Here is a 57,671-nt window from a genome sequence, read left to right as displayed (position 1 = left end):
GCGACTACCCTTCAGCGTAGATCGTCATGGAGGACGTCGAATGCCATCAAAGCCAATTCTTTTCCTGTTGACCTGCCTGCTCTACCTGCCACAAAACGGTGAGGCGGCAACCTTGCATCGTTGCGAAGGCGCGGACGGCAGCCTCACATTTACATCAATGAGTTGCGCGCAAGGCGAACGATTCTCGACGCAGGAGATTCACCCCTACTCACCCGGTTCCGTTGTGGCAGTCATGCCGGAAGCCAACCATGAAAAAACATCGGGTATGGGTGCGCAAGGTCGGGAGCCTGGCATCATCGGCGGCGCAGAGCACATATGCGGCAACGTGATCGATGCCAGGCAACGCCGCGAAGCGATCATCAATCGGCGCGTGATCGCAGGGATGAGCGCGCAGGATGTCGAAAGCGCTTTAGGCAAACCGGACAAGGTGAATATTCGGACGTCGACGACAACCTATCGTTACGACATCAAGCGAGGCCGAACAGCACAAATAGATTTTGATCAGAGGGGATGCGTGAAGGAAAAAGCCAAATTCCGGACAGCAAAAAGCCCGCGTTAAACGCGGGCTTTTCGGTATATGGTGCACTCGACAGGATTCGAACCTGTGACCGCTCGGTTCGTAGCCGAGTACTCTATCCAGCTGAGCTACGAGTGCAATTTGTGTTTTTAGCCCAGACCACAACTGGGTGAAACCAAGTTATTCACATTGCTGCAACTAACTCTTAAATGGTGCACTCGACAGGATTCGAACCTGTGACCGCTCGGTTCGTAGCCGAGTACTCTATCCAGCTGAGCTACGAGTGCATTTGTGTTTTTAGACCAGATCACATCTGGTTGAAGCCAAGTCATTTACATTGCTGTAACTGACTCTTAAATGGTGCACTCGACAGGATTCGAACCTGTGACCGCTCGGTTCGTAGCCGAGTACTCTATCCAGCTGAGCTACGAGTGCATTTGTTGCGCCGCATTATAGCCCGTCTAATCTCTATTCCAACCACTTTTTCTATAAATTTCAACAACTTACAGAAAAAGCCAGATTACGACGTACTAAGCAAATAATGGCGGAGAACGGGGGATTCGAACCCCCGACACCCTTTTGAGGTGTACTCCCTTAGCAGGGGAGCGCCTTCGGCCACTCGGCCAGCTCTCCGCAACACGGGGCGTATCTTAACCAACCTTTTCCCCGTTTGCAAACATAAAAATCGATAAAAATTAATGGCTTGGTTCTTCGTCCTTCTCTTTCTTTATACGCAGGTAAATTTCCTCACGGTGCACGGCAACCTCTTTCGGGGCGTTGACGCCGATACGCACCTGGTTTCCTTTAACGCCGAGCACGGTCACGGTGATTTCGCCGTCACCGATAATCAGGCTTTCTGCGCACCGACGGGTCAGAATCAGCATACCTTTCTCCTTACGCAATTCAGTTCTGGGACAACAGTCTGCAAAAAAAAGGCACCCGACCTACAACCGGAGCGATCGTAGCCCTACATGCCTGAGTATTGACCAGCGCGAGCAAAAGAACAGTTCAGGGCTCGCGCCATTCAAAAAATAAAGGGCGCGGTCAGACCGCGCCCTTCAAGAATTGGAATTACTCGCCTTGACGGGCCGGCGCATCCAGTTCGAAAGCCGTGTGCAGAGCGCGCACGGCCAGTTCCAGGTACTTCTCTTCAATCACCACGGAAACCTTGATTTCCGAAGTCGAGATCATCTGGATGTTGATGCTTTCTTTTGCCAGCGATTCGAACATGCGGCTGGCCACGCCTGCGTGGGAACGCATGCCGACGCCGACGATCGAGACCTTGGCAATCTTGATGTCGCCAACCACTTCACGGGCACCGATCTCACGAGCAGTGTTTTCCAGCACGTTCTGTGCGGCCTGGAAGTCGTTGCGGTGTACGGTGAAGGTGAAGTCGGTGGTGTTATCGTGCGCGACGTTCTGCACGATCATGTCGACTTCGATGTTCGCGGCACTGATCGGGCCGAGAATCTTGAACGCCACGCCCGGGGTGTCTGGCACGCCACGGATGGTCAGCTTGGCTTCATCGCGGTTGAAAGCGATGCCGGAAATGATCGGCTGTTCCATGGTTTCCTCTTCATCAATAGTAATGAGGGTGCCCGGACCCTCCTTGAAGCTGTGCAGTACGCGCAGCGGAACGTTGTACTTGCCGGCGAATTCCACCGCACGGATCTGCAATACCTTGGAACCGAGGCTGGCCATTTCCAGCATCTCTTCAAAGGTAATCTTGTCCAGACGCTGAGCGACCGGCACCACACGCGGGTCGGTGGTGTAGACACCATCGACGTCGGTGTAGATCTGGCACTCGTCAGCCTTCAACGCAGCAGCCAATGCCACACCGGTAGTGTCGGAACCGCCACGACCGAGGGTGGTAATGTTGCCGTGCTCGTCGACGCCCTGGAAACCGGCGACAACCACCACGCGACCTGCTTTCAGATCACCACGAATCTTCTGGTCATCAATCTGCAAGATACGCGCTTTATTGTGCGCACTGTCGGTCAGGATCCGCACCTGATTACCGGTGTACGACACCGCCGGCACACCGCGCTTGATCAGCGCCATGGCCAACAGGGCAATCGTCACCTGCTCACCGGTGGACACGATCACGTCCAGTTCACGCGGAACCGGTTGGCCATCGCCACTGATTTGCTTGGCGAGATCGATCAGACGGTTGGTTTCGCCGCTCATTGCAGACAGCACAACCACCAGGTCATCGCCGGCATCGCGGAATTTCTTAACCTTGTCGGCGACCTGCTCGATTCTCTCGACAGTACCGACCGAGGTGCCTCCAAATTTCTGTACGATCAAAGCCATTTCAAAGCCGCCTCTGCCCATGAAGGGCGCCCAATAATCACTCGAACAGCCGCCGGGCCCGCCACTAGACTGCGGACCCGACGGGCCGTCTTATAAACCCTGCTCGACGAATGGAACGGTCAGCGCCAGTGCACCATCCAGCGCGCCGGCATCAACACCGCCGCCCTGCGCCATGTCCGGACGACCACCGCCCTTCCCGCCCACTGCCGCAGCAGCTTGCTTCATCAAATCACCGGCTTTGAGTTGGCCAGTCAGGTCTTTGGTTACGCCTGCAACCAGAACGACCTTTTCCTCATGGACACTGCCGAGCAGGATCACTGCGCGGCCGAGTTTGTTCTTCAACTGATCAACCAGCGCCAGCAGCGCCTTGGCGTCCTGACCATCCAGACGTGCGGCCAAAACCTTCACGCCCTTGACGTCCAGTGCCGAAGACGACAGATCGTCGCCCGCCGCGCTCGCCGCCTTGGCTTGCAACTGCTCGAGTTGCTTCTCCAGTTGGCGATTGCGCTCCAGCACAGCCGACAGCTTGTCGATCAGGTTGTCGCGGCTGCCCTTGACCAGGCTGGCCGCTTCCTTGAGTTGTTCTTCTGCAGCATTCAAGTACGCCAGTGCCGCAGCACCAGTGACCGCTTCGATACGACGCACGCCCGAAGCCACACCACCTTCGCTGATGATTTTCAGCAGGCCGATGTCGCCGGTACGGTTGGCGTGGATACCGCCGCACAGCTCGACGGAGAAATCACCGCCCATGCTCAGCACGCGCACGTTGTCGCCGTACTTCTCGCCGAACAGCGCCATCGCGCCTTTGTTCTTCGCGGTTTCGATGTCGGTTTCTTCGGTTTCAACCGCGGAGTTCTTGCGAATCTCGGCGTTGACAATGTCTTCCAGCGCCTTGATCTGCTCAGGCTTGATCGCTTCAAAGTGGCTGAAGTCGAAACGCAGACGCTGGCTATCCACCAACGAACCTTTCTGTTGAACGTGCTCGCCCAGTACCTGGCGCAGTGCCGCGTGCAGCAAGTGCGTGGCCGAGTGGTTCAACGAAGTCGCGTGACGCACCTCGGCATCGACGTGGGTTTCCACTGGCGCGCCGATGGTCAGGCTGCCCGAATCCAGCACACCGTGGTGTAGGAAGGCGCCGCCGGTCTTGGTGGTGTCACGTACGTCGAAGCGTGCGCTGCCGGCCTGCAGATAACCGCAGTCGCCAATCTGGCCGCCGGATTCAGCGTAGAACGGCGTCTGGTTCAGCACGACCACCGCCTCTTCGCCTTCATTCAAGACGTCGACCGACTGGCCATCTTTATAGATAGCGATGATTTTTGCCGAACCGCTGGTGTCTTTGTAACCGGTGAACTCGGTTGCCACATCAACCTTGACCAGCGTGTTGTAGTCCAGACCGAACGAGCTGGCCGAACGCGCACGCACACGCTGGGCTTCCATCTCACGTTCGAAACCGGCTTCGTCGACAGTCAGGCTGCGCTCGCGGGCGATGTCGGCGGTCAGGTCCATCGGGAAACCGTAGGTGTCGTAGAGTTTGAACACCACGTCGCCCGGCACCACGGTGCCTTTGAGTTCCAGCAGATCCTGCTCAAGAATCTTCAGGCCGTGCTCCAGAGTCTTGGAGAACTGCTCTTCTTCAGCCTTGAGCACGCGCTCGATGTTGCTCTGCTGCTTTTTCAGTTCCGGGAAGGCTTCGCCCATCTCGGCAACCAGTGCGGCAACGATCTTGTAGAAGAAGCTGCCAGTAGCGCCCAGCTTGTTACCGTGACGGCAAGCGCGACGGATGATCCGGCGCAGCACATAACCGCGACCTTCGTTGGACGGCAGCACGCCGTCGGCAATCAGGAAGCCGCACGAACGGATGTGGTCGGACACGACTTTCAGCGAAGACTGATCGCCGTTTTCACAACCGATCGCTTCGGCCGAGGCCTTCAACAGGTTCTTGAACAGGTCGATGTCGTAGTTGGAATTGACGTGCTGCATCACCGCACTGATCCGCTCCAGGCCCATGCCGGTGTCGACCGACGGCGCTGGCAACGGATGCAACACGCCATCGGCGGTGCGGTTGAACTGCATGAACACGTTGTTCCAGATCTCGATGTAACGGTCGCCGTCTTCTTCCGGCGAGCCCGGCGGGCCACCCCAGATGTGGTCGCCGTGATCGTAGAAAATCTCGGTGCATGGGCCGCACGGGCCGGTATCGCCCATGGTCCAGAAGTTGTCGGAAGCGTATGGCGCGCCCTTGTTGTCGCCGATGCGGATCATGCGCTCGACCGGCACACCGATTTCTTTGGTCCAGATGTCATACGCTTCGTCGTCGGAGGCGTAGACGGTGACCCAGAGTTTTTCCTTCGGCAGTTGCAGAACGCCGGTCAGGAAGGTCCACGCGTAAGTAATCGCGTCTTTCTTGAAATAGTCACCGAAGCTGAAGTTACCGAGCATTTCGAAGAACGTGTGGTGACGAGCGGTATAACCGACGTTTTCCAGGTCGCTGTTCTTGCCACCGGCACGCACACATTTCTGGCTGCTGGTCGCACGGGTGTACGCACGTTTTTCCTGGCCCAGGAAGCAGTCCTTGAACTGGTTCATCCCCGCGTTAGTGAACAGCAGGGTTGGGTCGTTGCCCGGAATCAAAGAGCTGGAGGCTACACGGGTGTGGCCTTGCTCTTCGAAGAAGCGAAGGAAGGCTTCACGGATTTCTGCGCTTTTCATTAGGTTCTTCCACGGAGGCTGCGGCCAAAGGCCTGTTCGAAACGTCAACAGACGAAGCGACGGCAAAGGGCCGCATTATATCGGCCCTGCGCGCGGGGTACAGCGTGTTTATACGATAGAAACGGTCAATTGGACGGCTAACGCTGTCACTTGCGCGAAAAGTCGACGAATGTCGCGATCACTTGCTCGATTTGCGCGCGACTGACGTCCATGTGCGTGACCATACGCAGACGCGCGGCGGCGCTCAACTTGATCCCGAGTTCGCCGGCAAACGCCTTGATCGCTTCGGCTTTGTCGCCCATTTGCACATAAACCATGTTGGTTTGCACCGGTTCAACGGTGAAACCTGCTTCACGCAGACCATCGGCCAAAAACTGCGCGTTGGCGTGGTCATCCGCCAGACGCTCGACGTTGTGATCCAGCGCATACAGCCCCGCCGCCGCCAGCAAACCGGCCTGACGCATGCCGCCACCGACCATTTTGCGCAAACGGCGGGCCTTGCCGATCAGTTGCTCGGAGCCGCACAGCACTGAACCCACCGGCGCGCCAAGGCCTTTGGACAGGCACACCGATACCGAATCGAAATGCTGGGTGATATCCCGCGCATCCACCCCGAGTTTGACCGCTGCGTTGTAAAGACGCGCGCCGTCGAGGTGCAGTTGCAGGCCATGGTCTTGGGTGAATTTACGCGCCCGCGCCAGATATTCCAGCGGCAGCACTTTGCCTTGCATGGTGTTTTCCAGCGCCAGCAAACGGGTGCGAGCGAAATGGAAGTCGTCGGGTTTGATCGCCGCCGCGACTTGATCCAGATCCAGCGAACCGTCGGCCTGCACTTCCAGCGGCTGCGGTTGAATCGAACCGAGCACCGCCGCGCCGCCGCCCTCGTACTTGTAGGTGTGCGCCTGCTGACCCACGACATATTCGTCGCCGCGCTCGCAGTGCGCCATCAATCCCAACAGATTGCTCATGGTGCCGGTCGGCACGAACAGCGCTGCGGCAAAGCCCAAGCGTTGAGCCAGTTCGGCTTCCAGACGATTGACCGTCGGGTCTTCGCCGTACACATCGTCACCGGTGTCGGCCGCGGTCATCGCGTCGAGCATGGCGGGTGTCGGTTGGGTGACGGTGTCGCTGCGAAGATCGATAACGCTCATGAACCTGGCCTCAATTCAGCAGGGGAAATCCCTTTACGAAGTGGAATTACTGCGGTCATGGCGCAGATTAATCAACCCTTGCGCAAGGATTTTTCGTTTCAAGCCGTCTGGAAAATCGATAGCAATCATCAAAAAGGCGCAATGCACCGACACAAAATCTGTGTTAAAAACGCTGCGCCGCCCGAGAAAGGGCGGCAAAAACGTTCTCAGGGCGGGGTGCAATTCCCCACCGGCGGTAATTGCGCGCAATGCGCATAGCCCGCGAGCGCTTGGCGACGACCACGGCATTAAGCGGTGATCGGCGGCAAGGTCAGCAGACCCGGTGTGATCCCGGGGCCGACGGTCATAGTCCGGATGAAGAGAGAACGGGATTAACGCCAAAGGGCCGTCCGCGCGATGTTGTGCGTGAGCGCACCCTTGAATCCCTTTCGATTCATAACGCCCTGTTTTTCACACAAACAGGAGTCAGAACATGCAACCCACCGCTATCGACAGCAAAAGCAAACACCCACACGGCGAACGCGTTGCGTTCATCCAGGCCTGCTGGCACAAAGAAATCGTCGACCAGAGCCGTAAAGGCTTCGTCGCCGAAATGATCGCCCTGGGTTATCAGGAATCGGACATCGATATCTTCGAAGTCGGCGGCGCTTTTGAAATGCCTCTGCACGCCAAGTTGCTGGCCAAAACCGGTCGTTATGCCGGCATCGTCGCCGCAGCCTTGGTGGTGGACGGCGGCATCTACCGTCACGAGTTCGTCGCGCAATCGGTGGTCAGCGGTCTGATGCAAGTGCAGCTGGAAACCGAAGTGCCGGTGTTCTCGGTTTCGCTGACGCCGCATCATTTCCATGCGGGCGACGAACATCAGAAGTTCTTCTTTGAGCACTTTGTGCACAAGGGTCAGGAAGCGGCGCGGACTTGCGCGGATACGCTGCAAAAAGTCCGCGCACTGCGCCGCACCGAGCCGCGCGCTGTCGCAGTCTGACCCACTGATGATCGTTCCCATGCTTCGTGCGGGAACGATCATCACCTGTAGGAGCTGTCGAGTGAAACGAGGCTGCGATCTTTTGATCTTTTAGAAACAAGATCAAAAGATCGCAGCCTTCGGCAGCTCCTACGGGGTTTGGCCCGCGTACCAGAGTTTGTGGACCATCCCTGCAGTTAGGTCAGGCGAGGTTTTCGTCGGTGGCCGGGACGATCAGGATGCCCGCGCGCAGGCCGTTCTTGACCTTGGGATTAGGGAAGATGATTCGTGCGCCCTCTTCCTCAATGATCCAGCGGGTATTGGCCAGATCCTCGGCCAGCACATAGCCCATCTCCAACTCGGAAAAGTTTTCGACGTCCTGCGGAAGGTTCAGGCGGAACGCATCGCTGTGTTTGATAATTTCCCGCGCCACACTGAACAGCTGCAAACCGTCCAGATGCGCTTCAGCCATCTCTGGCTCAGTGCCTTCAATGATCTGCTGCAGGCGGGTTTCCAGCAGCGAGACGTTAACCCCGTCGTTCTGCCCGAACGGCCGCGCCTTGCCCAGTTCCAGGGTGAAGGCCTCGGCACCGAGCTTGTCGTAGGTGTAAGCGCTGAACACGATCGACGGCTTGTTCTGCAGCAACACCGCTTCCATCCCGGCAGCCCGTAGACGCGCCAATTCCTGGCGCGAATGCTGGCGACCTTCCTTCCACGGATACAGCGCAAACTGCTCGATCTTCGAACCGCGAATCGCCGTGTGCAGATCGTAGTGCAGGCGCTGGCGATCCGGCAGGCTGAAAAAACTCGCCGCCAACCGCTCCAGCTCACAAGCACGTAGCGCTTCCGAGCCGCTGCTTTGTTCATGACGGCCGTTGAACAGCCGATTGACGTCCTGCTCGATGAAACGCTCGCCTTTGCGAATCGCTTCCGGGTTACCGAACAGGAACAGAATGCGTGCACGCGGCTTCAAATCGCCGCGAGCGATGTCGTGCAGCAGCCGATCAAGCAATTCGATCGGCGCTGTTTCGTTGCCGTGGATGCCTGCCGACAGCAGCAGGTCCAGGCCATTGTCGCGCGCTTGCGGTGGCCGGACTTCCAGCGCACCTTCGCTCAACCAGCGCATGCGCACGCCTTCGACAGTCAGTTGAGTCTTCTCCGCCGGTTCGCGGCCGGCGAGGGTCAGTTCAAGCAGTTTGCCGAGGGCGAGCATAGAGCGGTTTCCTTAGTGGTCGTGGTTGCAATCCGGGCCGTGCACGTGGTCTTCGTCGTCGCCGACGTCGGCCGGTTCCATTTCCAGTTGCAGACTTACCAGATTAGTCGCCAATGGGCGCAGCAGCAGGTTGGCGTACTCGGCGTCACCTTCTTCAACGTCGACGCCGATCAGCAGCTGGCCACGGCCGTCCTGCTGGATCCACAGCTCTTTGCCTTGCCACATGACCGCAACGCGGGTGCAGGAAGTTTCCAGTTGCGTGCCGTCGGTGTCTTCAAGGATCAGCTGCAGGGAATCGCTCATGTTTTTACTCTCTTGGTGAGACAAGCCGCGCGCCGCATTCGGGCGACGCGCCGGCCATCAATTGATCTGGAATGGATAAACCGCGCCCAGTTTAAGGATTTGCGTCAGTTCATCCAGTGCCGTCCGGCATTCAAGCAACAATTGCGGGTCCGCCAGATCGGTTTCGCTCAGGCGGTCGCGGTAGTGCTTTTCAACCCATGCGGTCAACGAACCGTACAACGGTGGCGTCATGATAACCCCTGGGTTGACCGCCGCCAGTTCGGTTTCATTAAGCGCGACGCGCAGTCGCAGGCACGCCGGGCCGCCGCCGTTCTGCATGCTTTGCTTGAGGTCGAAGACTTTCACTTCGCGAATCAGACCGCCGGAGCTGGTCAGGCTTTGCAGGTAAGCCCAGACGCGTTCGTTGGCCTGGCACTCTTGCGGCACGATCAGCAGCATCGAACCGTCAGGGCGCGACAGCAACTGGCTGTTGAACAGGTAAGAACGCACTGCGTCATCCACGGTGACCGCCGAACGCGGCACACACACGGACTGGAAGTTGCCGCCGACTTTGGCCAGTTTGCTTTGCAGTTCGGCCAGCATCGACTCGGTGTCGAGGAATGCGTCCTCGTGGTAGAACAAGACCTCGCCATTGCCCACGGCGATCACGTCGTTGTGGAACACGCCCTGATCGATCACGTTCGGATTCTGCTGGGCGTAAACCACGCCTTCATCACGTAGACCGTGCAGACGCGCAACCGCTTGCGAGGCTTCGAGGGTCTGGCGTGCCGGGTACTTTTGCGGCGCCGGGTAACGGTTGTCGAACGCACTGCGACCGAACACGAAGAACTCAACGCCCGCCTCGCCATACTCACGGCAGAAACGTGTGTGGTTGGCCGCGCCTTCGTCACCGAACTGCGCCACTGCCGGCAACGCGGCGTGATGAGCGAAGTGTTGCTGATTGGCGAACATCGCGCCGAGTACGCGACTGGTAGTCGGGTGCTCGATGCTGCGGTGGTATTTGCAGTTGAGGTTGGCAGCGGTGAAATGCACGCGGCCATCAGCGGTGTCGGCACTCGGGCTGACCGTGGCGGCGTTGGCCACCCACATGCTCGACGCCGAGCAACTGGCGACCAGCAGCGGCATGGCTTCTTTGGCGGCGCGCTCGATGACCTGAGCGTCGGTGCCGCTGAAACCCAGACGGCGCAGAGCGGCCACGTCCGGACGTTCCTGCGGCGCCAGCACGCCTTGCTGAAAGCCCATTTCCATCAGCGCTTTCATCTTCGCCAGACCTTGCAGCGCCGCTTCCTTCGGATTCGAGGATTGCTGGCTGTTGCTCTGGGACGCAACGTTGCCGTAGGACAGACCACCGTAGTTATGGGTCGGCCCCACTAGACCGTCAAAATTGACTTCATAGGATTTCATCAGCGAGGCTCCACGAGAATCTGTTGTTATAGGCTTCAGTAACTATTCTTTAAGACCGCGGTGCGGCCATCGCTGGCAAGCCAGCTCCCACAGGATTGGTGGTGTTCACAGATTCTGTGGACGACTCGCCCCCTGTGGGAGCTGGCTTGCCAGCGATTGGCATCACGCCATCTTCACGCCAGGCGTGAGGGCCGATGGCAACACCAGGCTCGGGGTTTCCAGCGACGCTACCGGGTACGCGCAGTAATCCGCCGCGTAATAAGCGCTGGCACGATGGTTACCCGAGGCCCCCACTCCACCAAACGGCGCGCTGCTCGCAGCACCGGTCAGTTGTTTGTTCCAGTTGACGATGCCGGCACGGCTTTCCAGCCAGAACTGCTGATAACGCGCTTCGGAATCCGACAGCAAACCAGCAGCAAGCCCATAAGCGGTGTTGTTGGCTTCAACGATAGCTGCTTCAAAATCAACGTAGCGAATCACCTGCAGCAACGGGCCGAACAGCTCTTCGTCCGGACGCTCCGCAACCGCGGTCACATCAACGATGCCCGGCGTCAGCAACGCGGCTTGTGCCTGCGGCTGAGTCATTTCCAGCAACGACACCGCGCCGTTGGCCAACAGATGTTCTTGAGCGTCCATCAGCGCTTTCGCTGCGCCGAGGGAAATCACCGAGCCCATGAACGGCGCCGGTTGCTGATCGAACGCACCGACTTCAATGGTCGCGCTGACTTCAACCAGACGCTTCAACAGGCTGTCGCCCCACGCGCCTTGCGGCACCAGCAGGCGACGGGCACAGGTGCAACGCTGACCGGCAGAAATGAACGCCGACTGAATAATCGTGTAAACCGCCGCATCCAGATCCGCGACCTGATCGACCACCAGCGGATTGTTACCACCCATCTCCAGCGCCAGAATCTTGTCCGGACGACCGGCAAATTGCTGGTGCAGATGATTGCCCGTACGGCTCGAACCGGTGAAGAACAGACCGTCGATGCCCGGATTCGCCGCCAGCGCGATGCCGGTTTCGCGCGCGCCTTGCAGCAGGTTCAACACGCCTGCTGGCAGACCGGCTTCGATCCAGCACTTGACCGTCAACTCGGCGACTTTCGGTGTCAGTTCGCTTGGCTTGAACAGCACGCTGTTACCCGCCAGCAATGCCGGAACAATGTGGCCGTTAGGCAAATGGCCAGGGAAATTGTAAGGGCCGAACACTGCAACCACGCCGTGCGGCTTGTGGCGCAGCACAGCAGTGGCGTCGCCCAAAGGGCCGCTCTTCTCGCCGGTCCGCTCGCGGTAGCTCTGCACCGAAATCGCGATCTTGTTGACCATGCTGGTCACTTCGGTCGCCGATTCCCACAGCGGTTTACCGGTCTCTTCACCGATGGTGCGAGCTAGTTCGTCAGCGTGGTTTTTCAGCGACGCGGCGAAAGCCTCAAGCACCGTGATGCGCTCGTCCAGCGTACGACGTGCCCAGCCCGGGAACGCCTGACGCGCAGCTTGCACAGCCGATTCAACCTGAGCCGCCGTGGCGCCCTCCCCCGACCACAGCACTTGCTGCGTCACCGGGTTCAGCGATTGAAAGGCTTCACCCTGACCGGCCAGCCACTCACCTGCGATGTATAGCGAATTCATTATTTCGACTCCCGTGCAGCGGACAACGCCACGGCGCGTACTTGATCGCCAGCGTTGAGTTGAAGACGTTTGGCAGTCTGCGGATCAACCACCAGCGTGCCGGCAGCGAGACGCGCCGGCGCAGCGGTGATGCGGCAGTCTTCGCGCTTGCGGTTATGGATGATGAACGGCGTGGCGTCGTCGCCCGGCGTACCCACAGCCAATACCAGCGCTTCACTGTCACGCACCGCGCGGATCTTGCCGGTTTCGCATTCGATGGCCGGACCTGCGTCGAAGATGTCGACGTAACCCTGATAGCTGAAACCTTCGCCCTTGAGCATCGCCAAGGCCGGCTCGGTATCCGGATGGACCTGACCGATGACGCTACGCGCGCCTTCGGACAGGAAGCAGGTGTACAGCGGGAATTTCGGCATCAGCTCAGCGATGAACGCCTTGTTGCCCACGCCTGTCAGGTAATCGGCCTGGCTGAACTCCATCTTGAAGAAGTGACGACCGAGGCTTTCCCAGAACGGCGAACGGCCGGCGTCATCGGAGACACCGCGCATTTCGGCAATGATCTTGTTGCCGAACAGTTCAGGGAATTCAGCGATGAACAGCATCCGCGCCTTTGACAGCATGCGGCCGTTCAGACCGCTGCGGTAATCGGCGTGCAGGAACAGCGAGCACAGCTCGGAATTACCGGTCAGGTCGTTGGCGAGAAACAGCGTCGGAATCTCGCGATAGATATTCAGTTCTTGCGAGGCGCTGACGGTGAGGCCGACACGGAAGTTGTACCAAGGCTCACGCATGCCGACAGCGCCTGCGATGGCGGAAATCCCCACCACGCGGCCGTCATCGTCTTCGAGCACGAACAGGTAGTCCGCATCGCCACGGCCGGCTTCGCCGCGAAAGGTCTTCTCGGCCCAGCCGACCCGATGGGCCAGACGTTCTTCGTTGGCCGGCAAAGTAGTCAGGCCGGTGCCGGTGCTACGGGCCAGGTCGATCAGCGCGGATAAATCGCTGCTGCGTACGGGACGAACAATCATGCTATCTCCTCAAACGGGCCGCCTTCGCCACCCGTGAAACTCGCTAAGGCGTTAAACCGCCACCAGGCGCACGCTGGCACCTTCACCGACGCCCAGGGCTTCGGCCGCTTCCAGATCCAGAGTCACCGGTTTGCCCGGTGCGTAATCCAGTTCCAGCAGCACCGCGCGGTAATCCTGCAACTGCGCGTTCGCCACCAGATACTGGCGCCCGGCACCTTTAACCGGCTCGCCGATCTTCACTGGCACCACACGGCTCTGGGCGATCGAACGGATCCCCGAAACACGCGCATGCAGGGTCGGGCCACCGTCGAAAATGTCGATGTAGTGATCAGTCTCGAAGCCTTCGCGCATCAGGATGTCGAAGGTGATCTGCGCACGCGGGTGCACCTGGCCCATCGCCTCTTGGGCGGAGTCCGGCAGCAGCGGCACGTAGATCGGGTAATGCGGCATCAGCTCGGCGAGAAAAGTACGGCTTTTCAGCCCGCACAGACGCTCGGCAGCGGCGTAATTGAGGTCGAAGAAATTGCGACCGATCGCATCCCAGAATGGCGAGTCGCCATTCTCATCGCTGTAACCAACGATCTCGGTGACCACCGAATCGGCGAAACGCTCGGGATGGCTGGCGACGAACAGCAGACGACCACGGGAGTTAAGCTCGGACCATGGCGAACCGACCAGCTCGCGCTGCACGTAGAAACTGGTCAGCAAGCTGTTGCCGGTCAGGTCGTGGCACTGCGAGAGCACGTGAATTTTGTTGTGGATCTTCAGCTCGCGCGAAGCGTGCACAAAGGTCTCGTTACGGAAGCTGTAGAACGGCTCTGAGTAACCGGCGGACGCGACAATCGCCGAGCATCCCACCAGTTTGCCGGTGGTGGATTCCTCGAGGACGAAGAAGTAACTCTCTTCACCGTTGAAGCTCACTTCGGCGGAGAACGACGCTTCGCTCGCGGCGATCTTGTCGCTCAGACGTTCCACGTCATCCGGCAAGGAAGTGACACCAATCGGGCTGTCCGCAGCCAGACGCTGTACCTCGCCCAGATCAGCCATTTGCGCGGGGCGCATCACCAGCATGGTGTCACTCCTTTTCTCTTATCAATTCACAGAAGAAAAAATACCGAACATTGTGGGATCGGCTCTTTGTGGCGAGGGGATTTAGCGAAACGTCGCACCGCCCCGATGGGCTGCGCAGCGGCCCCAGATTTTGGGGGTGCTTCGCGCCCCGTCGGGGATAAATCCCCTCACCACAAAGGCTGACTCCGACAGTTGAATCTGCCCGATATCAAAAATTGGGTTCGGCGCCCAAGTACTCAGGCGCCGAAGGGTCTATCAAGCTTGCGTCAGTGCTGCGGCAGCGCGTTCAAAGCGGTCGAGACCGGCATCGATATCAGCGTCTTCCACCACCAGGCTCGGGGCGAAACGGATCACGTCCGGGCCGGCTTGCAGAATCATCAGGCCTTCTTTTTCAGCGGCGTTGAAGATGTCTTTGGCCTTGCCTTTCCAGGCATCGCTCAGCACACAACCGATCAGCAGACCGAGACCACGCACCTGAGTGAACAGGCCATATTTCTCGCCGATCTGCTCAAGGCGCGCCTTGAACTTGTCATGCTTGGCGTTTACGCCGTTCAACACTTCAGGTGTGTTGATCACATCGATCACCGCTTCCGCGACCGCGCATGCCAGCGGGTTGCCGCCGTAAGTGGTGCCGTGGGTGCCGACAACCAGATGTTTGGCCAGCGCTTCGGTGGTCAGCATCGCCGCGATCGGGAAACCGCCGCCCAGGCTCTTGGCGCTGGTGAGGATGTCCGGAGTCACGCCGTAATGCTGGTAGGCGAACAGCTTGCCACTGCGGCCCATGCCGGTTTGCACTTCGTCGAACACCAGCAGCGCGTTGTTCGCGTCGCACAGTTCGCGGGCACCTTGCAGGTACGCCAATTCGGCTGGCAGTACGCCGCCCTCACCCTGAATCGGTTCCAGCACGACCGCACAGGTCTTGTCGGAAACCGCCGCTTTCAGCGCGGCCAGGTCGTTATAAGGCACGTGGGTGATGCCGGTGATTTTCGGGCCGAAACCGTCGGAGTACTTCGACTGGCCACCGACGTTAACGGTGAACAACGTACGGCCGTGGAAGCTGTTCAGCGCGGCAATGATTTCGTACTTCTCAGTGCCGAAACGGTCGAACGCAACACGACGGGCCAGCTTGAAAGCGGCCTCGTTGGCTTCAGCGCCGGAGTTGCAGAAGAACACGCGCTCGGCGAACGTGGCGTCGATCAGCTTGTGCGCCAGGCGCAGGGCTGGCTCGTTGGTGAACACGTTGGACACGTGCCACAACTTGTTCGCTTGCTCGGTCAATGCACCGACCAGCGCCGGGTGCGCGTGGCCCAATACGTTAACGGCAATCCCGCCGGCGAAGTCGATCAGCTCGCGGCCGGCCTGATCCCAGACACGGGAACCGGCGCCACGCACCGGAATGAAAGCGGCAGGCGCGTAGTTGGGAACCATTACCTGGTCGAAATCGGCGCGTTGTACCGCAGCGTGCTCAACGGACATCGGAGTCTCCTGATGAGAAGCACTCGCCTGAAACTGGCGAGCTTGGTGAGGATTGTAAGGACAGTTTTCAGCCCGGCCTTGCCGCCAAGCGACAACTTCTTATAGCGCAAACCCCGGATTTTCCCGGGTTTACGGCAATGCGACATATAGCGTCGCAAAGGCGCAGTTTAAACTGCCCAAGGGGATCTGCGGTGGCTCGACGGTAATTGATCGAGGAATTCAATGTGCGGTAACTATGTACCGCACATGACAAATATTTTTCTGCTTTGCTGGGCGCTCTCCGCACGCTAATGGATGAGCGCATGAACCTGCCACAACCGCTGCAACCTGCCGCCCGCCTCGATACTTTCTATACCGAGCACAACGACACGCATTTTGAGCCGTTGCACCAAGCCGCGCCTGATTGGCTGGCGAATGCTTCGGCGTTTCGACGCCATGCCCTGCGACGCGCAATCCCCCGTCATGAGCCCCTGCTGGCGGCTTCCGCACGTCAGCACCACGCCCGGTTAGGTGTGCTGAATGCCCAGCACTGGGCGGCACAGAACCAGGTGGATCACCTGCTGACCAACCTCAAGGACGTCGAAGCCTTCGCTGCGCCGTTACTGGCAGCGGCGATCAAGGATCAATGCGGCCTGATACTCGACGTCAAAAGCACGTTCGTGCGCCTCTACATTCCAGTCACGAACCCTTGGTTTGGCTTCTCTACCGGCGCCAGCCGAATCTGGACGCTGTCCGTGCTAGACGCCGCACTGCGCAACTTCGAAAGCCATGAAACCGAAACGGATGCTTTTGACTCCGATTCCTGCTTCATCACCCAGCCAGACGATCGCGAACAATTCGAAATCCTCGCGGATATCAGCCAGGCACTGTCGATAAATACCTTCATCAAACTGTGCCGAAGCCTCGATCTCGGTGCGCAATACCAACAACATTTGCAACAACATCTAGGCATCGACCAGCCCAATCTGGCGGCCAAGCTGCGCTTGCATGTCGAAGTCAGCCAAAAGGCTGCACTGAAATCGGCGCTGATGTACGCCCGAATGAACAACGACATACAGGAAGATCTGTATCGCCTCATTGGTGGTTTGATCGACGGCCTGCAAGGCATGCGGCTGGATGGCGAAACAGTGCGCGGTCACAGCCTGTCGCTGCTGTCTTCGCAACTGCACGGCATCATTGTGTTTGCGCCGGATCTGCACACCAGCGAGCGCATCACCCGCCTGGTTGCGTATGTGCCGAACGACCCCGAACACCCGATCAAGGAATACACCTCCAGCGCTGCATTCGCCGCCGAACTGACGCGCCAGTTGCGCCACAACGACTACCAGCATTTTTTCAGTCAATTCATTGCTCACAGCGAGCGCGGTCGCTTCTTCTCCACGCTCAAAGCACGCCTCACGCACATTGAGTATTTCGCGCACCAACCGGGTGATCCACGACCCGCCTGGCGCGAAGTCACGGTGGAAAAACCCGACCTGCAATTTCACGCCGACGTCATTCATTCATTGCTATGGCAATACCAATTCGAGAATGCGTTGAACAAGATACTCAACGACGGACAAAGCCTCGCCGTGCCCACGGCATGGGTTGATCAACAGGCACGCTGGGCGTTCTGGGATTCGCTGATGAGCATCGCGACAACGTTACTGACCGTCGCTGCGTTCGTGGCCACGCCGTTCGTGCCGTTTCTGGGTGAACTGATGCTCGGCTACATGGCTTATCAGTTCCTTGACGAGACCTTCGAAGGCATTGTCGAGTGGGCACAGGGGCAGCGCACCGCAGCCTTTCTGCATCTGATGGATGCGCTGGAATCGATCGTGCAATTCGGCATATTCGCCGCCGGCGGCATGCTGGTCGCCGGCGAGTTTCGCAACCTGCTGCCGCCGCATGTCGTGCGCTTCATTGACCGCTTCAAACCCGTTACCGCACCGAACGGAAAAACACTCTACTGGAAGCCCGATCTCGCCCCCTACGAGCAAGGTATTTCGCTGACCAAAGACTCCCTGCCGGATCAACACGGCTTGCATCAGATCGATGGAAAACTGCTGCTGCCACTGGACGACAAAGTGTTTGCGGTGAGATCCGATCCGGGCGCCAGAGGTTTTCGCATCGACCACCCGACACGCGCCGATGCTTACCCGCCGATGCTTGAACACTTCCACACCGGCACCTGGCAAACCGAGCTTGATCGCCCGCTCACCTGGTCCAGCGACAAACTGCTGCGACGCATTGGCCACACGGTCGACAGCCTGTCACCCAGCGAACTGGAGCAGGCGCTCGCCAGCAGCGGCTATCACGAAGATGTCCTGCGCAAATTTCACGCGCAACACGAGCCGCTTCCGCCGCTGCTTGAGGACACCCTCAAGCGCTTCACCCTCGACAAGCAGATTCGCAATTTCATCGATCAGATGAACAGCCCTCACGCAGCAGAATTTGCACAAGCAGAACCGATCACTCAACTGCAATTGCTCACCGAACATTGCCCGTGGCCGGAGACTAAAAGCCTGCGTTTGCTTGATCTGCAGGGCGAGACACTATGGAAAAGCAGCCGCCCGCAATTGCCAGCGATTGAACTGAGCCTTTCCCCGTCAGGATCAGGCGATTTGCTTGTCAATCTACTGGCGAAACTCGACGAGGGCGAACTCAAGATACTTCTCAGAGAGGAGCCCGGTCTTCCTCCCAGAGGTCTTACGGTGCGAGCTCAGGCGTTGAGAAAAACCCTGGCGAACATCGCCGCCGAACGCCGAAACATCCTGTTCGAAGCACGTTATCGAGCGGCTGAACACATCACCGACGCAGCGGCGCACAAGCTCATCGACACAACACCCGGCCTGCCCACCAGCGTCGCCCGGGAAATACTGCGCACGGCAACGGGCAAAGAGCGTCAGCAACTGAAACAGATGTCGGTTCCCAAGCGCCTCGTGCAACTGGCTCGCTGGGCCTTGGAGGACGTTCGCGCTGCTCGCGCTTTTGAGGGTTTGTACCTGGAATCAATCAACCCGCTGGACACCCAACGCCTGGCCTTGCATTCAATGGAACGTCTCCATGGCTGGCCGAAAAACTTGCGCATCGACGTTCGCGACTACGGCATTCACGGCACGCTGCGCGACAGCATTGGCCCGACCGATACCACCCTGCACAAAACCATGGTGTTGCTCGAAGACGGTCAGTACCAGGCTTTCGACGAACAGGATCAACCATTGTCGGCGGCCCTCGATTTCTACAATGCTGCATTGCAAGCCTTGCCAGACCACGCGCGCGATGCGTTGGGCATCCACATCGGAGCAGGTGCAAAACTCAAGCAAGCCATCCGTGATCACGCCCTGCCCCGCGATGAGCTGAAAAATATCCTGCTGCTGCATCGCGAACTAAAGCCCCTCTATGACCCGCAGATCATGCGCTTGCCGGGAGGAAACGGTACCTACCGACGATTCAATCCAATCGCACCGCCCTTGGAACAACTGGCGATGACGCTCAACCCAGCGTTCACATTCGAGCAGTTGCAGGCGTTCATGCAAAGATTGGCCATACACCCCGCCGGGCCACTCGCCGAGTTGTCGCGCCTGACTGCCGAACTCGCGAAACTGCGTGTCGACCTGCACACCTGGACCGCACAAACACCGACGCAACATCCCTTGATCGGTATGCGCTTCGACGCCGAAGCCTTTGTCGAGGCGAAAAATGATCGTCGGGTATTCAAGGAAACGCTGCTGAGTTGCTGGCTCGAACGCACAACGTTCAACGAGGCCGATGCTTACGCGCGAACATCGCTGATTTTTGCCCACCCCGTCATCGGCGAGTTTCCAGCTCTCACCGCAGACTTCAGCCATGTCACCCATCTTTCGCTGGAAGGTAGCAATGCCGCTCAAGGCACTGACGCTTTCCTGCGCCTGTTTCCCAAACTGCAGCATTTGGAAATCCGCAGCTTCAATCTCGCACGACTGCCCCAAGCCCTCGACGCCATGCCAAATCTGCACCAACTGATCCTTGCCGAATGCGACATCAGCCTCGATGACGTCGCGGTAGAAAGGCTGAGCAAATTCACCTCGCTCGGCGCTCTGGATCTTTACGGCAATCCTCTGGGACGCACACCCGATATCACAGCCATGACCGAGCTGACCTACATCGACCTGGCCGATACCGGCATCAGCCATCTGCCGAACGGGTTGTCGAATCATCCGCGGCTGAGCACCGGTATTTTCAGCAACAACCAGATCAGCGAAATACCGCCGGAGTTTTTTCATTACCCACCGGAAACCACGTCCGGTTTCGAGTTTGCTCACAACCCTGTTTCACGCGCTACACGTGACCGGATCAGAGCGCACTTTCATCAGCATGGACAGACGCTGGGAGTGCTCAGTGAGCCGGTCGACATCGCTCGAACAAGACAGATTTACTCGCTGTTGAATGTCAAAGAAGCGAGTCAGTTTTTCTACCGCTTACCCGGCCTCACGGAGAATGCCCGACTTGAACTGACCCGACTGGAAAACGAATACTCGACGCTGCAAAGCGACCTGGCTGCATGGACTGGCAACATCCCCGACATCAACCCGTTCACGCACAGCCCCTTCACCGCTCAGGAACTGGCAGAAGAACAGTCCGCACGGGATGAATTCAAGACGCTGGTCGAGGAATGCTGGCGCAGGGAAAGCGAGTTCGACGAACTCGGTGAACATGGCGAAACGCTGTACGAGCTTAATTTGCCGACCACCATCATCGGCGAGTTACCCCTACTGACGGCGGACTTCAGTCATGTATCAACCCTGACACTGCTCAGCGAAGACGGTGCGACAACAGGCGCCGATCAATTCCTCAACCATTTCCCCAAGCTCAGAACGCTGAACATCCGCGAGTTCTCACTCGGCGACATTCCCCAGGCAATCTTCAAAATGGGTGATCTCACCGCGCTGTACCTGACTGAATGCAACATCAGTCTAAACGTACACGACGTCGCGGCTTTGGGCGAAATGGTCAATCTGGAATTGCTCGATTTGAGCTACAACCCCTTGGGGCTGGCACCGGATTTGCGGCAACTGACCTTGCTCACGGATCTGATACTCAACAACGCCGGCATCAGTGAACTCCCCGATGGCCTGTTCCAGCTCAAGGATTTGCTCAAGGCTGATTTAAGCGACAACCACATCAGCGAAATGCCCAGCGATATTCTCGAGTTGCCCGGAGAGATCGCTGAGGCGATCAATTTACGCGGCAACCCGTTCGACGCGCAGAGCCAGTTAATCCTTCGCGCCTACTTCAACAAGCACGGCATGGACTTTGGCATCGAAAGCACGATCAACGAGGCAGAGATGGAGGTTTCATCGTCCGACGGATCGGAAGTCGACGAGTAGATTTCGCCGACTGACGCGCGGCGATCACCCGCGCTCTGACGGCACCGACGACAATTCAAACGGGCTGCTGCTGCGTCGCTGGTTGCGATCTTCCCGCGGCGTGGCGCCGAAGAAATTGCGATAGGCGCTGGAGAAATGCGGCCCCGATGAGAAGCCACACGACAGGCCGATCTGGATGATCGACTTGCTGGTTTGCATCAACATCTGCCGGGCCTTGTTCAGGCGCAATTCCAGGTAGTACTGGCTCGGCACACGGTTGAGGTATTGCTTGAAGATGCGCTCCAACTGGCGACGCGACACGCACACATGCTGGGCGATTTCGTCGGTGGTCAGCGGCTCTTCGATGTTGGCTTCCATCAGCAACACCGCCTGGGTGAGCTTCGGATGGCTGGAGCCGAGACGGTTCTGCAACGGGATGCGCTGACGCTCGCCGCCCTCGCGGATGCGCTCGACCACCAGTTCTTCGGAAACGGCGCCGGCCAGTTCCGCACCGTGATCGCGGGCCAGTACCGCCAACAGCAAATCGAGAACCGACATGCCGCCGCAGGCGGTCAGGCGATCGCGATCCCAGTCGAACAAATGACTGGTGGCGATGACTTTCGGAAAGCGCTCGGCGAAATCGTCCTGCCAACGCCAGTGCACGGCAGCGCGATAACCGTCGAGCAAACCGAGTTGTGCCAACGGATAAACACCGGCAGACAAACCGCCGATGACCGTACCGGCACGTACCAATTGCTTGAGCGCACTGCTGAGCGCCGGGGCCAGCGTGGTCGGCGGCTCATCGGCGAGCAGGAATAGTTTCTGGAAGTTTTCGAGCTTGCCGGTCCACGCTTCACCGGGCAATTGCCAGGCGCCTTCGGCCGGAGGTTCTGCTTGCAGGAACGACAGTTCGTAAACCACGTCCGGGTGCACCCGCTGAGCAACACGCAAGGCTTCCTCCGCCAGCGCCAGCGTCAACGCTTTAGTGCTGGGCCAAATCAGGAAACCAATTCGATGGGCAGTCATGGGCGGGCAATCCGAAGCGAAAAACAGTGATGAAGGCATGGGCCAATGCTAGCCCGTAAATGAACACAAATCTTGAGCCTGACGCAGATCCACCATCGGAATGAAATGCCTTTCCCATGTAGGAGCTGACGAGTGAAACGAGGCTGCAATCTTTTGATCCTCAAAAACAGATCAAAGGATCGCAGCCTTCGGCAGCTCCTACAGTGGATTGGAGCCAGCCTTCAGGTTGCGAAGCATGCACTATTCCGGTGCATACCGGCAGCCCTGAATTACTTGAGGCTGCCCGAAAGGAATTGTTGCAAACGTTCCGATTGCGGATTAACCAGCACTTCACGCGGGTTGCCGCTTTCTTCCACCACACCTTTGTGCAGGAACACCAACTGGTTCGACACTTCACGGGCGAAGCCCATTTCGTGCGTCACCACAACCATGGTGCGACCTTCCTGAGCCAGCGCTTGCATGACTTTCAGCACGTCACCGACCAGTTCCGGGTCGAGGGCCGAAGTCGGCTCGTCGAACAGCATCACCTCAGGCTCCATCGCCAGCGCACGGGCAATCGCCACACGCTGCTGCTCGCCACCGGACATGTGCCCAGGGAACGCGTCTTTACGATGGGCCACGCCGACCTTGTTCAGGTAGTGCTCGGCTTTCTCACGAGCTTCGGCCTTGGACACGCCGAGGACGTGGACCGGCGCTTCCATGATGTTTTCCAGCGCAGTCATGTGCGACCACAGGTTGAAATGCTGGAACACCATCGACAGGCGCGAACGCATGCGTTGCAGCTGTTTCGGATCAGCGGCTTTCAGCGCGCCGTCCTTGTTCGCCACCAGTTTCAGCTCTTCGTTGTTGAGCAGAATCTTGCCCGCGTGCGGCTGCTCGAGCAGGTTGATGCAGCGCAGGAAAGTACTTTTGCCGGAGCCACTGGAGCCGATGATGCTGATCACATCGCCAGCTGCCGCTTTCAGGGACACGCCCTTGAGCACTTCGTGACTGCCATAGCGTTTATGCAGGTCTTGGACTTCAAGTTTGTACATGCGGTCGGTTCTCACAAAAACAGTCAGTCAGTCGTTGAGCAAGCGCCCGTGACGCAGCGCTTCGCGCCCCGCCACCTTGGCCAGCCAGAAACCGGGTTGGGCATAGCGCAGCCGTTCAATGGCAAACAGCACCCCGGAGGTACCAGCACACACCGTGCTGACCCGATCGGACACAGGATCAATCACTTCAAAAATCTCGTCGCCCGCCTCGACCCATTCGCCGGGCTTGCGCAGAAAACTCACCACGCCAGGGTGCGGCGCGAGGAGCAATTCAGTGCCCTCGAACGGCATGCCTTCACAGGCTTCGTGCGCCGGGTTCGGCCACTCGCCAGTGATCAGGCCTTGCTCGGCGAGGAACGCCAGAATGCCTTCAGCATACGCCTCAGCTTCGGCGCGACCGGTATCGGCCTGACCACCCAACTCAATCGTCGTCGCCAGGCACGCCAGCGGAATCTGCGCATCAGGAAACTGCCGTGACAGACGCAACCACGGCAACGAGCACGCTTCATCGAACGAGCTGCCGCCGGAATCTTCCGCCAGCAAGCCCACGCGCACATTCAGATGCGCGGCCAGCGAACGCCACTGCGGCCAATGCTGCGGCAACGCATACATGTGCAGCGCGGCTTCAGCATCGCAATGCAGATCGAGCACGACATCGGCGGTGCAGGCATGGCTGAGCAACACACGCTGCATGCCTTGCAACTGGCTGCTCGCCTCCGGCAATGCCGCCAGATGATCGGCCATCGCCTGACGAACCAGGCGCACATTGGCGTGCGGATCATCACCGAGGCTTTCAGCCAAAGCGGCCGCAACCGGCGCGCTCAGCTCAACGAAATCACGGTTGAAATTCTTGCCGCTGCCCGCCTCGAAACGGCCTTGGTGATTGCCTTGCAGCAATTGCCCGAGACCCAAAGGATTGGCGACTGGCACCAATTCAATGACACCGTTGAGCAAGCCTTTGGCTTCGAGTTCGCCGAGGCGCTTTTTCAGCTCCCAAGCGGTGCGCATGCCCGGCAATTCATCAGCGTGCAGGCTGGCCTGAATGTAAGCCTTGCGCTCGCCGCGTCCGAAGCGGAACACCGAAATCTTGCGCTCGCTGCCCAAATGACTCCACGGCAAAACGTGGTCGATGCGTTCCATATCAGTGCTTCCGCGGCGCGAGGTAGCTCAACCAGCGACGCTCGGCCAGCTTGAACAGCTTGACCAGAATGAACGTCAGGCAGAGGTAGAAAACGCCAGCGGTGATGTACGCCTCGAACGGCAGATAGTACTGCGCGTTGACGGTACGGGCCGCGCCGGTGATGTCGATCAGAGTGACGATGGAGGCCAGACTGGTGGTCTGCAGCATCATGATCACTTCGTTGCTGTACTGCGGCAGTGCACGGCGCAGGGCCGATGGCAGCAGAATGCGTTTGTACAGTTTGAAGCGCGACATGCCCATGGCTTTCGCCGCTTCGATCTCACCGTTCGGCGTGGCCTTGAGGCTGCCGGCGATGATTTCAGCGGTGTAGGCGCTGGTGTTGACCGCAAAGGCCAGACACGCACAGAACGTTGCGCTGGACAGCCATGGCCACAAGAAGCTTTCGCGTACCGCTTCGAACTGCGCCAGACCGTAGTAGATCAGAAACAGTTGAACCAGCATCGGCGTGCCACGGATCACGTAGGTGTAAAGCCACGCGGCACCGTTGACGACCGGGTTCTTCGAGACGCGCATCAGCCCCAGCGGCAGGGCCGCGAGCAAACCGAAAAACAGCGACAGCGCGAGCAGTTTGAGGGTGGTCAGCAGGCCGCCGAGGTACAGCGGCAGGGCCTCCCAAATGACGTTGTAGTCGAAGATCATAGATCAGCCGCCCTTACGCCTACTGAGTAGCGCTTCTCAAGTTGACGCAGGATCAGCAACGAAACACTGGTAATCACCAGGTACATCGCCGCCACTGCGAGGAAGAAGGTGAAAGGCTCCCGGGTGGCATCTGCCGCCTGCTTGGCCTTGAACATCATGTCTTGCAGACCGACCACGGAAATCAGCGCGGTGGCCTTGGTCAGTACCAGCCAGTTGTTGGTGAAGCCCGGAATCGCCAGGCGAATCATCTGCGGCACCATCACCCGGAAGAACACCTGAAAACTGCTCATGCCGTACGCCATGCCCGCTTCGGCCTGGCCCTTTGGAATCGCCATGAACGCGCCACGGAAGGTTTCCGACAGGTACGCACCGAAGATGAAACCGAGAGTGCCGATGCCGGCGGCCAGCGGGTTCAGATCGATGTAGTCGTCATAGCCGAGCATCGGTGCCACGCGGTTGAGCAAGTCCTGACCGCCGTAGAAGATCAGCAGGATCAGCACCAGATCGGGAATCCCGCGAATCACCGTGGAATACAGATCGCCCAGCCAGGCCAGCCAGCGCACCGGCGACAGGCGCAACGCGACACCGATCAGCCCGAGAACGATGGCCAGAGCCATGGACGACAAGGCGAGCTGAAGCGTCAGCCATGCGCCATCGAGGATGACAGCCCCGTAGCCTTTCAACATGATTCAGGTCCTCGAAAGTTGGGATGAAAAAATGGCGCAAACCGCAGAGATCCTGTTGCTTGCGCCATTTCGGACTTGTCGCAGAGACGTGTTACTTGCCGTAGATATCGAAGGCGAAGTACTTGTCCTGGATTGCTTTGTATTTGCCGTTTTCACGGATGGCCGCGATGGCAGCGTTGATCTTGTCTTTCAGGGCGTCGCCCTTACGAACAGCGATGCCTACGCCGTCGCCGAAGTATTTGACGTCGGTGAACGCAGGACCGACGAACGCGAAGCCTTTACCGGCGTCGGTTTTCAGGAAACCGTCGTCCAGCAGGGTTGCGTCAGCCACGGTACCGTCGAGACGGCCAGCAGCCACGTCGAGGTAGATTTCGTTCTGCGAGCCGTACGGCTTGATCTCGGCACCCAGTGGAGCCAGCACTTCGCGGGCGAAACGTTCGTGGATCGAACCACGTTGTACGCCGATGTTCTTGCCTTTCAGCTCGCTCAGGTTTTCGCTGACCTGAGTGCCGGCCTTCATGACCAGACGTGCCGGGGTGTTGTAGTACTTGTTGGTGAAGTCGACCGACTTCTTGCGGTCTTCAGTGATCGACATCGACGACAGGATCGCGTCGATCTTGCGCACTTTCAGTGCCGGGATCAGACCGTCGAACTCTTGCTCGACCCACACACACTTGACCTGCATCTGCTCGCACAGAGCGTTGCCGATGTCGTAGTCGAAACCAACGATGCTGCCGTCCGGTGCTTTCGAAGCGAACGGAGGGTAAGCCGCTTCGATACCGATTTTCAGAGGTTTTTCGTCAGCGAAGGCATTCAGCGACAGCACGGACAGTGCCAGGGCGCCAAGCAGCACAAGTTTCTTCATCTTGGGACTCCATCGGTAAAGGGCAAAAACGGCAGAGTGAGCGACAGCCCAATATGCGAATGGGTGAATCGGGAAATCGGTTGCTGCATCGGTGGGAAATTTCCCGTTGAAACCTGGGGAGGTTTCAACATCAGCCACGATGAGCGAGTGATCGGCATTCTAACGACAGGCCGGAAGCCGATATTTCTTCAATGCGACAACTAATTACAGATGCACAGAGAAAGCGACTTTGGCACATTGACAGCCCCGCAATTTCATGCAAGAGCGAAAGACAGTGAACCGATCTATGCTGCAAATTGCGGGCCTATTATTCGCAAACCCTTCTAATCCGGCAAGCGCAGCGTTGTGTCTTATTTTTCACTGGGGGTTTGGAGGCTCTAAAACGGGGCGATGCGTTTCCCTTTGCCCCGTCGCGGGGCGGGCGGTTACACATTCGGTTACGTGGAAGGCGGCGGGTAACAGTGGGAAACGGCTTACGGCGCAGGTCGATAATTATTGGTTGGGTGGTCTTGTGTTCCGACAGTGGACTACACAGTTGCCTGACAGATTGCTATCGCTGGCAAGCCAGCTCCCACAGGGATATGCGGCGAAGCTGAAATTTCCGCCACACCACAAAAACTGTGGGAGCTAGCCTGCTGGCGATGAGGCCAGCCCTATCAACCCAAATCCGCGCAGGACCACAAACTGCCAACACACCACAAAACCTGTGGGAGCTGGCTTGCCAGCGATGAGGCCAGCCCTATCAACCCAAATCCGCGCAGGACCACAAACTGCCAACACACCACAAAACCTGTGGGAGCTGGCTTGCCAGCGATGAGGCCAACCCTATCAACTCAAATCCGCGCAGGACGACAAACTGCCAACACACCACAAAACCTGTGGGAGCTGGCTTGCCAGCGATGAGGCCAACCCTATCAACTCAAATCCGCGCAGGACCACAAACTGCCAACACACCACAAAACCTGTGGGAGCTGGCTTGCCAGCGATGAGGCCGGTCCGATCACCCCAAAACCTCCAGACACAAAAAAGCCCCGCCCGGCATCACCGGACAGGGCTTCTGTGAATCATTACTTAAGCAACATTCATCGTCTTATGCGTATCAATCAAATGCTGCACCACACCCGGATCCGCCAGCGTCGAGATATCCCCCAACCCGTCATATTCCGCCGTGGCAATCTTGCGCAGAATGCGGCGCATGATCTTGCCCGAACGCGTCTTCGGCAGCCCCGGCGCCCACTGGATCACATCCGGCGAAGCAATCGGCCCGATCTCCTTGCGCACCCAGTTCTTCAGCTCCAGACGTAGTTGCTCGGTCGGCTCCTCACCATTCTTCAACGTGACATAGACATAAATGCCCTGCCCTTTGATGTCATGCGGAACCCCAACCACCGCCGCCTCAGCGACTTTCGGATGCGCAACCATCGCGCTCTCGATCTCGGCCGTGCCCATACGGTGGCCGGACACGTTGAGCACGTCATCGACACGCCCGGTGATCCAGTAATAACCATCGGCATCACGGCGCGCGCCGTCACCGGTGAAGTACATGCCACGGAATGTCTTGAAATAGGTATCGACGAAACGATCGTGATCGCCATACAGCGTGCGCGCCTGACCTGGCCACGAATCGAGAATCACCAGATTGCCTTCAGCCTCGCCCTCAATGATGTTACCGAGGTTGTCGACCAGCGCCGGCACCACACCAAAGAACGGACGCGCCGCCGAACCCGGCTTCAGCGCATGGGCACCCGGCAGCGGGCTCATCATGTTGCCGCCGGTTTCGGTCTGCCACCAGGTATCAACGATCGGGCAACGCGACTTGCCGACATTCTTGTAATACCAATCCCACGCTTCCGGGTTGATCGGCTCGCCGACCGAACCGAGCAGACGCAGACTGCTGCCATCCGCGCCTTCAACCGCGGCTTGACCCGAAGCCATCATCGCGCGGATCGCGGTCGGTGCGGTGTAGAGGATGTTGACCTTGTGCTTGTCGACGATCTTCGCCACCCGGGTGATGTCCGGGTAGTTCGGCACGCCTTCGAACAGCAGCGTGGTCGCGCCATTGGCCAGCGGGCCGTAAACGATGTAGCTGTGGCCAGTGACCCAACCGACGTCGGCGGTGCACCAGTAGACTTCGCCCGGACGGTAGTCGAACACGCGCTCATGGGTCATCGCCGCGTACAGCAGATAACCGCCAGTGGTGTGCTGCACGCCCTTCGGCTTGCCAGTGGAGCCTGAGGTATAAAGAATGAATAGCGCTTCTTCCGCGCCCATCTCTTTTGGCGCGCAGACAGTGCCTGCCACTTTCATCAGGTCTTCGTACCAGATGTCGCGATGCTGGTTCCACTTGATGTCGCCACCGGTGCGCTTGCAGACGATGACTTTCTGGATGCTGCTGGTTTCCGGGTTGGTCAGCGCGTCGTCGACGTTGGCCTTGAGGGAAATTTTCTTGCCGGCACGAATGCCTTCGTCAGCGGTGATCACCACTTTCGATTTGCAGTCGATGATGCGACCGGCCAAGGCTTCCGGCGAGAAACCGCCGAACACCACCGAGTGAATCGCGCCGATCCGGGTGCAGGCCAGCATGGCGACCACGGCTTCGGGAATCATCGGCATATAAATGGTCACCACGTCGCCGCGGTGCACGTCCTGACCACGCAGGGCGTTGGCCAGTTTGCACACTTGTTCGTGCAGTTCGCGGTAGGTGATGTTGCGGCTCTCGGAAGGATCGTCGCCTTCCCAGATGATCGCGACTTGATCGCCGCGCTCGGCCAGATGGCGGTCGAGGCAGTTGTAGGAAACATTGAGGGTGCCGTCGGCAAACCACTTGATGTCGACATGGTGATCGTCGAACGACGTCTGTTTCACCGTGGTGAAAGGTTTGATCCAGTCGAGACGCTGAGCTTGCTCGCGCCAGAAACCGTCAGGGTTGACGACCGACTGCTGGTACATGGCTTTGTAGGTCGCCTCGTCAGTCAGCGTGTTAGCCAGAACCTCGGGACGAACGGGATACAGAGAAGCCGCACTCATCTTTCCTACCTCGGTGTAATAGTTGTTTTTGTATGACCCCGTTGTAGCCGGGCCGGCCCCATAGAACCATTCGACGATGGTAGTAACAACCCCTCCCCCACCCACAGTACCCCTTGTAGGAGCTGCCGAAGGCTGCGATCTTTTGATCTGGATGTTTAGAGGCAAGATCAAAAGATCGCAGCCTCCGGCAGCTCCTACATTGGGATTGGGGTGATTTCGGGGATTGTTACCAAATCTGCCAAAGGTGTTTATCAAAACCCGCTCTGTTTACCCCAGCCCCAACTCCCTAAAATTCACCTCGCCAACAAGGCAACCGCGATTAACAACGATACAGCCCCCACGAAGGCCGTTAATCCAGCTCTCAAGTAACAACCGCAAATGATGAAGTTACACACGCAACCCTAAAAAGGTTGCGTGACCCCACTCGACCTCAAAAAGGTAAATTTGAAATGAAAGCTTTATTGGTTCTGGCCCTCAGCAGTCTGTGCGCAACCGCCATGGCAGACGAGGTCCCGACTGATGTCGCACAGCAACAACCAGTGATCGAGGAATACACTTACTCGACCCACCTGGACATCGCCAACGTTGTATCGATGAGCGAAGTTCCGAATGTCTGCGAAGTTGTCCCAATGAAAATGGAATACGACGACTCCATCGGCCAACGTCACATCCTGCGTTACAGCGTCATGGGTAACGGCTGCACCAATTGATGATTCGAGACTGCACCGAATTGGATCTCTCAGCGCAACATTGAGGGTCGATTCCAGCCCGACTTCGGTCGGGCTCAGTTGTGTCTGGAGTCGTGCAAAAGGCTTGCAAAACACAAGATATAGTGAAAAACGCGGTTTTTTGCTCATTTCTTGAGCAACCAAAGCCTGACGAAAAAATTAATCAAAAAAAATTCTCACGGGCCAACATCGGCGAAAGCCCTGTAAACCCTCGCTCCGACTCAAATCACCCTCCCGCTCGACCGCCCTGCGCGCTTTCGCCCTCCCCCACGAGCACAATTTTTTCCCTATAATGCCGCCCTAATCGGGTCAGCAATATTCCCTTACAGGGATCAAAAGCCATTCTGAAGCCCCGCAGCAGTGTCCAACACTGATTGCGCCCGTCAGAGGCTCTCGGAAACCCGTACAAAATTCTGTTTGATGCCTGCGTTTAGCTGCTGCAAAGAACGATTCCTTTAGATCCAACGCGGTCTGTTCGACCGTGTGAAAAACCAACCAATCAGGTTTCACACGGGCGACAGGCCCTCACGCAGGAGACGACACGTCATGCTGAGCTGGGACGAATTCGACAAAGAAGACAGTGAAGTAGCAACCGTGAAAGGCGCTAACGCCGGCCACGCTACTGAAGCCAACATGGACCGCCTCGACAACGCTGGCGGTGCCGCCGCGATCGAAGCCCGCGCCGTGACCGCCGACGACTCGGCCGCTGTCGCCCGCGCCAAGGCTGCACTGAACTCCCTCGACGTCGCCGAAGGCCTCGCCGAACTCGAAGGCGCCTCCGCCCGTGTCGCCGTTGACGAAAAGCGCATGATCAACTGCCGCGCCGACCTCAACCAGCTCGTACCTTTCAAGTACGACTGGGCCTGGCAGAAGTACCTGGACGGTTGCGCAAACCACTGGATGCCGCAAGAAGTCAACATGACCGCCGACATCGCCCTCTGGAAAGACCCGGAAGGCCTGACCGACGACGAGCGCCGCATCGTCATGCGCAACCTCGGCTTCTTCTCCACCGCCGACTCCCTGGTTGCCAACAACCTGGTGCTGGCCGTATATCGCCTGATCACCAACCCGGAATGCCGCCAGTACATCCTGCGCCAGGCTTTCGAAGAAGCGATCCACACCCACGCCTACCAGTACTGCATCGAATCGCTGGCCATGGATGAAGGCGAGATCTTCAACATGTACCACGAGATCCCATCGGTCGCTAAAAAAGCCGCCTGGGGCCTGAAGTACACCCGTTCGATCTCCGATCCGAAGTTCGAAACCGGCACCCCGGACACCGACAAAGAGCTGCTGCGCAACCTGATCGCCTACTACTGCGTGCTGGAAGGCATCTTCTTCTACTGCGGCTTCACCCAGATCCTCTCCATGGGCCGCCGCAACAAAATGACCGGCGTCGCCGAGCAGTTCCAATACATCCTGCGCGACGAATCCATGCACCTGAACTTCGGCATCGACGTGATCAACCAGATCAAAATCGAAAACCCGCATTTGTGGGATGCTGAGATGAAGGAAGAAGCGACCCAGATGATTCTGCAGGGTACGCAGCTGGAGATCGAATACGCACGTGACACCATGCCTCGCGGGGTGTTGGGCATGAACGCGGCGATGATGGAGGACTACCTGAAGTTCATCGCTAACCGTCGGTTGTCGCAGATTGGTTTGAAAGAGGAATATCCAGGGACGACTAACCCGTTCCCTTGGATGAGCGAGATTATGGACTTGAAGAAAGAGAAGAATTTCTTTGAGACTCGCGTGATCGAATACCAAACTGGTGGTGCGTTGAGCTGGGACTAATAGTCTCGCTTGGCACGATTTGACGATTGCGGTTTGAATCGGCGAGTCGAGAAAGCAAAAAGCCCCGATCTGATCGGGGCTTTTTTATGGGCGATAGGTAAACCTTTTTAGGCCTACGCCACAGCGTTCAATCTCCTACAGCACTTACAGTCGCTTCCCATTGAAGCCTGCTGCGAGCACTACTAAGCTCTATCGCAGGTGCCTAAGAAACGCCCAACGTAGAAAGCTTGGTCAGTGACACAGACGCGTAATTCGTCGGTGGCAACTGCTCTGCTCGTTGGGATTTCTTAAGTCCGCTCTACGTTGGGGTCAGGCCCTCCCAAAATCTAAAACGTAGAGGTCATAGATATGTCTGATCCATGCTCGGTAACCGTCTTCTCTCGCCACAATCTTTTTTTACATGCCCTTCTATGGGAAAACCAGCCTTGGTTTTCCGCCCGCGATGTCGGCCGCTTGATTGGTTTTCATCTGAATGACCGGGTGGTCAATAAGCTAGATAGCGATCAACGCCGCATTATGTGGATTGAGTACTTTCGAGAACCAGAACAGCATCTGATGCTTAGTGAATCCGGGGTGTATGCGCTGCTGGTCTATCACTACGTTCCGGGGAATCGGTTGTTGCGTGAGTGGCTGACCAATGAGGTAGTGCCAACTTTGCGGGATGCTGCAGATTCAGGAGATTCGAATCGGCCAATGTTGAGCTTGTTGGATTGGCCGGAGATGTCGTTGAGCTTGCTGCATTGGCAGGATGAGGGCTGGATTCGGCTAAGGGATATGCCTTACCTGTTGAACGATCAGAAGCCACGACGAACTTTTCTAGAGAAACCCTGGTGGCGACGGGTTGCGCAGGTGTTTCAGTCCTCGAAGCACTCGATGGGCTAGGGATGGTTTTGTAGGATCGCGCAGGATCTGTCGCTTTTTTCTGTAGGATTTTTCGTAGACAGAGGTGATGGCCACTCAGTATCGTCCGAGGGTTTTCAACCCTCGGCGACTGTATGGATACGAAAAAGGAACAAAAGGGCTGGACCAATGACGAATTGGAGGCCTCTGTCGATGCTTACCTCTCGATTCAAGCGAGATATCCAAACGACGAAAAATTCAATAAGTCTGCGGAGCACAAGCTTCTCCAGAGCGGTGCGCTTGCCAATCGCAACAGCAAGTCGATCGACTATCGCCTTCAGAACCTTTCAGCACTGTTTGACGAGTTAGGACTGAAGACGATTGTTCACTACAAGCCAAAAGTAAACATTGGCTCAGGAGTCGCCGCCCGGCTGACCAAAATTTTAGAATCCAAAGGTCTTTTGACCCCGAGTTATGACGTCCCTTCCGCCGGGGGAGACATTCAGAATCGATATGTAAAGCACGCCAAAGCACAGGATTTTGTAAGCGAACCAGACGATGGTGAGGCACCTCAACAAGGGGTGACGATTACCCGATATTTCGTTCGGAATTCTAAGATCAAGGGCTGGATCCTAGATAACGCTAACGGGATTTGTGAGGCCTGTGATCAACCAGGCCCTTTCGAAATGGATGGAAAGCCATATCTCGAGGTTCACCACGTTAAGCACTTGGCACAACACGGCAAGGATCGCAAAGACAACACCATTGCGCTCTGTCCAAATTGTCATCGACGCTGCCATCATTCAAGTGACCGTGAGGAATTCACTGATTCGCTTTATAAAAAGGTGAAGCGTTTGAAGCGGCAATAATCTATGTGCATATCGACTGTGCCGAGGAGATTCATCCCGGGTCGGCTATGGATCAGTCTGCAAGCGAAAGATGATCTATTTGTATCATCGCTCATGCCGTTTTGGGGCCGCTCCGCGGCCCATCGGGGATAAATCCCCTCGCCACAAGGATGAGTTTGCCCCAGAGATTGAGTTAATGCGGGAAATCGCAAACAGCTCCAGCAACAACTCACAGACTTACCATCATCCCGAAACTTTATGGACTGCCTTCACTGTGGATCGAGAACAAATCTCGACCACTAACATCGACGGACATCACATGCAGCCACCAACCCAAAATTCGACCACCCCGGGTCAATCCCGACTCCTGACCGCCTCATTTCTAATCGTCTTTTTCTGCCTGCTGCATATGGCCCTGCGTATCGCTCAAAAGAACGAAATCATGGCCGTTGGAGCAGTCTGGGTCGCAAATGCACTAACCATGGTGCTGCATGTTATTTACTGGAAGCGTTATGGCCTGTCCGCCGGCTTTAAAATCGCAGTTGTTGTCCAAATCGTCATTACCATTCTGCCCTTCCTGTTTGGCAATCTCGGTTTTTTGGCTGTTCTGTTGATGCTGGGTGGCGAGATCTATTACTAGTAACCCGGGCCGCCGCCCGCTATTAATACCCCTCCCCCACTCAAGGACCCGAGCCCCACTATGAAATTCGATCTCGCCTACTGCCTCAGCCTCGACGACAAATTGTCGATCTATGATGTTCGCGATCTCAATTTCGATGAGACGGTGGCGTTTGACTCGGCGAAGGAACACTTCCAGTGCCCCAACGATGCCTGTCGTTCGGCGTTCGAGGCTTCCAACGAGTTGGGCACGTTCAACGCCAAGAACGTGAACTACGTGCGCACGCCGCACTTCAAGAATCTGCCCACCACGCAGCATGTGGCGGGTTGTCCGTATGTGAGTTTGAAGGCTTCAGCGTCTGGTGTTGAGACGGCGGATGGCGAGGTGGATGACGGGCGTGAGGAGCACTTCCCATCGGAGTTGTTGCTGACCCGGCGTGAGTATGTGCGCAAGCCTGTCGCGCCAGCGGGGGCGGCGGATGTGTTGCGCGATGATCCGGTGCGGGTGGCGGCGGAGAGTGGTAAAGAGTCGGCGGGTCGTGAGTCGGCGCCGGACAAGACCAGTGTGTTTGCGCATCCGGTGGAGTGTTTTGTGTCGAACTTCGCCGACAAGGATTTGCTTAAGCGGATGCCGTTGAAGGTCGGCGAGCATTCGGCGCCGTACAGTTCGTTCTTCAAGAAGATTGAGTATCTGACGGACAACAAGGGGCTGATTTACTGGGGGCGGATCAAGAAGATCGAGGACTTCCACAGTGCCAGTTTCCGTATCGATTTCGAGGACAAGGTCTGGTTCAAGAAGCCCGAGGACAGTAAGAAGAAGCCGTACTCGGTCAGCGTTTATCTGAACAAGAAGCTGATCGACAACTACCGCAAGCGCAAGGCGTTTCTGGAAGAGATCAAGCACGCGGCGGATAGCGACAAGGCGTTGTTCTGTTTCTTCTATGGGGTGACGCCGGAGTTGAAGCAGGTGCCTGGCAAGAAGAACCCCGAAAAGCCTTTCGAGGTCTTCAATGCCAATATCGAGAACCTGGATCACTTCATTATTCGTGAAGCGCCGGGGCTGGAGTGACGGTTAGCCCTGGGGCAGTTGCAGTTTGACGGCGCCGGGGTGTTGTTTGACGAGGGAGTACGGCAGGATCGACCAGTCGGGTGCATCGCAGTCTCGTTCTATACGGGCGAAGTACGCTCCGATGTACAAACCTTTTTCGGTGAAGCGCCAGTTGGAATAACCCCAATTGTCTTCATTGGTGAAGTCGCAACTGTCTTCATCTCCGCCTGCCGGTTTCTTCATTTCATCCGGGTACAGCGCGGTGAGTTGTTTGATCAGCCACGGCCCGAAGACTTCGCGTTGATACTTTGAGCGCGCGGCGTCTTCGGCCTCGGTCAATGGCTGGTCACCGCCTCTGTAGCGATCAGCATGAAGGATTGGCTGACCCTCGCCCACCCAGAGTACGTCTTCGAGCGACAACGGATGGCCGGTTTTCACATCGATGTTGAGCGGTGAATCACCGAAGTCTGGGTGCGCACCGCCGCAGTCGTAGCTGGTGGAAATGTTCAGGCTGATGACGCTGGGCGAGATAAATGTCGGGGTGACGTCCTGAAGGAATTCGGCGTAACCGCGACCTCGCAACTGGCAGCCGTAGTAACTGATGGCCTCGTCCCACAAGCGCCCGAGCAATTGCTGGTTGACCCGCTGCAGATCTTCTTGTGGCATCCCGGATTCGATGCTGAACATGGACATTTTGGTATCAGGCTCTTCCCACCATTGCAGGGAGTAGCCCATGAAGTCCTGCTTTTTGCCGGGTTTGAGTTTCAGTCCCTGAAGCCGTAGGTATTCGTAAGGCTCGCTCTTGGGCAACTTGGCGATGTAGGGCAATGCATTCGCCGGCACTTCGGGAAGTGGCGTATCGGTGACCAGTACGGGCAACTTTTTGCCCTTCGGGTTTTGCCATTCGCCCTTCCAGCCGCCATCAATCTGTTGCAGTTTCAGCGTCGGTAACGGCTTGCCCGGCTCCATACGATCACTGCCCTCTGTGAGCATCAAGACGTCATTTTTATAGGTGCCGTTAAGCTCTAGATCGCGGTGAAATTTCTCATAAAAGTAGCGACCGGTGACTTGCTCCGGGTCACTAATATCGACTTCGAAAACGATTGGCATTTTGCCCAACGTGCCGGTGAACACCAGCCGGTTGTCTTCGGCGTACGCGGTGGATAGCAGCGAGAACAGCACAGCAGCGCAGGTTGCCAGGCGCATCAGTCCCTTGAGCATTGATCGTTCCTTGAAAGAGGCGGAGGCCGCGCCGGCATTGGAAGGCTGGCGCGGATAAATTCGCGGCGATTATGGCGGGGTTGGGGTCAGGAATCGAGGGGCTGCGTTTGAAAGATAGCGCCGCCTCAAGGCAGTTGCAGTGCAACCCCGCCCGGATGTTGTTTGACGAGTGTGTACGGCAGAACGCTCCAGTCCACTGATCCGCAGACCGCCACGACGTGCGCAAATGATGGCTCGATCTTTATGCCCTGTTCCGTGAAGTGCCAACCCGGAAATTGCCAGGGATAGTTCTCGTCATAGCCGCAGTCGTTTTCACCCTCGGGGGTGATGGTCATTTCGGTTGGGTAGAGTTTCAGCAACTGTGCGACCAACCAAGGTGCCAGTTCAGTGGCGCGGTAGTTCGACCACGCTGTCGAAGAGCCGGGTGAGCCCGCGGCGAAATCTTCATATTCCTCGTAGTGCAACGGCTTGCCCTGCCCCACCCACAAAACATCATCAAGGGTCAGAAGCTTGCCTGTCTTGATATCGATGTTGAGCGCGTCGTGGCTTTGATCCGGATAGGCGCCGCCACAGTAATAATCCGATGAAATCCCCACACTCATCACTGTGGGCGACATGTACAGTGGCTGGCTCCACTGCGCATAACTTCCAGAACAGCCATAAGACGACAACACTTCGCCCCACAAACGCGCCATCAATTTTTGGTTGATACGTCGACGCTCTTCGAGGGAGTAACCGGTCACCACTTCGAACAGAGAAGTGTCTGTCTTCGGCTCGGTCCACCACTGCAGCGTGTAGCCCATGAAGGTGTCGGTCTTGCCTTTCTTGAGTGTTACGCCTTGCAGCCGCAGATATTCGTAAGGGTACTTGTCGTGAAGTGTGGTGAAAAAGGGCAAGGCATCGTCGGGTACATCGGGGATGACGGCTGGTTCTAACTCGACCTTCAGGACTTTCCCAGCGGTACTCGTCCACTCGCCATACCAACCATGAGTTGTCGGCTGCAGACGAAGGGTCGGGCGCGAGTCTTCCATCCGCGAACCTTCTTCCAGCACCAGTGTTTCCCCGTCCAGGGCACCGTCGAGTGGCAGATCCTTGCGGTACTTCTTATAGAAGTAACGACCTTCTCCAATGCGAGTATTTATTTCGAGGACGATGGCCGCTTTACCCAAGGTGCCGGTGTACACCTGCGCGCCGTTGTCGGCCCACGTTGCAGTCGAGACAAACAACCCCGTCAGAAAAAGAACAGCGAAAAGGCGTAACAGTCCTCGGAACATCACTTCATCCTTGAATAAACGAGCAACTGCCCGCAAAAAGAAGTTGCGGATTATGTCGAGGTTGCGCGGGAGAATCGAGCGCTGTCGCCTTCAACTCAAGCACATGCTGATCATCACCATCAGCAACAGCCCGATGTACACCCGCGCATGCACCCGATCCGGAATCCGTCCGATCCACGGCGTGGCCAATCTGATTCCCAGCAACGAACCCAACGTCAGCAGCGCAAACGCCAGCAAATCCACGTACCCGACAAACCAGGCGCCCAACTCAGCTTGACTGAACCCGGCCAGCGCCATGTACGTGAGCGTTCCCGCCAACGCCACCGGCACGCTCAGCGGGTTGGCCATGGACGTCGCTTGCGACATGCTCAAGCCACAACGGCGCAGCAACGGCACGGTCATGACGCTGCCTCCTACGCCGAGAAACGTCGCGATGGCGCCGATGCCTACACCACCTGCGGAAGTTTCCGTGCTGCCAAGTCGGCGTGGGATGACGTCTGCGCTCTGAGTGAGAAATCCGCGCCTGAGCACGCAGTCGACAATGGTTACGCCGAGGTAGGCGATGAAGGCGTACCGAATCACCTCGCCACTGACCCACACCGCCGCTATTGCGCCGACCACTGAGCCCACGGCAATAAACCCGCCCAATGGCCACAGGTAATGGTGGATGAGATTGCCGGCGCGGCGGTGTTTGTCGGTGGCGATCAGGGCGTTGACGATCATCACGCAGGTCGAGGTGGCGACGGCGATGTGCATTGCCGATTGGCCGATCGGGCCGTCGGCGCCGTGGCTGGCGCTGAGTAGACGGTAAAGCAGCGGCACGATGACGAAGCCGCCGCCGAAGCCGAACAGTACGGCGGTGATGCCGGTCATGCAGCCGAAGCATGTGAGCAAGAGGTAGAACATTTCGCGGCGTCCTTTTAGGGAAGGCTCACGAAGATAGAGCGGGACGTCTTGGCCTGCTTCAGCAACTCAGCCAATAATGTTTGCGTTTACGCCAACCTTTGAGAATCGCTCGATGCGCAATGTTTCGATCAATCTGCTGGATGACACGCCGCGCGCGGTGGTGGCGATCGGCACAGATTATTCCTACGGTCACCTGTTACCGCGTCATACGCACCGGCGGGCGCAATTGCTCTATGGCGCAACGGGAGTGATGCAGGTCAGCACCCATGACGGCAACTGGGTGGTGCCGCCGCAACGGGCGGTGTGGATTCCGCCGGGGGTGGCGCATGAGGTGTTGATGCTCGGGGTCAGCACGCGCAGCGTGTACATCGAACCGGACGCGGTAGATTTGGGTGAGCGTTGCCAAGTGATCAGTGTGTCGCCGCTGTTGCGGCATCTGCTGATGGAAGCGGTGGAGTTGCCGTTGGCCTACGACGAGGCGGGCCGCGATGGTGTGTTGATCGATTTGCTCCTGCATGAACTGACGCGCAGTGCGCCCCTGCCCTTGCACATTCCACTGCCGGCTGACGGAAAACTGCTGGCGCTGTGTCAGAGCTTTCTGCATCAACCCAATGCGCATCAAACACCGCAACAGTGGGCGGAGCAGTTGCACGTAAGCTTGCGCACCTTCAATCGACTCTTCCGCCAACAGACCGGGTTGAGTTTCAGCCAGTGGCGTCAGCGTGCCTGTGTGGTACTCGCGCTGGCCAGGCTGGCGGCGGGCGAAGCGGTGACGCGGATCGCCCTGGACTTCGGTTATGAGAGCCCGGCGGCGTTCTCGACGATGTTTCGGCGGGTGCTGGGACAGGCACCGTCCGTCTGGTTGCAGGCGGCGAACTAGGGCAAATCAAAAAATGCGTTTGATCCCGGCCGAAAACAACTGTACAAAAACACAGTACATTTTCAATCAGCACTCTTGAGCCCGGAGCACACCATGGCCTCTCTTGCGATGAACCACATCCTCGAACGCATTGCCCTTTTCCAGTTCACCCCGACGCATTGCGTCCAGGCCCGAGCGATGCTGGGCTGGAGCGCGGAACAACTGTCGCGCGAGGCTGAGGTTGCGGTGGAAGACATTCAACGGTTCGAGGCGCAGCAGGAGGTCGCGGATGCGGCACGGCTGGCGTTGGCTTACCGGTTTGAGGCGCAGGGGTTGGTGTTCTTTCCGGGGTTTGCACCGGGGCGGAGTGCGAGTGGACAGTGCTCTTCATCGGAATCGGTGGGGCATGGGGACTATGCGATGGCAGAGTAAGGATCAGAACATGATTGGGATCGAAGAAAGCACAGGCAATGTTTATCAGGATTTGGGGCTCGGGCAAGCAGGCGAGATGCAGATCAAAGCCGGCTATATGGCAGAACTGACTTCACTCAGCGAGTTCGCGGGTATGAGTGAATCTGAGACAGCTCGGAGACTGGAAATACCCTTGGAAAGATTCCAACAAATCCGTCGTGGAAAATTCCGTGATTTACCGGCCACCACGGTGGCTGATTACAGCAGGAAGATAGGGCTGTATCGCTGAGTTAAAGGCTCGCCCACTTGGCAGCGAGCCAACTTCAGTCACTTAGGCGCTCTGCACCACCGCCTCGCTCTCCCCGTCAACCGCCAACCACCACGCCTCTCCACGCTGCGGCTGCGCCAGGTTAAACGCCTCGCCCATTCGCGGCGTGGTAATCGAAACACTGCGCTCCCACGCCAGCGCCAGAATCCGGTCGAACGGTTCATGCCAGGCATGCATCGCCAGGTCGAACGTGCCGTTGTGGATTGGAAGCAGCCACCGCCCCTTGAGGTCGAGGTGCGCCTGCAAGGTTTCTTCCGGCTGCATGTGCACGTGCGGCCATTCGACGTTGTAGGCGCCGGTTTCCATCAAGGTCAGGTCGAACGGGCCGTACTGTTCGCCGATGCGTTTGAAGCCGTCGAAGTAGCCGCTGTCGCCGCTGAAGAAGATTCGCGTGTCGCCGTCGATCATCACCCACGATGCCCACAACGTGCTGTTGCCGTCGAACAGGCCGCGGCCGGAGAAGTGCTGTGAGGGGGTGGCGACGAAGCGGATGCCGCCGATTTCCGCGCCCTGCCACCAGTCGTACTGACGCACTTGGCTGGCGTCGATGCCCCATTTGATCAGGGTGTCGCCGACGCCCAGCGGGGTCAGGAAGTAAGTGGTTTTCGCGGCCAGTGCCAACACCGCCTGGTAATCGAGGTGGTCGTAATGGTTGTGCGAAAGGATCACCGCTTCGATCGGCGGCAATTGGTCGAGGCTGATCGGTGGCTGGTGGAAGCGTTTCGGCCCGGCCCATTGCACCGGCGAGGCGCGTTCGGCGAAGACCGGGTCGGTGATCCAGAATTTGTCGCGCATTTTCAGCAGCAGCGTCGAGTGGCCGAGGCGGTAGACGCTGTGGTTTGGCGCCGCCAGGAGCTCTTCGCGCGTCAGCGGCTGCACCGGAATCGCCGACGCGGGCCGGGTGTCGCGCGGTTTGTGGAAGATCATGTTCCACATGATTCGCAGCATTTTGCGCAGGCCTTCGCGCTGCACCGGCGCATGATTGCGGAACAGTCCTTGAGCCTGGCGCGAGGCTTCAGGCGTAGAAACGGAATTGGAATGGGCCATGTCTGAGTGACTCCAGGAGAACCGCACAATTCACGGTTTTCCACGGTGGGACGATAAATGGCCATGGCTGCACGCAGTGGCCGAACATACGTTTTTTTAAGTTGCGAGGATTAACGCAACATTACACTCATCGGTGTAGTTTCAAGGTTGCATCAAACCCGGCGACAAGTAAACTGCCAAGTGTAATTTCATTTTTTTCCTGCCGAAGCGTACTTATGACAGCTCCACAGCGACTCACCGACCGCAAACGCGAAGCCATTATTCAGGCGTCGATTGCCGAATTCCGGGCCAATGGTTTCGAGGTCACCAGCATGGACAAGATCGCCGCCACTGCCGGTGTGTCCAAGCGCACGGTATACAACCACTTCCCCAGCAAAGAAGAGCTGTTCGCCGAGATTCTCAACCAGTTGTGGGCGCGCATCAGCGCCGAGCAGACGGTCAGCTACAACCGCGATCAGCCACTGCGCGAGCAACTGCGTCAGATGCTGCAGGCCAAGGTGCAGATGATGGCGGACGAAAACTTTCTGACATTGGCGCGGGTTGCAATTGCCGCGACGATTCATTCGCCCGAGCGTGCGCAAAACATGGTCGAGCGCATGGGTGAACGCGAAGAAGGCCTGACAGTGTGGATTCGAGCAGCGCAAGCCGATGGCCGCTTGAAACCGGTTGACCCGGAGTTCGCTGCGCATCAGTTGCAGGGCCTGCTCAAGACCTTCGGGTTCTGGCCGCAGATGTCCATGGGCCGCGCCGCCCTCGATGCCGACATGCAAAACACCGTGGCCGAATCGGCGCTGGACATGTTTCTGGCGCATTACCAGCGCTGAAACTCGCTCTGGATCACCCCTCTCCTGCGCGAGCCCTCCATTAAATGGCTCGGAAGGACACTGATTATTCCCGTTGGAATAAATGACAATGTCCGACAATCGACCGACGGACGGTCGGCCTGAAGAAATATACTGCAAAGTATTTCAGGATGAATTTCGCGCAGGGCCTCATGGAAAACCACCGCGGCAAAGGCTTGTCATTCGCCCGACGCATTTACCTGCCACGGGCCATTGGGCTGGGCGTCGGTTTTTTCAGCGTCGGCGCCGCGCTGTATCCGCTGGGCTTGCCGAGCTGGATCTGGGCATTGCTGTTGTTCAACGGTTTTGCCTGGCCGCATCTGGCTTACCAGATCTCCACGCGTGCGGCGTTCCCCTATCAGGCCGAGCGGCGCAATCTGCTCTATGACTCGATGTGCGGCGGTTTCTGGGCCGCGTGTTTCCAGTTCAATCCGCTGACCACCGTGACCATCCTGTCGATGATGACCATGAACAACGTCGCCGCCGGTGGCCATCGATTGTTCGTGTTCGGCGCCCTCGCCCAACTCGCTGGTGTGCTGTCGGGCTGGGCGATCTTCGGTTTCAAATTCAACCTGACAATGACGCAGACGCAAGTCTGGGCCTGCCTGCCGATGCTGACGCTGTACCCGTTGGCGCTGGGCATGGTCTGTTACCAACTGGCGATCAAACTCTCGCAACACAAGCGCGCGCTCAGTGCCCTCAGTCGCACCGACAGCCTCACCGGCCTGCTCAACCATGGCGCGTGGAAAGACCTGCTGCACCTGAAGTTTCAACAGTGCCGGCAACACAACACCGCCGCCACGCTGGCACTGATCGACATCGACCACTTCAAGGGAATCAATGACAGCTACGGGCATATCGTCGGCGACGCGGCGCTGCGCCAGTTGAGCAAGGCGCTCAAACACGTGCTCGATGAAGACGAGTTGGCCGGCCGATATGGCGGCGATGAGTTCTGCGTGATTCTGCCGACCCTGCCGCTGAACAAGGCCGAAGCTGTGATGGAGCAGTTGCGGGAAGCCTTGCAGCGGTATCGCCACCCCGATGTGCCCGAGCTGCGAGTGAGCCTGAGTATCGGTTTGGCGCGGTATCAAAACGTGTACAAGGACGCACTGGATTGGCTGGATGATGCCGACAAAGCGCTGTATACCGCGAAACACACGGGTCGTAACACGATCAGCGTAGCCTTGAGCCGCCCCGTCACTCAGGACGCTGGCGCCTGAAAACTTATACAAAATTGTAAAAAATTACTTTCTTGTACAAGTTTATGAAGTTTTGTATAAGTAGCCATCTGCCAGCCATGGAACGCTGGCATTGAGCAGTCACCGCCGAATGCCACCCTGCGTATTCGGCCTGCAAGCGCGGGAACAGGGACTGAATCACCCACTCGTCCCTCCTTCCAGAGTATTGCGAACATGTTTTTCAACCGTCACAAAGCTGCCCTCGACGAACTCCAGCACACCCTGACCGAACAATCCGGCCTGCTCGATGCGATCAATCGCTCGATGGCGGTGATCGAATTCAATCTCGACGGCGTGGTGCTGCGCGCCAACGACAACTTTCTCAAGACCATGGGCTATGCGCCCGAGCAGGTGATCGGTCAGGCACACCGGCATTTCTGCACGCCCGAATTCGGTCGCAGCGCCCAGTACAGTGAGCTGTGGTCACGTTTGAAAAATGGTCAGTTCCAGTCCGGCACGTTTGAGCGGGTCAATGGCCAGGGCCAGCCGATCTGGCTCGAAGCCAGTTACAACCCGATCAAGGATGCTTCCGGCCGCGTGGTCAAAGTGGTCAAGTACGCCATGGACGTGACCGCCAGGGTGCAGCAGGAAAGTGACGCCAATGCCAGGTTGCAAGCGATTGACCGGGCGATGGCGGTGATCGAATTCAATCTCGACGGCAGTATTCTCACGGCTAATCAGAATTTTCTGACACGCATGGGTTACACCCTCGCCGAGCTCATGGGCAAGCATCACCGTTTGTTCTGCACCGCCGCGCTGGTCCACAGCAGCGCCTATCAGGATTTCTGGCGACGCTTGAACCAGGGCGAATTTTTCCACGGGCAATTTGAGCGCGTCGACAAACGCGGGCAAACGGTGTGGCTGGAAGCCAATTACAACCCGGTCTACGACGCCGCCGGGCGGTTGTGCAAAGTGGTCAAGTTCGCCTCCGACGTCACCGCGCGGGTCGAGCAGCACGAACAAGATGCACGCAGCGCCAGCGCGGCCTATCACATCTCGGTGGCGACGCGAAAAGTCGCCGAGCAAGGCACTCAGGTGATTCAGCAGGCCGCCAGTGAAATGCGTGAAATCGCCGATGACATCGCGCAATCTTCAACCTTGATCGCCCAACTGGGCGAGCGCTCCGAGCAGATCACCGCCATCGTCAACACCATTCGCGCGATTGCCGATCAGACCAATCTGCTGGCGCTCAACGCCGCGATCGAGGCCGCGCGTGCCGGTGAGCAGGGTCGCGGTTTTGCCGTGGTCGCGGACGAGGTGCGGCAACTGGCGGCGCGCACCAGCGGGTCGACGGCCGAGATTTCCAACATGATCGGTTTGATCCAGAGTGAAACCCGTCAGGCGATCAAGAGCATGGACGGCACCCGAGGTCGTGCGGCGGACGGCGTCGAGTTGGCGAATCAGGCGGGGACGGTGATTTTGCAGATTCGTGATGGCGCCAGTGAAGCGGTGGAGGCAGTGAGCATGTTTGCCAATGAGCGGGCGCCGGGGTGATGTCTGAGGCAGTCCGGTAGATCGCGTCGCCGCCATCGCGGGCAAGCCTTGCTCCTACCGTAGGAGCAAGGCTCGCCCGCGAAGAGGCCGCCCACCACAACGCAGGGCTATAGTCATGGAATGTCCCACGCCCTGCCGAGTACCTCATGACCACTGAAAAACCCGCAACACCTGAAACAGCCCCCGTCGATCACCTGCGCTTCCACCGCCCCCACGCCCACCTCGCCACTACCTTCGGCAACGACACCTTCGCACTGCGCGCCGAGGCGTTTGCGCGGTTCTTCGGTACGCCGACGTTCCTCGGTGCGCAAACCTTGATCGTGCTGCTGTGGGTCAGCCTCAACGTTTTTGGCGCGACCACATTCGACGTCTACCCGTTCATCCTGCTGAACCTCGCGTTCAGCCTGCAATCGGCCTACGCCGCACCGCTGATCCTGCTCGCACAAACCCGTCAGGCCGCGCGCGACAAGGCGCAGGCGGACGCCGACGCGTTACACCGTGAAGCCCTCGCGCAGGCCAACACCGAGCGTCAGGCCCAAGCCGCGCAGAACACCGCGCAACTGCTCGAACTGCTGCAATAGAACACCCGCCTGACCGAGATGACCAAGAGCCTGACCGAACGCATCGAGAATCTCACCAGCGAGATGCATCAGCACATGAAGCAAAACCCGCAACGCTGATCAGGGCAAGCGTAACGCCCGTCCGAGTTCATCGAACAACGTCACCACCGAGCGCAACGCCCGGCAGTCCGGACGGGTCAGCAACCAAAGCGCCGTGTCATAACCGTGCAGCGGTTCGCCCAAGGCTTGCAAACCTTCGCTGATCAGAAAGTCCGGCAGCGCCGCTACACCCAACCCGGCGCGCACCAGTTCGGTGACGGACAACATGCTGTTGCAACGATAACTTGGTGTGACACCGGGCAATTGCTGGCGGCGCCAGGCGATCGTCGGGTGATCGGGCAGGAAGTCGTCCGGGGCAATCCAGGTGAGCGCGGCCAGATCCGTCGCATCGACGTTTTGCAGATAACGCGTACTGGCGCAGACCCGGTAGGAAATCTTCGCCAGTTGCCGTCCGACCAGGTGTTCTGGCGGTGTCCGCGTCAGGCGCAAGGCAATGTCGGCGTCGCGGCGGCTGAGGTTGGCGAAATCGTTGGACGTGCTCAATTCGATCGTCAGCGCCGGGTAGTTGGGCATGAATTGCGCCAGCGCCGGCAGCAGCAAGCTTTGCAACACCGAATCGGTACAGGTCAGGCGCACCGTGCCGCTGATCACTTCACCGCCCTGCTCTACCCCGATGCGCGCAGCGTCGAGCGCCTGCTCGGCGCGTTCAGCCTGTTCGGCGAGGGTTTGCGCGAGCGTGGTCGGCAGGTACCCGGCGCGACTTTTTTCGAACAGTTGCTGGCCGAGGGACGCTTCGAGGCGCCGCACCGCGCGAAATACCGTCGAGACGTCTACTTTCAACAGCTGCGCAGCGCGGGCCAGAGAGCCGCCGCGCACCAGGGCGAGGATCAGGGCCAGATCGGGATAGTCGAGTTGATAGTGCGTCGCTGCATTGATCACTTGGGGAAACGCCAATATTGAGTGCGTGGACGCCAATCTATAGTGAGCATCGCCAGCCGACAATCGCGTTCTCTCTGAGCCAGACCCAAAACCTGTGGTGAGGGGGTTCATCGATACATTCAAGATAAGGAATTCACATGGACGCTGTTTCCATCGCCCTGATCGGCGATTACGACCCGCAAGTGACTGCCCACCAGGCCATCCCGGTGGCCCTCGGTCTTGTCGCCGAACACTTCGGCCAGACGCTGCAATTGGAATGGCTGGCCACTGATCAGATCCACGCCGATACACCGCTGCAACACTTCGACGGCTTCTGGTGTGTCCCCGCCAGCCCGTACAAAAGTGAAGCCGGCGCCCTGCGCGCAATCCGTTTCGCCCGCGAGCACCAACGCCCGTTCCTTGGCACCTGCGGCGGTTTTCAGCATGCCGTGCTGGAGTATTCCCGCAACGTTATGGGCTGGGCCGATGCCGAACATGGCGAGACGTCGCCCGGATCGGCAAGGGCGGTGCTCACGCCATTGACTTGCTCGCTGGTCGAAGCCGTCGACGGCATCCATCTGCGGCCCGGTTCGTTGATCGCCAACGCGTACGAAACGTCCGATATTCATGAAGGCTACCGCTGCCGCTATGGCGTGAATCCGCAGTTCGAACGCGAGTTGTTGAGTAATCGATTACAGGCTGTGGGACACGATTGCTCAGGGGATTTGCGCGCGATTGAGCTGAAGGGCCATCCGTTTTTTGTCGCAACGTTGTTCCAGCCGGAACGCGCCGCCCTCAAGGGCCAGATGCCGCCACTGGTGCGGGCGTTTGTCGAAGCTTGCAGGGGGCCGCGCTGATGAAGCCAGAGGGCGATTATTTTGCGGTGATTTTCACCTCGACGCGCACCGAGGGCGACAACGGTTATGCCGAAGCGGCGGCACGCATGGCCGAACTGGTGCGCGAACAACCTGGTTTTGTTGGAGTGGAGTCGATTCGCGGGGCCGATGGCGTCGGCATCACCGTGTCGTACTGGCAGAGCGAGGCGGCGATTCTGGCGTGGCGACAGCATCCTGAGCATCGGCTGATCCAGGCGCGCGGGCGCGAGATCTGGTACTCGGCGTTTCATACGCGGGTGTGCAGGGTTGAACGCGAGTATGCGTTCGTGAGTTGAGTGTCATCGTGTATTGCGGGGCCCCCATCGCTGGCAAGCCAGCTCCCACAGGTTCTGTGAGCGCCGCCAATCTCTGTGGGAGCTGGCTTGCCAGCGATGGGGCCCTGCCTGTCACCGCAGATTCTCAGCCGTGCACCAGACTGCGCTGCGCCACAATCTCCGGCACTTCAACCTTCTGCATATACACCCGCAACGGTTCGGTGATGTTGATGCGCTCATCAATATTCTGGTCCAGCAGCAACTGGATCCGCTCTCGTTTGAGCGTCATGGTCTGCTCTGATGCCTGCGCCCAGACAAATTCACGGGTAGGCATGATGCCGTCGTCGGCGACGTCCATGCCGAACGAGTCTTCGCTGAAACGCACGATGTATTGATTGGTTTTACGGTTGAGGCCGACAAAGCCTTTGAGGTCGTCGGCGGCCTGGCAGATGAGTTGGGAGGTGATGCGCATGGTAAACCTCACGAAAAAGGATCGATGGTTTACACGCAGGGCAACTGCACGGAGCGCCCTCTGCCGGGACGTCTGCCGAGGGCAAGCGTACTGCAAACGGCGACACAAAAGTGCAGAAAAAAACGCTTTTAATACGTTTATGTCGGTCTGGCGATAGCACGCATTCGTTTCAATTGTTAAAAGGTACGTCTTTGAAACAGACCCGCGAAAGGATCTCGAACATGCCCGCCACTTTCACCAAAAGCGCCCTCATGCTGAGCCTGTTACTCGGCCTCGGTCAGGCGCAGGCCGCCAGCCAGGCTGAGCCCAACGTTGTCGCAGCGGCTCACGGCATTCCGCACCCGGCGGTGATCGCCCACCGTGGCGCGTCCTTCGATGCACCGGAATCCACCGCTGCCTCGTACAGACTGGCGCGTGATCTGGGTGCCGATTACCTGGAAATGGACTTGCAGCGCAGCAAGGACGGCGTGCTGTTCGCCCTGCACGACAACAACCTGCAACGCACCACTGACGTCGCGACCAAGTTCCCGGATCGCAAGGACAGCCCGGCCAATGCCTTCACCATGGCCGAACTGAAAACCCTCGACGCCGGCAGCTGGTACAACGCCAAATACCCGGATCGCGCGCGCCCGTCCTATGTCGGCCTGAAAATTCTGACCCTGGATGAAATCATCGACATCGCCCAGGCCAATGCACAGCACAAACCGGGCCTGTACATCGAGACCAAGGAGCCGCAACTGTTCCCCGGTATCGAGCACGATCTGAAAGAGAAACTGCAGGACCGTGGCTGGCTGAGCCCGGCTGGCTCCAAACTGGCGAAAAGCGCACTGGGCGTGGGTCAGGGCAAGGGCAAAGTGATTCTGCAAACCTTCGAGAAAAACAGCCTCGAACTGCTGCAGAAAGAAATGCCGCAAGTGCCGAAGATCCTCCTGTTGTGGGTCGGTGAAGGCGGCATGGACGCGAAGTCCAAGGTGACCTTCGCCGAGTCTGGCGAGAAGGACAAAAACGCCTACTACGGCAAGCAGGAACCGAAATCGGAAGCCGAGTTCAAGCAGTGGATCGACTACGCCAAGGCGCAGGGTGCAATCGGCACCGGACCGTCGGCGAAACTGACCCACGGCGGCGATCAGAGCTATTCGGATCTGGTGCAGCCGTGGATGAACAAGTACACCCACGATCAGGGTCTGTTGGTTCACGTTTACACGGTCGACGAGCCGGTGGACTTCGAGAAAGTCATGGCTGCCGGTGTCGACGGCATCTTCACCAACCGCGCCAGTGAACTGTTGAAGTTCTACAAACGCCCGGCGGCCGCCAGTGTCGATCAGCTGTTGAAGAACAATGGTTACTGAGTGACCGCACACACCGAGTGGACAGGCCGCCTCTGGCTGGGGCACGACTATGGCCTGATCCACGGAGTGTCGGGGCGCACCGCGCCCCATTCACACTATGCCCACCAGATCATCCTCGCCCCTGAGCGACCGGCAACGGTATGGCTCGATGGCGAAACCGTCAGCACCTCGCAATTGCTGATCGCCTCCAACACGCGCCACGCCATTATCGATGCTCCGGATCCGCTGTTGACCGTGTATGCCGAACCGTTGATGTTCGCCGCGCCAACATTGCGCGAAGCGGTGTTCTGCGCCGAACTGTCGCTGCCGGCATTGGATCAAGCGCTACGCCAATGCCCGCGACGTTCGCTGAGTGATCCACGGATCGCACGGGCGCTGGCGGCCATCGACGCCTCGCTGACAGACAAAGTCGCCGCGCGGGCGGTGGCCGACACGGCGAATCTGTCCCTGAGCCAATTGCAACGGTTGCTGGTCGATCACGTCGGCTTGCCCGTGCGCCGGTTGGTGCTGTGGCGGCGCCTGCGCATGGCGATGGCGTCGGTACTGGCGGGTGATGCGGTGACCATCGCTGCGCACAATGCAGGCTTCGCCGACTCGGCGCACTTCTCGCGCAGCCTGAAAAAACTCTTCGGGGTGACCGCGCGGCAGGCCTTGCAGCACATCGAGCTGCATCTGCTCGACTGACTCAACGACGCAGCGCGGCGGGCACTGGTGGCTCGCGATTTAGCGTTATCGTGGCTAACGGATCAAGCAGTTGCGCGACGTAGTCACGGGGAAAATCCGCTCGACTGCCGATCCCCAGATCGCCCGGCCCGATTCGATAATCCTCGGTATAGAACGCCGTGCCCAGCAGCCAGTCCCACAGGGTGAAGAACAGGCCGAAGTTGACGTCACCGGCGCGCCCGTACTTCATGTGATGAAAACGGTGCAGTGGCGCCCAGGCAAAGATCCAGCGCAAATATCCGGGGCGCATGTCGACGTTGGAATGTTGCAGCAGCAGTTGAATCGCGATGGCAAACGCCAGCAGCGCCGCCACTGGCGAAGGAATGCCCAGCACCAGCAAAGGCAGCAGCCCCGCCGACGCTTCCAGCAACTGATGCAGCGGATGCTTCATCAATCCGTTGAAGCCATATAAACGTTCTACGCTGTGATGCACCGCATGCAATCGCCACAGCCACGACACACGATGACTGGCGTAATGCATCAGGCTGATACCTGCATCAGCAATCAATATCGCCAATCCCAGTTGCAACCAAAGCGCCCAGCCTTTGGGCCATACGCCGTCAATCGCCAGCAGTGCGACCAACCCGGGCAAGGCGAGCAATCCCAGCGCACTCAACGCCTCGTTGACCAGCGCATGCAGGATATCGCGCCGCCGATCACCGGCCGCACGGTTCCAGCACACCTCATAGGGCAACGCCCATTCCGCCGCGAACGACACGGCCAGCGCCAACCCAAACAGCGGCAACAACGCCAGCGTCGAGACGTCGCTCAGCCACACCCCGGCGCCAATGAAGCCGGCCCAGAACAGCGGCGCATACACGCCTGCAAAGATACGTTTCATCTGCACCTCCATTGATCGAAGGCACAGCTTGAGATGTTCCGTTGTGCGGCAATTGAACAAACGACGCAATCGAACGCGGTGTTTTTAAGGGTGAGTTAAGTTGCGGTGATTAACCTGAACTCACTCAAACAGCACACCGCTCCGACAAACATTAAAAGGATTGAACCGATGAAAACCTTGACTGCCCTGTTTACTGCCGCCGCCCTGACCCTGACTGCTGGCCTGGCCCAGGCTGATGTTCGCGTCGACCAGATCCCTGAACTGGTCAAGTCCGGCAAGATCAAGTCGCTGGAATCGATGAACGCCGAAGCGCTGAAACTGCACCCGGGTGCGACCATCACTGACACCGACCTGGATAACCACTTCAACGGTTACGAATACGAAGTCGAGCTGAAAACCGCAGACGGCAAAGAGTTCGATGTCGACTTCGACGCCACCACCGGCAAGGTGCTGAGCAACAAACAAGACACTTGATCGCCTGAATGAAAACACCTGCACGGTGATGAGTCGTGCAGGTGTTTTTTTTGTTTTTACGAGGTCATTTAGAGGGTCATTCCAACACGTTCGAGAAAGACGAACTCGTACTGCTATTGAACGAGTGAACTTCAGCGCGAATCGTTTTTGAAGCGGCCACTACTCTTTCTTTCTGGTCTTCATTGAGGACAACAATTTTATAGCCAAAGTCGACCGTACCGACAACTTGATGCAGCTTCGACTTATCCAGAATCACATGCACGACAAAATGATCGCCTTCGCGGTAAACATGTCGGGCAACTTCGGTTTCGCCCATCATAACGACGATGACTTCACCGAGTACAAAATCACGAGCTGGAATGGCAACTCTAGGTGTCAGGACATCAACTTCATTTGAATAGATAACTGTCTTTTGCCCCGCGACAAGACTCATTGGTAACAATTCTTCGGCCATTGCCTTTCTCCTGATAAGTTCGCAAATCACCTATGCCCTGATCCGCTGGCATGTCAGGACTATCAGGCGCAGGCCGAAGACCGTCTACTGTCAGAAATTACAGGTGCAGACTCATTCAGGCGTAAAACCGCCGATAAAGCGACCAACGGTTATGCCGTTGTGCTGACCAGCGAGCCCGAGGTGCTGCTGTCCGAATCCTGCAGCGCCTGCAGCAAGGCCGATGTGGCGGTTTGCAGCGAAGCCGAGGTGCTGGCGATCTGCGCTTGAGCGGCAGCAACGTCGGCGGCTTTGGCCTCCGAGCTTTCCTGCTTGGCCTGCGCCGCTTGCAGCGATTGCTGTTGTTCCTGCAATTGCTTTTGCAGTTCGGCGATCTGCTTGCGCAGTTCTTTCACCGAATCCGATTCTTCGCTGCTGCTGGAACTGCTGCCACCCGAAGGCGCCGCGCCACCGGCCGCTTTCGGTGCGTCGGTGGCAGCCCCAGTGCTCGAAGAGGCGGCGGTTGCCGCGTCTTCGCTGACGTCGCTGATTGCGGTCTTGCTGGTCGAGGTGCTGAGGGTCTGGTTGATCGAAACAGAAGTGATGCTGACCATGGGAGTGCTCCAATGCCGGTGATAGATAACCGGTCATCGACCATGGCCGCGTCAATTTGAGATCGACTGTGTAGCGACTCGGTATCCGAACCGGTACACAGTCAAAGGGTCACGCGCTCAGGCGTGCAGTGACTTCGTTCAGTTGCCCTGACAGACCATGCAGGTTCTGGCTGGCGCTTTCAGTGCGCTGCACGTTGTCGAGGTTGGTGCTAGCGATCGAGGTGATCTCGGTGAGGTTGCGCGAGATATCCTCGGCCACCGAGGTCTGCTCTTCGGCAGCAGTCGCGATCTGACGGTTCATGTCGCGAATCGCCTCTACTGCATGGGTGATGCGCTCCAGCATTGCGCCCGCCTGGGTCACTTGCTCGACGCTTTCATCACTGCGCGACTGACCGCTTTCAATCGCTTGCGCCGCGTCGACCGCACCGGTCTGCACGTTCTGGATGATCTGGTTGATCTCGATGATCGACTCAGCGGTGCGTTGGGCGAGGTTGCGCACCTCATCGGCAACCACCGCAAAACCACGCCCGGCTTCACCGGCGCGCGCCGCTTCAATCGCAGCGTTGAGTGCCAGCAAGTTGGTCTGCTCGGCAATGCCGCGAATCACTTCCAGCACTTTGCCAATGCGCCCACTGTCCGCTTCCAGACGCCGGATGACGGTCGCGGTGTTGGCGATTTCGCCGCGCATCTGCGTGATCGAATGGATGGTGCTTTGCATGACCTTTTCACCCTGCTGGGCAGACTGGTCGGCATCGTCGGCGGCACGCGCGGCATCGGCGGCGTGACGTGCCACTTCCTGCGCGGTGGCGGACATTTCGTTCATCGCCGTGGCCACTTGATCGGTGCGGTTGAACTGCTCGTTGGTGCCACCGGCCATGGTCGTGGCAATCGCATTCAACTCGCCGCTGGCGCTGTCCAGATCGCTGGCGCTGCGTTGCAGACGGGTGAAGGTTTCAGCGAGGAAATCACGCAACGTGTTGGCCGCAGCGGCGAGGTTGCCCAACTCATCCTGGCGGTCGCTGACCACACGTTCAGCGAGTTTGCCGCGACTCAACTGAGTGACGTAGTCGATGAGCTTGCGAATCGGCTCGACCAGATTGCGGTTGACCAGCCACAGGCTCAGCAGGCCGATCACCACACCCGAAGCGAGCATCACCAACAGACCGAACAACACCGTGCGGTCGGCCTCGGCACTGATCAGCGCCGATTGATCGTTACCCTGCTTGCGCAATTCGGCGACCAGTTCGCTCATCTGGTCGCTGGTAGCACGGTCGACACCTTTGACGGCGTTGTCGCCTGCGCTCGGATCGCCGCCGGCAGCGACGTAGGCATCGCGGCCCTTCTGATAGGCGCTGCCCAACTGACGATGTTCTTCACGCAAACGTTCGATACGCGATTTCAGGCTCGACTCGATGCCTTTCTGGCTGGCCAGTTCACCGAGAATCTTCTGTACATCGCGCTGACGGTCTTCGAACTGGCTCCAGTACTTGGCCAGGTCCGCCGGTTGTTTGCCGCGCAGCAAAACGTTTTTCCATTCCTGCACCTGCACTTTGAATTGCAGGTTGGCTTCGTCGATCAGTTGCGAGGTGTGCAACGGGCCGGCGATCAACTGGCTGTAGCTTTGCACGCCGTTGGACAGGAAATGAAAGCAGGCCAGCGCGATCAACAACATCGCCAGCAGGCTGCCGCTCAGCAGGGCGAGAATTTGCGCTCTCAGGGATTTTTGCAGCATCACAGGTACTCATGACAGGGATGAGGCACGCCCAAAACGGGCGTGAAAAGTGGCCGGACTTCCCTGTCGGCGAACCTTGGCTCGAGGCCAATGGCGCGCAAGCTAACTCACCCGTGATCGGCGCGCCAGAGCGCTTCTTGAGATTTTCCCGACCGCTGGTAATGCGTTGATTTGACGTCATTTTGCTGTCACACAAACGTCATGTGACATTGCGATGATGCGGCTCAGTGAACCTGCCATTTGCGCGCCCGGCGCACCCTCTTCGCAGCGAGCCTTCATGAACCACAGCCTCGATATCAGCCATCGCGATCCTGATCTGTTTGGCCTGCTCTACGGCTTTCGTTTCCTGCCCGGCGAACGTGGCCGCGAAGTCGATTCGGCGACCGCTTTGCGCTGTTTGCAGGACGACAATGACAGTGGCGAATTTCTCTGGCTGCATCTGAACCTGGCTCACGCCGCCTGTGAACGCTGGATGAAAAGTCATCTGCAATTGCCCGAAGAATTTTTCGAAGCGCTGCACGAAGGTTCGCGTTCGACGCGCATCGAACACGTCGACTCAGCGTTGCTGGCGGTGGTCAACGATGTGGTGTTCAACCTCAGCAGCATGGTCTCCTCCGACGTGTCGACGCTGTGGGTCTGCGTGCGCAGCAAACTGATCGTCAGTGCGCGCTTGCAGCCGCTGCATTCGGTGGACAAATTGCGCTCGTCGGTGAAGGCCGGCGAGCGCTTTCGTTCACCGTCGGAACTGCTGGTGCATCTGCTCCGTGATCAGGGTGAAGTGCTGACGCAGATCGTGCGCAAGACCAGCCTGAGCGTTGACCAGGTCGAGGACGAATTGCTCTCCTCACGGCTGTCGACCAACCGCGCCGAACTCGGTGCCAACCGCCGGGTGTTGGTGCGCTTGCAACGGTTGCTGGCGCTGGAGCCGGGCTCGTTGCTGCGTCTGCTCAATCGCCCGCCGCCGTGGTTGCAGAAGGAGGACGTCAAGGAGTTGCGCAAGTCCACCGAGGAGTTTGCGCTGATCATCAACGACCTCACGGCGTTGGGTGAGCGGATCAAATTGCTCCAGGAAGAGATCGCCGCCAATCTCAACGAACAAAGCAACCGCACACTGTTTACTTTGACGGTGGTGACAGTGCTGGCGTTGCCGATCAACATCATTGCCGGTTTTTTCGGCATGAATGTCGGCGGCGTGCCGTTGTCGCAGGACCCGGAAGGGTTCTGGATACTGGTCGCGCTGGTGGCGACGTTTACCGTGATTGCCGGGCGTTGGGCCTTCCGTAAAAGAGGCGACTACTGACGTCTCCACACGCTCGTTCCCACGCTCTGCGTGGGAATGCATCAAGTGACGCTCTGCGTCACAGGGACGCGGAGCGTCCCGGGCGGCATTCCCACGCGGAGCGTGGGAACGAGCAGAAGACCGACGGTTGCGCTATTCATCCAAACACTGATCTGTCGCAGTCTCTCTGTAACATTCTGCAATGATCATGGGCGACACTCCTTCCCTCGCTCAGGATTGTCCTCCCATGGCTACTCCCTCCCTGACCGCCAGCTCGGCCTCCGCCGCCAGCGGCCGGCCGGCGCTCGACAAGAAAACCGGGCCGTTCACCTACGTGATTTTTTTCGCCGTGCTGGCGATGGGGATGCTGTTCACCGCCTACAGCCTGATGCACGACATGCACGAACTCGGCACGGTGGTCACCACGTGGACGCCGTTCCTGCTGCTCGGCGTGGCGCTGCTGATTGCGCTGGGCTTTGAGTTCGTCAACGGTTTCCACGACACCGCCAATGCCGTCGCAACCGTGATTTATACGCACTCGCTGCCGCCGAACGTCGCCGTAGTCTGGTCGGGGTTTTTCAACTTCCTCGGTGTGCTGCTGTCGAGCGGCGCGGTGGCGTTCGGCATCATCGCGTTGCTGCCGGTGGAGCTGATTCTGCAAGTCGGATCGTCTGCCGGGTTCGCGATGATCTTCGCCCTGTTGATCGCCGCGATCCTGTGGAACCTCGGCACCTGGTGGCTGGGTTTGCCGGCGTCGTCTTCGCACACGCTGATCGGCTCGATCATCGGCGTCGGTGTGGCCAATGCCTTGATGCATGGCCGCGACGGCACCAGCGGTGTCGACTGGGCGCAGGCAACCAAGATCGGTTACGCGTTGCTGCTGTCGCCGCTGGTGGGTTTCGGTTGCGCCGCGTTGTTGCTGCTGGCGTTACGCGCGTTCGTGAAAAATCGCTCGCTGTACAAGGCGCCGGAAGGCAACACCCCGCCGCCGTGGTGGATTCGTGGCTTGTTGATCCTGACCTGCACCGGCGTGTCCTTCGCTCACGGCTCCAACGACGGGCAGAAAGGCATGGGCCTGATCATGCTTATTCTGGTCGGTACGCTGCCGATGGCCTACGCGCTGAACCGCACCATGCCGGAAGAACAATCGCTGCAATTCTCTGCTGTAGCGCAAGTCACCCAGCAAGCGCTGGTGAAAAGTGCACCGCTGCCGACGCCGGCCGATCCACGCGCAGTGCTCTCCGATTACGTGCGCAGCAAGGACGCCACGCCGCAACTGATTCCCGCCCTCGCCGCCCTCACCGGGCACATCGGCGAAGAAGTCAGGGGCTACGGTTCGCTGGCGAAAGTCCCGGCCGAAGCCATGGGCAACGTGCGTAACGACATGTACCTGGCCAGCGAAAGCATTCGCCTGATGGACAAGAACAAGGTCGGCAATTTTGACGCCGACACCAGCAGCAAGCTGCAATTGTTCAAGCAACAGATCGACAACGCCACGCGGTTTATTCCGCTGTGGGTGAAGATCGCCGTGGCCATCGCGCTGGGGCTCGGCACCATGGTTGGCTGGAAGCGGATTGTGGTGACGGTCGGTGAGAAGATCGGCAAGACCCACCTGACGTATGCGCAGGGAGCCTCGGCGGAAACCGTGGCGATGCTGACCATTGGTGCGGCGGACATGTTTGGTTTGCCGGTGTCGACGACGCATGTGTTGTCCTCCGGTGTGGCCGGGACCATGGTCGCCAATGGCGGCGGCTTGCAGATGAAGACCATCCGCAATCTGCTGATGGCGTGGGTGCTGACATTGCCGGCGGCGATCCTGCTGTCGGGCAGCCTCTATTGGCTGTTCACCCAAATCTTCTGATGATTCCCCTGTAGGAGCTGCCGCAGGCTGCGATCTTTTGATCCTGTTTTTAAAGATCAAAAGATCGCTGCCTGCGGAAGCTCCTACAGGTAGCCGTATCAGAGAGATATAGTCCAAGGTATTGGTTAGAGC

At 58.3% G+C, this 57,671-nt stretch carries 50 protein-coding genes, 4 tRNA genes, 1 pseudogene and 1 riboswitch; of the genes and pseudogenes, 23 read left to right on the top strand and 32 right to left on the bottom strand.

The features are described from left to right. The first annotated feature begins 40 nt into the window (after window positions 1-40). Complete coding sequence (locus tag EJA70_RS20590) at window positions 41-559, top strand: cell envelope protein SmpA (protein ID WP_158833113.1); 519 nt, start codon at window positions 41-43, stop codon at window positions 557-559. 19 nt (window positions 560-578) lie between these two features. On the opposite strand, the gene EJA70_RS20585 is transcribed toward EJA70_RS20590, so the two are convergent. From EJA70_RS20585 to ltaE, 8 genes are all read right to left on the bottom strand, one after another. Beyond that, window positions 579-655 (bottom strand) — tRNA-Arg (locus tag EJA70_RS20585). A 72-nt stretch (window positions 656-727) separates the two neighbouring features. After that, a tRNA-Arg gene (locus tag EJA70_RS20580) sits at window positions 728-804 on the bottom strand. A 71-nt stretch (window positions 805-875) separates the two neighbouring features. Further along, window positions 876-952: transfer RNA gene (locus EJA70_RS20575), tRNA-Arg, on the bottom strand. Window positions 953-1,059: 107 nt separating this feature from the next. Next, window positions 1,060-1,150, bottom strand: a tRNA-Ser gene (locus EJA70_RS20570). A gap of 62 nt (window positions 1,151-1,212) precedes the next feature. Further along, window positions 1,213-1,401 carry a carbon storage regulator CsrA gene (csrA, locus tag EJA70_RS20565; RefSeq protein ID WP_002554426.1) on the bottom strand — a complete coding sequence of 63 codons (189 nt, stop codon included), beginning with the start codon at window positions 1,399-1,401 and terminating at the stop codon, window positions 1,213-1,215. Window positions 1,402-1,588: 187 nt separating this feature from the next. Next, complete coding sequence (locus tag EJA70_RS20560; RefSeq protein ID WP_053122853.1) at window positions 1,589-2,830, bottom strand: aspartate kinase; 1,242 nt, start codon at window positions 2,828-2,830, stop codon at window positions 1,589-1,591. 90 nt (window positions 2,831-2,920) lie between these two features. Further along, complete coding sequence (gene alaS / locus EJA70_RS20555) at window positions 2,921-5,539, bottom strand: alanine--tRNA ligase (RefSeq protein ID WP_158833111.1); 2,619 nt, start codon at window positions 5,537-5,539, stop codon at window positions 2,921-2,923. 146 nt (window positions 5,540-5,685) lie between these two features. Next, window positions 5,686-6,690: a low-specificity L-threonine aldolase gene (gene ltaE, locus EJA70_RS20550; RefSeq protein WP_158833109.1), complete on the bottom strand. Its 1,005-nt coding sequence runs from the start codon at window positions 6,688-6,690 to the stop codon at window positions 5,686-5,688. Between the two features lie 198 nt (window positions 6,691-6,888). Then, a riboswitch (FMN riboswitch) is annotated at window positions 6,889-7,061 on the top strand. A gap of 101 nt (window positions 7,062-7,162) precedes the next feature. On the opposite strand from ltaE, the gene EJA70_RS20545 reads away from it, so the two are divergent. Beyond that, complete coding sequence (locus EJA70_RS20545) at window positions 7,163-7,672, top strand: 6,7-dimethyl-8-ribityllumazine synthase (protein WP_016983960.1); 510 nt, start codon at window positions 7,163-7,165, stop codon at window positions 7,670-7,672. A 181-nt stretch (window positions 7,673-7,853) separates the two neighbouring features. On the opposite strand, the gene astE is transcribed toward EJA70_RS20545, so the two are convergent. The 7 genes from astE to EJA70_RS20510 form a co-directional block, all read right to left on the bottom strand. Beyond that, window positions 7,854-8,864 (bottom strand): succinylglutamate desuccinylase, encoded by a 1,011-nt coding sequence (astE, locus tag EJA70_RS20540; protein WP_158833107.1) that lies wholly within the window; start codon window positions 8,862-8,864, stop codon window positions 7,854-7,856. 12 nt (window positions 8,865-8,876) lie between these two features. Then, the gene (locus EJA70_RS20535) at window positions 8,877-9,167 is read right to left on the bottom strand and encodes a hypothetical protein (RefSeq protein ID WP_007919345.1); all 291 of its coding nucleotides are present in this window, start codon (window positions 9,165-9,167) and stop codon (window positions 8,877-8,879) included. Between the two features lie 57 nt (window positions 9,168-9,224). After that, window positions 9,225-10,571 (bottom strand): N-succinylarginine dihydrolase, encoded by a 1,347-nt coding sequence (astB, locus tag EJA70_RS20530; protein WP_158833105.1) that lies wholly within the window; start codon window positions 10,569-10,571, stop codon window positions 9,225-9,227. 162 nt (window positions 10,572-10,733) lie between these two features. After that, window positions 10,734-12,203: a succinylglutamate-semialdehyde dehydrogenase gene (astD, locus tag EJA70_RS20525; RefSeq protein WP_178116945.1), complete on the bottom strand. Its 1,470-nt coding sequence runs from the start codon at window positions 12,201-12,203 to the stop codon at window positions 10,734-10,736. Next, window positions 12,200-13,225: an arginine N-succinyltransferase gene (astA, locus tag EJA70_RS20520; RefSeq protein WP_077574191.1), complete on the bottom strand. Its 1,026-nt coding sequence runs from the start codon at window positions 13,223-13,225 to the stop codon at window positions 12,200-12,202. Before astA ends, astD begins: the two co-directional genes overlap by 4 nt. A 51-nt stretch (window positions 13,226-13,276) precedes the next feature. Continuing rightward, the gene (gene aruF, locus EJA70_RS20515) at window positions 13,277-14,296 is read right to left on the bottom strand and encodes an arginine/ornithine succinyltransferase subunit alpha (RefSeq protein ID WP_008077922.1); all 1,020 of its coding nucleotides are present in this window, start codon (window positions 14,294-14,296) and stop codon (window positions 13,277-13,279) included. 255 nt (window positions 14,297-14,551) lie between these two features. Continuing rightward, entirely contained in the window at window positions 14,552-15,772 is a 1,221-nt protein-coding gene (locus EJA70_RS20510) for an aspartate aminotransferase family protein (RefSeq protein ID WP_008077923.1), read from the bottom strand. A 302-nt stretch (window positions 15,773-16,074) separates the two neighbouring features. Between EJA70_RS20510 and EJA70_RS20505 the strand changes: the two genes are divergently transcribed. Beyond that, the gene (locus EJA70_RS20505) at window positions 16,075-21,120 is read left to right on the top strand and encodes a dermonecrotic toxin domain-containing protein (RefSeq protein ID WP_158833101.1); all 5,046 of its coding nucleotides are present in this window, start codon (window positions 16,075-16,077) and stop codon (window positions 21,118-21,120) included. A gap of 24 nt (window positions 21,121-21,144) precedes the next feature. On the opposite strand, the gene argR is transcribed toward EJA70_RS20505, so the two are convergent. From argR to acs, 7 genes are all read right to left on the bottom strand, one after another. Beyond that, entirely contained in the window at window positions 21,145-22,125 is a 981-nt protein-coding gene (gene argR, locus EJA70_RS20500; RefSeq protein WP_008077925.1) for a transcriptional regulator ArgR, read from the bottom strand. A 269-nt stretch (window positions 22,126-22,394) separates the two neighbouring features. Further along, entirely contained in the window at window positions 22,395-23,159 is a 765-nt protein-coding gene (locus tag EJA70_RS20495; protein ID WP_003227281.1) for an ABC transporter ATP-binding protein, read from the bottom strand. A gap of 27 nt (window positions 23,160-23,186) precedes the next feature. Further along, complete coding sequence (locus EJA70_RS20490) at window positions 23,187-24,299, bottom strand: M14 family metallopeptidase (RefSeq protein ID WP_158833099.1); 1,113 nt, start codon at window positions 24,297-24,299, stop codon at window positions 23,187-23,189. Between the two features lies 1 nt (window position 24,300). Then, window positions 24,301-24,999, bottom strand: coding sequence for an ABC transporter permease (locus EJA70_RS20485; RefSeq protein WP_008077928.1), 699 nt, complete (start codon window positions 24,997-24,999; stop codon window positions 24,301-24,303). Next, window positions 24,996-25,685: an ABC transporter permease gene (locus tag EJA70_RS20480; protein WP_007912702.1), complete on the bottom strand. Its 690-nt coding sequence runs from the start codon at window positions 25,683-25,685 to the stop codon at window positions 24,996-24,998. The genes EJA70_RS20485 and EJA70_RS20480 overlap by 4 nt, the downstream gene beginning before the upstream one ends. Before the next feature lie 91 nt (window positions 25,686-25,776). After that, window positions 25,777-26,550, bottom strand: a complete 774-nt coding sequence (locus EJA70_RS20475) for an ABC transporter substrate-binding protein (protein ID WP_158833097.1) — start codon at window positions 26,548-26,550, stop codon at window positions 25,777-25,779. A gap of 1,071 nt (window positions 26,551-27,621) precedes the next feature. After that, window positions 27,622-29,577 (bottom strand): acetate--CoA ligase, encoded by a 1,956-nt coding sequence (acs, locus tag EJA70_RS20470; protein WP_034153332.1) that lies wholly within the window; start codon window positions 29,575-29,577, stop codon window positions 27,622-27,624. 449 nt (window positions 29,578-30,026) lie between these two features. Between acs and EJA70_RS20465 the strand changes: the two genes are divergently transcribed. The 6 genes from EJA70_RS20465 (at window position 30,027) to EJA70_RS20440 (ending at window position 35,477) form a co-directional block, all read left to right on the top strand. Then, on the top strand, window positions 30,027-30,287 hold the full coding sequence (locus EJA70_RS20465; RefSeq protein WP_158833095.1) for a DUF2790 domain-containing protein: 261 nt from the start codon (window positions 30,027-30,029) through the stop codon (window positions 30,285-30,287). 564 nt (window positions 30,288-30,851) lie between these two features. After that, entirely contained in the window at window positions 30,852-32,102 is a 1,251-nt protein-coding gene (locus EJA70_RS20460) for a ribonucleotide-diphosphate reductase subunit beta (protein WP_008084848.1), read from the top strand. Between the two features lie 348 nt (window positions 32,103-32,450). Then, window positions 32,451-32,984, top strand: coding sequence for a Bro-N domain-containing protein (locus tag EJA70_RS20455; RefSeq protein WP_158833093.1), 534 nt, complete (start codon window positions 32,451-32,453; stop codon window positions 32,982-32,984). A gap of 113 nt (window positions 32,985-33,097) precedes the next feature. Further along, entirely contained in the window at window positions 33,098-33,811 is a 714-nt protein-coding gene (locus tag EJA70_RS20450; RefSeq protein WP_158833091.1) for an HNH endonuclease signature motif containing protein, read from the top strand. 298 nt (window positions 33,812-34,109) lie between these two features. After that, window positions 34,110-34,430: a hypothetical protein gene (locus EJA70_RS20445; RefSeq protein WP_158833089.1), complete on the top strand. Its 321-nt coding sequence runs from the start codon at window positions 34,110-34,112 to the stop codon at window positions 34,428-34,430. A gap of 60 nt (window positions 34,431-34,490) precedes the next feature. Beyond that, window positions 34,491-35,477, top strand: coding sequence for a hypothetical protein (locus EJA70_RS20440; RefSeq protein WP_158833087.1), 987 nt, complete (start codon window positions 34,491-34,493; stop codon window positions 35,475-35,477). A gap of 3 nt (window positions 35,478-35,480) precedes the next feature. Here the strand turns inward: EJA70_RS20440 and EJA70_RS20435 are convergent, their stop codons facing one another. The 3 genes from EJA70_RS20435 to EJA70_RS20425 all read right to left on the bottom strand — a co-directional run bounded on the left by EJA70_RS20435 (window position 35,481) and on the right by EJA70_RS20425 (window position 38,857). Beyond that, window positions 35,481-36,677, bottom strand: a complete 1,197-nt coding sequence (locus EJA70_RS20435; protein WP_158833085.1) for a hypothetical protein — start codon at window positions 36,675-36,677, stop codon at window positions 35,481-35,483. A 125-nt stretch (window positions 36,678-36,802) separates the two neighbouring features. Beyond that, window positions 36,803-37,951: a hypothetical protein gene (locus EJA70_RS20430; RefSeq protein ID WP_158833083.1), complete on the bottom strand. Its 1,149-nt coding sequence runs from the start codon at window positions 37,949-37,951 to the stop codon at window positions 36,803-36,805. 90 nt (window positions 37,952-38,041) lie between these two features. Beyond that, on the bottom strand, window positions 38,042-38,857 hold the full coding sequence (locus tag EJA70_RS20425) for a sulfite exporter TauE/SafE family protein (RefSeq protein WP_158833081.1): 816 nt from the start codon (window positions 38,855-38,857) through the stop codon (window positions 38,042-38,044). A gap of 112 nt (window positions 38,858-38,969) precedes the next feature. Here EJA70_RS20425 and EJA70_RS20420 point away from each other — a divergent pair, with 112 nt between their 5' ends. From EJA70_RS20420 to EJA70_RS20410, 3 genes are all read left to right on the top strand, one after another. Beyond that, window positions 38,970-39,737 carry a helix-turn-helix domain-containing protein gene (locus EJA70_RS20420; RefSeq protein WP_158833079.1) on the top strand — a complete coding sequence of 256 codons (768 nt, stop codon included), beginning with the start codon at window positions 38,970-38,972 and terminating at the stop codon, window positions 39,735-39,737. A 93-nt stretch (window positions 39,738-39,830) separates the two neighbouring features. Beyond that, window positions 39,831-40,148 (top strand): XRE family transcriptional regulator, encoded by a 318-nt coding sequence (locus tag EJA70_RS20415; protein ID WP_158833076.1) that lies wholly within the window; start codon window positions 39,831-39,833, stop codon window positions 40,146-40,148. Between the two features lie 10 nt (window positions 40,149-40,158). After that, complete coding sequence (locus EJA70_RS20410; protein WP_158833074.1) at window positions 40,159-40,416, top strand: XRE family transcriptional regulator; 258 nt, start codon at window positions 40,159-40,161, stop codon at window positions 40,414-40,416. A 42-nt stretch (window positions 40,417-40,458) separates the two neighbouring features. On the opposite strand, the gene EJA70_RS20405 is transcribed toward EJA70_RS20410, so the two are convergent. After that, the gene (locus tag EJA70_RS20405) at window positions 40,459-41,502 is read right to left on the bottom strand and encodes an MBL fold metallo-hydrolase (RefSeq protein ID WP_158833073.1); all 1,044 of its coding nucleotides are present in this window, start codon (window positions 41,500-41,502) and stop codon (window positions 40,459-40,461) included. Window positions 41,503-41,717: 215 nt separating this feature from the next. Here EJA70_RS20405 and EJA70_RS20400 point away from each other — a divergent pair, with 215 nt between their 5' ends. The 4 genes and pseudogenes from EJA70_RS20400 to EJA70_RS20385 all read left to right on the top strand — a co-directional run bounded on the left by EJA70_RS20400 (window position 41,718) and on the right by EJA70_RS20385 (window position 45,756). Then, window positions 41,718-42,326 carry a TetR/AcrR family transcriptional regulator gene (locus EJA70_RS20400; protein WP_008084872.1) on the top strand — a complete coding sequence of 203 codons (609 nt, stop codon included), beginning with the start codon at window positions 41,718-41,720 and terminating at the stop codon, window positions 42,324-42,326. A gap of 170 nt (window positions 42,327-42,496) precedes the next feature. Next, window positions 42,497-43,564, top strand: coding sequence for a diguanylate cyclase (locus EJA70_RS20395; protein ID WP_158833119.1), 1,068 nt, complete (start codon window positions 42,497-42,499; stop codon window positions 43,562-43,564). A gap of 192 nt (window positions 43,565-43,756) precedes the next feature. Further along, a complete protein-coding gene (locus tag EJA70_RS20390) occupies window positions 43,757-45,076 on the top strand; it encodes a methyl-accepting chemotaxis protein (protein ID WP_158833071.1) in 1,320 nt (439 codons plus the stop codon). A gap of 146 nt (window positions 45,077-45,222) precedes the next feature. Next, a pseudogene (locus tag EJA70_RS20385) lies at window positions 45,223-45,756 on the top strand (DUF1003 domain-containing protein). Here the strand turns inward: EJA70_RS20385 and EJA70_RS20380 are convergent. After that, entirely contained in the window at window positions 45,757-46,635 is an 879-nt protein-coding gene (locus EJA70_RS20380) for a LysR family transcriptional regulator (protein WP_256677713.1), read from the bottom strand. A 137-nt stretch (window positions 46,636-46,772) separates the two neighbouring features. On the opposite strand from EJA70_RS20380, the gene EJA70_RS20375 reads away from it, so the two are divergent. Both EJA70_RS20375 and EJA70_RS20370 read left to right on the top strand, forming a co-directional pair. Continuing rightward, complete coding sequence (locus EJA70_RS20375) at window positions 46,773-47,471, top strand: CTP synthase (protein ID WP_158833067.1); 699 nt, start codon at window positions 46,773-46,775, stop codon at window positions 47,469-47,471. Then, window positions 47,471-47,785, top strand: a complete 315-nt coding sequence (locus EJA70_RS20370) for an antibiotic biosynthesis monooxygenase (protein WP_158833065.1) — start codon at window positions 47,471-47,473, stop codon at window positions 47,783-47,785. Before EJA70_RS20375 ends, EJA70_RS20370 begins: the two co-directional genes overlap by 1 nt. A gap of 124 nt (window positions 47,786-47,909) precedes the next feature. Here the strand turns inward: EJA70_RS20370 and EJA70_RS20365 are convergent, their stop codons facing one another. Beyond that, the gene (locus tag EJA70_RS20365) at window positions 47,910-48,236 is read right to left on the bottom strand and encodes a DUF2025 family protein (RefSeq protein WP_008084886.1); all 327 of its coding nucleotides are present in this window, start codon (window positions 48,234-48,236) and stop codon (window positions 47,910-47,912) included. A gap of 221 nt (window positions 48,237-48,457) precedes the next feature. Between EJA70_RS20365 and EJA70_RS20360 the strand changes: the two genes are divergently transcribed. Further along, the gene (locus tag EJA70_RS20360; protein WP_158833063.1) at window positions 48,458-49,585 is read left to right on the top strand and encodes a glycerophosphodiester phosphodiesterase; all 1,128 of its coding nucleotides are present in this window, start codon (window positions 48,458-48,460) and stop codon (window positions 49,583-49,585) included. Continuing rightward, complete coding sequence (locus tag EJA70_RS20355; protein WP_158833062.1) at window positions 49,586-50,269, top strand: helix-turn-helix domain-containing protein; 684 nt, start codon at window positions 49,586-49,588, stop codon at window positions 50,267-50,269. Window position 50,270: 1 nt separating this feature from the next. On the opposite strand, the gene EJA70_RS20350 is transcribed toward EJA70_RS20355, so the two are convergent. Further along, on the bottom strand, window positions 50,271-51,149 hold the full coding sequence (locus EJA70_RS20350; protein WP_158833060.1) for a sterol desaturase family protein: 879 nt from the start codon (window positions 51,147-51,149) through the stop codon (window positions 50,271-50,273). Window positions 51,150-51,317: 168 nt separating this feature from the next. Here EJA70_RS20350 and EJA70_RS20345 point away from each other — a divergent pair, with 168 nt between their 5' ends. Next, the gene (locus EJA70_RS20345; RefSeq protein ID WP_007917758.1) at window positions 51,318-51,623 is read left to right on the top strand and encodes a PepSY domain-containing protein; all 306 of its coding nucleotides are present in this window, start codon (window positions 51,318-51,320) and stop codon (window positions 51,621-51,623) included. Window positions 51,624-51,699: 76 nt separating this feature from the next. Here the strand turns inward: EJA70_RS20345 and EJA70_RS20340 are convergent, their stop codons facing one another. The 3 genes from EJA70_RS20340 to EJA70_RS20330 form a co-directional block, all read right to left on the bottom strand. Continuing rightward, complete coding sequence (locus tag EJA70_RS20340) at window positions 51,700-52,077, bottom strand: hypothetical protein (RefSeq protein WP_158833058.1); 378 nt, start codon at window positions 52,075-52,077, stop codon at window positions 51,700-51,702. 149 nt (window positions 52,078-52,226) lie between these two features. Further along, window positions 52,227-52,667, bottom strand: a complete 441-nt coding sequence (locus EJA70_RS20335; RefSeq protein ID WP_158833056.1) for a hypothetical protein — start codon at window positions 52,665-52,667, stop codon at window positions 52,227-52,229. A gap of 109 nt (window positions 52,668-52,776) precedes the next feature. Then, complete coding sequence (locus tag EJA70_RS20330) at window positions 52,777-54,402, bottom strand: methyl-accepting chemotaxis protein (protein ID WP_178116937.1); 1,626 nt, start codon at window positions 54,400-54,402, stop codon at window positions 52,777-52,779. Between the two features lie 274 nt (window positions 54,403-54,676). On the opposite strand from EJA70_RS20330, the gene EJA70_RS20325 reads away from it, so the two are divergent. Further along, window positions 54,677-55,699, top strand: a complete 1,023-nt coding sequence (locus tag EJA70_RS20325; protein ID WP_008084903.1) for a transporter — start codon at window positions 54,677-54,679, stop codon at window positions 55,697-55,699. 226 nt (window positions 55,700-55,925) lie between these two features. Then, window positions 55,926-57,539, top strand: a complete 1,614-nt coding sequence (locus EJA70_RS20320) for an inorganic phosphate transporter (RefSeq protein ID WP_158833052.1) — start codon at window positions 55,926-55,928, stop codon at window positions 57,537-57,539. Window positions 57,540-57,671: the final 132 nt, after the last annotated feature.

The organism is Pseudomonas sp. PB103, assembly GCF_009764635.1.
Lineage (GTDB): Bacteria > Pseudomonadota > Gammaproteobacteria > Pseudomonadales > Pseudomonadaceae > Aquipseudomonas.
Note: the sequence above shows the minus strand (reverse complement) of the source record. Positions and strands in the feature narration are given on the sequence as shown.

Excerpts from the sequence above, each read along its gene's own strand:
- EJA70_RS20590 (WP_158833113.1), top strand. The coding sequence starts at position 41 with ATGCCATCAAAGCCAATTCTTTTCCTGTTGACCTGCCTGCTCTACCTG.
- csrA (WP_002554426.1), bottom strand. The coding sequence starts at position 1,401 with ATGCTGATTCTGACCCGTCGGTGCGCAGAAAGCCTGATTATCGGTGAC.
- EJA70_RS20560 (WP_053122853.1), bottom strand. The coding sequence starts at position 2,830 with ATGGCTTTGATCGTACAGAAATTTGGAGGCACCTCGGTCGGTACTGTC.
- alaS (WP_158833111.1), bottom strand. The coding sequence starts at position 5,539 with ATGAAAAGCGCAGAAATCCGTGAAGCCTTCCTTCGCTTCTTCGAAGAG.
- ltaE (WP_158833109.1), bottom strand. The coding sequence starts at position 6,690 with ATGAGCGTTATCGATCTTCGCAGCGACACCGTCACCCAACCGACACCC.
- EJA70_RS20545 (WP_016983960.1), top strand. The coding sequence starts at position 7,163 with ATGCAACCCACCGCTATCGACAGCAAAAGCAAACACCCACACGGCGAA.
- astE (WP_158833107.1), bottom strand. The coding sequence starts at position 8,864 with ATGCTCGCCCTCGGCAAACTGCTTGAACTGACCCTCGCCGGCCGCGAA.
- EJA70_RS20535 (WP_007919345.1), bottom strand. The coding sequence starts at position 9,167 with ATGAGCGATTCCCTGCAGCTGATCCTTGAAGACACCGACGGCACGCAA.
- astB (WP_158833105.1), bottom strand. The coding sequence starts at position 10,571 with ATGAAATCCTATGAAGTCAATTTTGACGGTCTAGTGGGGCCGACCCAT.
- astA (WP_077574191.1), bottom strand. The coding sequence starts at position 13,225 with ATGATTGTTCGTCCCGTACGCAGCAGCGATTTATCCGCGCTGATCGAC.
- aruF (WP_008077922.1), bottom strand. The coding sequence starts at position 14,296 with ATGCTGGTGATGCGCCCCGCGCAAATGGCTGATCTGGGCGAGGTACAG.
- EJA70_RS20510 (WP_008077923.1), bottom strand. The coding sequence starts at position 15,772 with ATGTCCGTTGAGCACGCTGCGGTACAACGCGCCGATTTCGACCAGGTA.
- EJA70_RS20505 (WP_158833101.1), top strand. The coding sequence starts at position 16,075 with ATGAACCTGCCACAACCGCTGCAACCTGCCGCCCGCCTCGATACTTTC.
- argR (WP_008077925.1), bottom strand. The coding sequence starts at position 22,125 with ATGACTGCCCATCGAATTGGTTTCCTGATTTGGCCCAGCACTAAAGCG.
- EJA70_RS20495 (WP_003227281.1), bottom strand. The coding sequence starts at position 23,159 with ATGTACAAACTTGAAGTCCAAGACCTGCATAAACGCTATGGCAGTCAC.
- EJA70_RS20490 (WP_158833099.1), bottom strand. The coding sequence starts at position 24,299 with ATGGAACGCATCGACCACGTTTTGCCGTGGAGTCATTTGGGCAGCGAG.
- EJA70_RS20485 (WP_008077928.1), bottom strand. The coding sequence starts at position 24,999 with ATGATCTTCGACTACAACGTCATTTGGGAGGCCCTGCCGCTGTACCTC.
- EJA70_RS20480 (WP_007912702.1), bottom strand. The coding sequence starts at position 25,685 with ATGTTGAAAGGCTACGGGGCTGTCATCCTCGATGGCGCATGGCTGACG.
- EJA70_RS20475 (WP_158833097.1), bottom strand. The coding sequence starts at position 26,550 with ATGAAGAAACTTGTGCTGCTTGGCGCCCTGGCACTGTCCGTGCTGTCG.
- acs (WP_034153332.1), bottom strand. The coding sequence starts at position 29,577 with ATGAGTGCGGCTTCTCTGTATCCCGTTCGTCCCGAGGTTCTGGCTAAC.
- EJA70_RS20465 (WP_158833095.1), top strand. The coding sequence starts at position 30,027 with ATGAAAGCTTTATTGGTTCTGGCCCTCAGCAGTCTGTGCGCAACCGCC.
- EJA70_RS20460 (WP_008084848.1), top strand. The coding sequence starts at position 30,852 with ATGCTGAGCTGGGACGAATTCGACAAAGAAGACAGTGAAGTAGCAACC.
- EJA70_RS20455 (WP_158833093.1), top strand. The coding sequence starts at position 32,451 with ATGTCTGATCCATGCTCGGTAACCGTCTTCTCTCGCCACAATCTTTTT.
- EJA70_RS20450 (WP_158833091.1), top strand. The coding sequence starts at position 33,098 with ATGGATACGAAAAAGGAACAAAAGGGCTGGACCAATGACGAATTGGAG.
- EJA70_RS20445 (WP_158833089.1), top strand. The coding sequence starts at position 34,110 with ATGCAGCCACCAACCCAAAATTCGACCACCCCGGGTCAATCCCGACTC.
- EJA70_RS20440 (WP_158833087.1), top strand. The coding sequence starts at position 34,491 with ATGAAATTCGATCTCGCCTACTGCCTCAGCCTCGACGACAAATTGTCG.
- EJA70_RS20435 (WP_158833085.1), bottom strand. The coding sequence starts at position 36,677 with ATGCTCAAGGGACTGATGCGCCTGGCAACCTGCGCTGCTGTGCTGTTC.
- EJA70_RS20430 (WP_158833083.1), bottom strand. The coding sequence starts at position 37,951 with ATGTTCCGAGGACTGTTACGCCTTTTCGCTGTTCTTTTTCTGACGGGG.
- EJA70_RS20425 (WP_158833081.1), bottom strand. The coding sequence starts at position 38,857 with ATGTTCTACCTCTTGCTCACATGCTTCGGCTGCATGACCGGCATCACC.
- EJA70_RS20420 (WP_158833079.1), top strand. The coding sequence starts at position 38,970 with ATGCGCAATGTTTCGATCAATCTGCTGGATGACACGCCGCGCGCGGTG.
- EJA70_RS20415 (WP_158833076.1), top strand. The coding sequence starts at position 39,831 with ATGGCCTCTCTTGCGATGAACCACATCCTCGAACGCATTGCCCTTTTC.
- EJA70_RS20410 (WP_158833074.1), top strand. The coding sequence starts at position 40,159 with ATGATTGGGATCGAAGAAAGCACAGGCAATGTTTATCAGGATTTGGGG.
- EJA70_RS20405 (WP_158833073.1), bottom strand. The coding sequence starts at position 41,502 with ATGGCCCATTCCAATTCCGTTTCTACGCCTGAAGCCTCGCGCCAGGCT.
- EJA70_RS20400 (WP_008084872.1), top strand. The coding sequence starts at position 41,718 with ATGACAGCTCCACAGCGACTCACCGACCGCAAACGCGAAGCCATTATT.
- EJA70_RS20395 (WP_158833119.1), top strand. The coding sequence starts at position 42,497 with ATGGAAAACCACCGCGGCAAAGGCTTGTCATTCGCCCGACGCATTTAC.
- EJA70_RS20390 (WP_158833071.1), top strand. The coding sequence starts at position 43,757 with ATGTTTTTCAACCGTCACAAAGCTGCCCTCGACGAACTCCAGCACACC.
- EJA70_RS20375 (WP_158833067.1), top strand. The coding sequence starts at position 46,773 with ATGGACGCTGTTTCCATCGCCCTGATCGGCGATTACGACCCGCAAGTG.
- EJA70_RS20370 (WP_158833065.1), top strand. The coding sequence starts at position 47,471 with ATGAAGCCAGAGGGCGATTATTTTGCGGTGATTTTCACCTCGACGCGC.
- EJA70_RS20365 (WP_008084886.1), bottom strand. The coding sequence starts at position 48,236 with ATGCGCATCACCTCCCAACTCATCTGCCAGGCCGCCGACGACCTCAAA.
- EJA70_RS20360 (WP_158833063.1), top strand. The coding sequence starts at position 48,458 with ATGCCCGCCACTTTCACCAAAAGCGCCCTCATGCTGAGCCTGTTACTC.
- EJA70_RS20350 (WP_158833060.1), bottom strand. The coding sequence starts at position 51,149 with ATGAAACGTATCTTTGCAGGCGTGTATGCGCCGCTGTTCTGGGCCGGC.
- EJA70_RS20345 (WP_007917758.1), top strand. The coding sequence starts at position 51,318 with ATGAAAACCTTGACTGCCCTGTTTACTGCCGCCGCCCTGACCCTGACT.
- EJA70_RS20340 (WP_158833058.1), bottom strand. The coding sequence starts at position 52,077 with ATGGCCGAAGAATTGTTACCAATGAGTCTTGTCGCGGGGCAAAAGACA.
- EJA70_RS20335 (WP_158833056.1), bottom strand. The coding sequence starts at position 52,667 with ATGGTCAGCATCACTTCTGTTTCGATCAACCAGACCCTCAGCACCTCG.
- EJA70_RS20325 (WP_008084903.1), top strand. The coding sequence starts at position 54,677 with ATGAACCACAGCCTCGATATCAGCCATCGCGATCCTGATCTGTTTGGC.
- EJA70_RS20320 (WP_158833052.1), top strand. The coding sequence starts at position 55,926 with ATGGCTACTCCCTCCCTGACCGCCAGCTCGGCCTCCGCCGCCAGCGGC.